This window comes from Pseudoalteromonas sp. (genome assembly GCF_036960685.1).
Taxonomy (GTDB): domain Bacteria; phylum Pseudomonadota; class Gammaproteobacteria; order Enterobacterales; family Alteromonadaceae; genus Pseudoalteromonas.
Genome location: NZ_JBALXK010000015.1, coordinates 1 through 57,671, shown reverse-complemented (window position 1 = coordinate 57,671; position 57,671 = coordinate 1). Strand labels below are relative to the sequence as shown.

Annotated in this window: 46 protein-coding genes and 1 pseudogene (1 of these 47 running past the window's edge); 26 read left to right on the top strand and 21 right to left on the bottom strand. The window is 41.7% G+C overall.

From position 1 onward, the window contains the following. Positions 1-2,118 carry the 5' portion of a TonB-dependent receptor gene (locus V7783_RS13450; RefSeq protein WP_335679145.1) on the bottom strand. Its footprint begins 507 nt before the window's first position, so the window shows 2,118 of its 2,625 coding nt (coding positions 1-2,118); its start codon is at positions 2,116-2,118; the stop codon falls past the left edge of the window. A gap of 156 nt (positions 2,119-2,274) precedes the next feature. Here V7783_RS13450 and V7783_RS13445 point away from each other — a divergent pair, with 156 nt between their 5' ends. Next, on the top strand, positions 2,275-4,428 hold the full coding sequence (locus V7783_RS13445; protein ID WP_335679144.1) for a winged helix-turn-helix domain-containing protein: 2,154 nt from the start codon (positions 2,275-2,277) through the stop codon (positions 4,426-4,428). Here the strand turns inward: V7783_RS13445 and V7783_RS13440 are convergent. The 5 genes from V7783_RS13440 to V7783_RS13420 form a co-directional block, all read right to left on the bottom strand. Continuing rightward, complete coding sequence (locus V7783_RS13440) at positions 4,409-5,818, bottom strand: TonB family protein (RefSeq protein WP_335679143.1); 1,410 nt, start codon at positions 5,816-5,818, stop codon at positions 4,409-4,411. The genes V7783_RS13445 and V7783_RS13440 overlap by 20 nt on opposite strands. A gap of 241 nt (positions 5,819-6,059) precedes the next feature. Then, a complete protein-coding gene (locus V7783_RS13435) occupies positions 6,060-8,618 on the bottom strand; it encodes a TonB-dependent receptor (RefSeq protein ID WP_335679142.1) in 2,559 nt (852 codons plus the stop codon). A gap of 520 nt (positions 8,619-9,138) precedes the next feature. Then, positions 9,139-10,365, bottom strand: a complete 1,227-nt coding sequence (locus tag V7783_RS13430) for a threonine/serine ThrE exporter family protein (RefSeq protein WP_335679141.1) — start codon at positions 10,363-10,365, stop codon at positions 9,139-9,141. A gap of 127 nt (positions 10,366-10,492) precedes the next feature. Then, positions 10,493-11,713 carry a glycosyltransferase gene (locus V7783_RS13425; protein WP_335679140.1) on the bottom strand — a complete coding sequence of 407 codons (1,221 nt, stop codon included), beginning with the start codon at positions 11,711-11,713 and terminating at the stop codon, positions 10,493-10,495. After that, positions 11,710-12,717 carry a LacI family DNA-binding transcriptional regulator gene (locus V7783_RS13420; protein WP_335679139.1) on the bottom strand — a complete coding sequence of 336 codons (1,008 nt, stop codon included), beginning with the start codon at positions 12,715-12,717 and terminating at the stop codon, positions 11,710-11,712. The genes V7783_RS13425 and V7783_RS13420 overlap by 4 nt, the downstream gene beginning before the upstream one ends. A 145-nt stretch (positions 12,718-12,862) precedes the next feature. Here V7783_RS13420 and V7783_RS13415 point away from each other — a divergent pair, with 145 nt between their 5' ends. After that, on the top strand, positions 12,863-15,307 hold the full coding sequence (locus tag V7783_RS13415; RefSeq protein WP_335679138.1) for a S9 family peptidase: 2,445 nt from the start codon (positions 12,863-12,865) through the stop codon (positions 15,305-15,307). Positions 15,308-15,362: 55 nt separating this feature from the next. Here V7783_RS13415 and V7783_RS13410 read toward each other — a convergent pair whose 3' ends face one another. Beyond that, a complete protein-coding gene (locus tag V7783_RS13410) occupies positions 15,363-16,946 on the bottom strand; it encodes an MFS transporter (RefSeq protein ID WP_335679137.1) in 1,584 nt (527 codons plus the stop codon). Between the two features lie 232 nt (positions 16,947-17,178). On the opposite strand from V7783_RS13410, the gene V7783_RS13405 reads away from it, so the two are divergent. The 3 genes from V7783_RS13405 to V7783_RS13395 all read left to right on the top strand — a co-directional run bounded on the left by V7783_RS13405 (position 17,179) and on the right by V7783_RS13395 (position 22,514). Beyond that, positions 17,179-19,908: a choice-of-anchor I family protein gene (locus V7783_RS13405; protein WP_335679136.1), complete on the top strand. Its 2,730-nt coding sequence runs from the start codon at positions 17,179-17,181 to the stop codon at positions 19,906-19,908. A 243-nt stretch (positions 19,909-20,151) separates the two neighbouring features. Continuing rightward, on the top strand, positions 20,152-20,634 hold the full coding sequence (locus tag V7783_RS13400) for a DUF3015 domain-containing protein (protein ID WP_064665233.1): 483 nt from the start codon (positions 20,152-20,154) through the stop codon (positions 20,632-20,634). A 56-nt stretch (positions 20,635-20,690) separates the two neighbouring features. Beyond that, positions 20,691-22,514 carry an Lnb N-terminal periplasmic domain-containing protein gene (locus V7783_RS13395; RefSeq protein ID WP_335679135.1) on the top strand — a complete coding sequence of 608 codons (1,824 nt, stop codon included), beginning with the start codon at positions 20,691-20,693 and terminating at the stop codon, positions 22,512-22,514. On the opposite strand, the gene V7783_RS13390 is transcribed toward V7783_RS13395, so the two are convergent. Next, on the bottom strand, positions 22,486-23,412 hold the full coding sequence (locus V7783_RS13390) for a LysR family transcriptional regulator (RefSeq protein WP_335679134.1): 927 nt from the start codon (positions 23,410-23,412) through the stop codon (positions 22,486-22,488). The genes V7783_RS13395 and V7783_RS13390 overlap by 29 nt on opposite strands. Positions 23,413-23,533: 121 nt before the next feature. Here V7783_RS13390 and V7783_RS13385 point away from each other — a divergent pair, with 121 nt between their 5' ends. Further along, on the top strand, positions 23,534-25,513 hold the full coding sequence (locus V7783_RS13385; RefSeq protein ID WP_335679133.1) for a ligand-gated channel protein: 1,980 nt from the start codon (positions 23,534-23,536) through the stop codon (positions 25,511-25,513). A gap of 240 nt (positions 25,514-25,753) precedes the next feature. On the opposite strand, the gene V7783_RS13380 is transcribed toward V7783_RS13385, so the two are convergent. Both V7783_RS13380 and V7783_RS13375 read right to left on the bottom strand, forming a co-directional pair. Continuing rightward, a complete protein-coding gene (locus V7783_RS13380; protein WP_335679132.1) occupies positions 25,754-26,443 on the bottom strand; it encodes a VC0807 family protein in 690 nt (229 codons plus the stop codon). A 200-nt stretch (positions 26,444-26,643) separates the two neighbouring features. Beyond that, positions 26,644-27,231: an outer membrane beta-barrel protein gene (locus V7783_RS13375; protein ID WP_335679131.1), complete on the bottom strand. Its 588-nt coding sequence runs from the start codon at positions 27,229-27,231 to the stop codon at positions 26,644-26,646. A 316-nt stretch (positions 27,232-27,547) separates the two neighbouring features. Between V7783_RS13375 and V7783_RS13370 the strand changes: the two genes are divergently transcribed. After that, on the top strand, positions 27,548-29,572 hold the full coding sequence (locus tag V7783_RS13370) for a hybrid sensor histidine kinase/response regulator (protein WP_335679130.1): 2,025 nt from the start codon (positions 27,548-27,550) through the stop codon (positions 29,570-29,572). 207 nt (positions 29,573-29,779) lie between these two features. Further along, the gene (locus V7783_RS13365) at positions 29,780-30,664 is read left to right on the top strand and encodes a sensor domain-containing diguanylate cyclase (protein WP_335679129.1); all 885 of its coding nucleotides are present in this window, start codon (positions 29,780-29,782) and stop codon (positions 30,662-30,664) included. A gap of 36 nt (positions 30,665-30,700) precedes the next feature. Here V7783_RS13365 and V7783_RS13360 read toward each other — a convergent pair whose 3' ends face one another. From V7783_RS13360 to V7783_RS13340, 5 genes are all read right to left on the bottom strand, one after another. Next, the gene (locus V7783_RS13360; protein ID WP_335679128.1) at positions 30,701-31,564 is read right to left on the bottom strand and encodes a DMT family transporter; all 864 of its coding nucleotides are present in this window, start codon (positions 31,562-31,564) and stop codon (positions 30,701-30,703) included. Between the two features lie 346 nt (positions 31,565-31,910). Continuing rightward, positions 31,911-32,900, bottom strand: coding sequence for a Gfo/Idh/MocA family protein (locus tag V7783_RS13355; protein ID WP_283709080.1), 990 nt, complete (start codon positions 32,898-32,900; stop codon positions 31,911-31,913). 2 nt (positions 32,901-32,902) lie between these two features. Next, a complete protein-coding gene (locus V7783_RS13350) occupies positions 32,903-33,700 on the bottom strand; it encodes a class I SAM-dependent methyltransferase (RefSeq protein ID WP_192542417.1) in 798 nt (265 codons plus the stop codon). After that, a complete protein-coding gene (locus V7783_RS13345) occupies positions 33,700-34,071 on the bottom strand; it encodes a hypothetical protein (protein ID WP_064665213.1) in 372 nt (123 codons plus the stop codon). The genes V7783_RS13350 and V7783_RS13345 overlap by 1 nt, the downstream gene beginning before the upstream one ends. Positions 34,072-34,128: 57 nt before the next feature. Next, on the bottom strand, positions 34,129-34,548 hold the full coding sequence (locus tag V7783_RS13340) for a DUF3429 domain-containing protein (RefSeq protein WP_192542416.1): 420 nt from the start codon (positions 34,546-34,548) through the stop codon (positions 34,129-34,131). Positions 34,549-34,788: 240 nt separating this feature from the next. Here V7783_RS13340 and ahpC point away from each other — a divergent pair, with 240 nt between their 5' ends. From ahpC to V7783_RS13325, 3 genes are all read left to right on the top strand, one after another. Next, entirely contained in the window at positions 34,789-35,358 is a 570-nt protein-coding gene (gene ahpC, locus V7783_RS13335) for an alkyl hydroperoxide reductase subunit C (RefSeq protein WP_192542415.1), read from the top strand. A 123-nt stretch (positions 35,359-35,481) separates the two neighbouring features. Beyond that, positions 35,482-37,056 carry an alkyl hydroperoxide reductase subunit F gene (gene ahpF, locus V7783_RS13330; protein ID WP_335679127.1) on the top strand — a complete coding sequence of 525 codons (1,575 nt, stop codon included), beginning with the start codon at positions 35,482-35,484 and terminating at the stop codon, positions 37,054-37,056. A gap of 129 nt (positions 37,057-37,185) precedes the next feature. Continuing rightward, complete coding sequence (locus V7783_RS13325; protein WP_335679126.1) at positions 37,186-37,590, top strand: GFA family protein; 405 nt, start codon at positions 37,186-37,188, stop codon at positions 37,588-37,590. Between the two features lie 7 nt (positions 37,591-37,597). On the opposite strand, the gene V7783_RS13320 is transcribed toward V7783_RS13325, so the two are convergent. Continuing rightward, complete coding sequence (locus tag V7783_RS13320; protein ID WP_301562944.1) at positions 37,598-38,068, bottom strand: DM13 domain-containing protein; 471 nt, start codon at positions 38,066-38,068, stop codon at positions 37,598-37,600. Between the two features lie 169 nt (positions 38,069-38,237). Between V7783_RS13320 and V7783_RS13315 the strand changes: the two genes are divergently transcribed. From V7783_RS13315 to V7783_RS13290, 6 genes are all read left to right on the top strand, one after another. Then, positions 38,238-38,804 carry an MCP four helix bundle domain-containing protein gene (locus V7783_RS13315; RefSeq protein WP_335679125.1) on the top strand — a complete coding sequence of 189 codons (567 nt, stop codon included), beginning with the start codon at positions 38,238-38,240 and terminating at the stop codon, positions 38,802-38,804. 92 nt (positions 38,805-38,896) lie between these two features. Then, entirely contained in the window at positions 38,897-40,114 is a 1,218-nt protein-coding gene (locus V7783_RS13310) for an IS4 family transposase (RefSeq protein WP_335679124.1), read from the top strand. A 40-nt stretch (positions 40,115-40,154) separates the two neighbouring features. Continuing rightward, positions 40,155-40,607 (top strand): methyl-accepting chemotaxis protein, encoded by a 453-nt coding sequence (locus tag V7783_RS13305; RefSeq protein ID WP_335679123.1) that lies wholly within the window; start codon positions 40,155-40,157, stop codon positions 40,605-40,607. Positions 40,608-40,682: 75 nt separating this feature from the next. Then, on the top strand, positions 40,683-40,985 hold the full coding sequence (gene tnpA / locus V7783_RS13300) for an IS66 family insertion sequence element accessory protein TnpA (protein ID WP_036956872.1): 303 nt from the start codon (positions 40,683-40,685) through the stop codon (positions 40,983-40,985). Further along, positions 40,982-41,308, top strand: coding sequence for an IS66 family insertion sequence element accessory protein TnpB (tnpB, locus tag V7783_RS13295; protein WP_335679122.1), 327 nt, complete (start codon positions 40,982-40,984; stop codon positions 41,306-41,308). The genes tnpA and tnpB overlap by 4 nt, the downstream gene beginning before the upstream one ends. 240 nt (positions 41,309-41,548) lie before the next feature. Next, positions 41,549-41,986, top strand: coding sequence for a hypothetical protein (locus V7783_RS13290; RefSeq protein WP_335679121.1), 438 nt, complete (start codon positions 41,549-41,551; stop codon positions 41,984-41,986). Positions 41,987-42,029: 43 nt separating this feature from the next. Here the strand turns inward: V7783_RS13290 and V7783_RS13285 are convergent, their stop codons facing one another. After that, on the bottom strand, positions 42,030-42,269 hold the full coding sequence (locus V7783_RS13285) for a DUF4879 domain-containing protein (protein ID WP_335679120.1): 240 nt from the start codon (positions 42,267-42,269) through the stop codon (positions 42,030-42,032). A 501-nt stretch (positions 42,270-42,770) separates the two neighbouring features. Between V7783_RS13285 and tkt the strand changes: the two genes are divergently transcribed. Continuing rightward, the gene (tkt, locus tag V7783_RS13280) at positions 42,771-44,774 is read left to right on the top strand and encodes a transketolase (RefSeq protein WP_283709087.1); all 2,004 of its coding nucleotides are present in this window, start codon (positions 42,771-42,773) and stop codon (positions 44,772-44,774) included. Between the two features lie 119 nt (positions 44,775-44,893). On the opposite strand, the gene tal is transcribed toward tkt, so the two are convergent. After that, a complete protein-coding gene (gene tal / locus V7783_RS13275) occupies positions 44,894-45,847 on the bottom strand; it encodes a transaldolase (protein WP_192541334.1) in 954 nt (317 codons plus the stop codon). Positions 45,848-46,085: 238 nt separating this feature from the next. Here tal and V7783_RS13270 point away from each other — a divergent pair, with 238 nt between their 5' ends. The 7 genes from V7783_RS13270 (at position 46,086) to V7783_RS13240 (ending at position 55,412) form a co-directional block, all read left to right on the top strand. Then, positions 46,086-47,738, top strand: coding sequence for a ribulokinase (locus tag V7783_RS13270; protein WP_192541335.1), 1,653 nt, complete (start codon positions 46,086-46,088; stop codon positions 47,736-47,738). Further along, a complete protein-coding gene (locus V7783_RS13265) occupies positions 47,735-48,436 on the top strand; it encodes an L-ribulose-5-phosphate 4-epimerase (RefSeq protein WP_064665185.1) in 702 nt (233 codons plus the stop codon). The genes V7783_RS13270 and V7783_RS13265 overlap by 4 nt, the downstream gene beginning before the upstream one ends. Before the next feature lie 22 nt (positions 48,437-48,458). After that, on the top strand, positions 48,459-49,958 hold the full coding sequence (gene araA, locus V7783_RS13260; protein WP_149980044.1) for an L-arabinose isomerase: 1,500 nt from the start codon (positions 48,459-48,461) through the stop codon (positions 49,956-49,958). 93 nt (positions 49,959-50,051) lie between these two features. Then, positions 50,052-50,642: an HAD family hydrolase gene (locus V7783_RS13255; RefSeq protein WP_064665183.1), complete on the top strand. Its 591-nt coding sequence runs from the start codon at positions 50,052-50,054 to the stop codon at positions 50,640-50,642. Positions 50,643-50,858: 216 nt separating this feature from the next. After that, entirely contained in the window at positions 50,859-51,926 is a 1,068-nt protein-coding gene (locus V7783_RS13250; protein ID WP_225736544.1) for an aldose epimerase family protein, read from the top strand. 137 nt (positions 51,927-52,063) lie between these two features. Next, a complete protein-coding gene (locus V7783_RS13245; RefSeq protein ID WP_283709088.1) occupies positions 52,064-54,034 on the top strand; it encodes a family 43 glycosylhydrolase in 1,971 nt (656 codons plus the stop codon). 406 nt (positions 54,035-54,440) lie between these two features. Further along, positions 54,441-55,412: a calcium/sodium antiporter gene (locus tag V7783_RS13240; RefSeq protein ID WP_192541338.1), complete on the top strand. Its 972-nt coding sequence runs from the start codon at positions 54,441-54,443 to the stop codon at positions 55,410-55,412. A gap of 58 nt (positions 55,413-55,470) precedes the next feature. On the opposite strand, the gene V7783_RS13235 is transcribed toward V7783_RS13240, so the two are convergent. The 3 genes and pseudogenes from V7783_RS13235 to V7783_RS13225 form a co-directional block, all read right to left on the bottom strand. After that, complete coding sequence (locus tag V7783_RS13235; RefSeq protein ID WP_335679119.1) at positions 55,471-56,640, bottom strand: ATP-binding protein; 1,170 nt, start codon at positions 56,638-56,640, stop codon at positions 55,471-55,473. A gap of 43 nt (positions 56,641-56,683) precedes the next feature. Continuing rightward, positions 56,684-57,034, bottom strand: coding sequence for a winged helix-turn-helix domain-containing protein (locus tag V7783_RS13230; RefSeq protein WP_335679118.1), 351 nt, complete (start codon positions 57,032-57,034; stop codon positions 56,684-56,686). Positions 57,035-57,079: 45 nt separating this feature from the next. Then, a pseudogene (locus V7783_RS13225) lies at positions 57,080-57,310 on the bottom strand (response regulator); the annotation flags it as partial. On the opposite strand from V7783_RS13225, the gene V7783_RS13220 reads away from it, so the two are divergent. Next, positions 57,240-57,428, top strand: coding sequence for a hypothetical protein (locus V7783_RS13220; RefSeq protein WP_335679117.1), 189 nt, complete (start codon positions 57,240-57,242; stop codon positions 57,426-57,428). The pseudogene V7783_RS13225 and the gene V7783_RS13220 sit on opposite strands and share 71 nt — an antisense overlap. Positions 57,429-57,671: the final 243 nt, after the last annotated feature.

Here is a 57,671-nt window from a genome sequence, read left to right as displayed (position 1 = left end):
GGATTCAACGTCTTTGTTAAACAATGCCACAGAGAGCAGCGCGGCATCATCAAAGTACCATTCAACGCTTAGATCAAATTGATTAGCGCGATAAGGGTCTAAGTCTGGGTTGCCACCTTGGCCTTGCGCTTGGGTGACATTGTAATTAGTTGATGGCATTAAATGATTGTACTGCGGACGAGACATAACCCGCGCGGCACTGACTCGGGCAATTAAGTCCTCACTTAAATCAATGCTGATATTGGCACTTGGCAATATATCGACATAGTTTTTGTTATGCTGCTGCCAGACAAAGCTTTGTTGTTGCTCAACCGGTGAGCCAATACGTTTATAAGCACCGGCGTCTTGCTCGGTATTAACAACGCGTACCCCCAAGTTTGCTCGGTAATCATTGCCATCAAGCATTAATTTAACATAACCTGCAGTTGTGCGTTCTTGAATATCAAAACGGCTGGCTTTTTCTTCCTGTTGTACAAAGTCGATCGTTTTAAAATCTGTAGATAATGCGTTGATATCGACATAACTGTAATTTTTGAGAGTGTGTTGATCGCCAATTTCGGATAAAAATCCACTGGGGAAAGTTGCCGGGTAGTCGGCTAAGGTCCAATCAAGTTGTTGGGCTATGCCATCAAATGCGCCGTTAAATGAACGATAACGAATAAAATCACGTTGATGATCGCGGTACTTTGCGCCAACTTTTATAGCGCTGATAATAGAATGATCAATTGCGCGTTCAAAATCACCTTGCAAATAGAACTCTTGATCGTTTGAATCTTGGCTGTCGTTACGTGCTTCTGTAAGTTGCCAAGCCTGTCCATCAAGCGGGGATACATCATAGTTGGCGATTATATTTTTACGCTCAGTGGTATCAACCGTATAGGCGGTATTGGCTGAAAATTGTGAGGTGTGATCTTGCTTGGAACCGCCACCGCCTTTGGTCAAACCAATTTGGTATTGGTTTTGCCAAAGATGTGCTTGCTGACTAACAATTAAATGCACACTGCTGGTATTTATTTCAGATTCTCGCCAAATAGCTTCCATGGCAGTACTAAATGGTAAATTTTGTGCGTTTTGTTCTGGGACTGTTGAGTAGCGGGCAAAGGCGAGGGTGTTATCAATAATCTTCGCATCGCTGATATGACCGCCACGGGCAAACACACTACTGGGCTGCCATAAAAAGTTTTGGTTACTGTTATCAGCGTTAAGTACTGAATACAAAGTATTCAGTTGAATATTCCAATCTAAATTAGGTTGGTATTCAAAATTTGCGGTGGCACTGGTTAACACTCGCTGTTGCTGGAATATTGCTGAGCCACCACCACCTGGTGTCCAAACGTTTTTAATATCGCCAGTGTCGCTGTCTGTCGCTGATAAACTGCCATCGTTGTTTTGTTGAAAGTTTTGTTCATGCCAACCCCATGACTCAAGCCCATCACGACGTAATGAGCGTTGATTACGGGTAAAGGTAACTAATGCGCCAACGTCTTTGTCTAGGTTAGTCCAGTTATAAAATACGGCCAACTGTGGGTCAAATTCACCTGATAAATCATTGTATTGCACTTGTGCATTAGTAACAAACTGATTACTTTGCGTATGCAAAGGTCGTTGCGTTTTAATATTAACAGAGCCGCCTAATGAGCCTTCGTTGTGATCTGCTTGCGGGGTTTTATATACTTCTAAAGAAGATACTAGATCAGCGGGTAGCAATGTGTAATTAAAACCACGATTAGGTTGGGTTGAGATCCACCAATCCGCAGAGGCAATTGCTTGCCCATTTAAAAAAGTGCGATTTTGTTCTGGCGTGGTGCCGCGCACACCCACACGTTCCCCTTCCCCTTGGGCACGCGAGAGTGAAATGCCGGTGATGCGTTGCAGTGCTTCTGCGACATTTTTATCAGGGAATTTACCGATATCTTGCGCGGTGATTGCTTCTATGATTGACTGGCTGTCGCGCTTATCACGTAGTGATTTGATAGCGCTGTCATGAAAGCCCCTAATTTGAATTGTTTCTAATTGGTTTTGGTCTGTATCCGCGGGTGTTTTAGCACTTGAGTAAAGCGAATTGAATGCGCTGGCAATGAGCATTATGTTAACAAGTTTTTTTATTTTTATTGTCATACTCAACCCAACTAGAACAACATGAGAAAAACTAGCAGTGATAACTACCTATAAAATAAGAACACACAAATGGAGTGTGCTACTATGTACCGTATTTGCTTATAGTACGCTTTCTTGACTAATTTAACCATAGATTAACGTGTGTAAAAACAAACGATGCCAACAACCGAATTAAAACAGTTACTCCTCAACGATGTACTCGTTGACTTTGCTGCCTTAAAAGTAAAGGTATCAGGGCGTTGGTTTGCTGTTGAAGCCAAGCAATTGGTGTTATTAAAGTTGTTACTCGAACACCAAGGCAACGCAGTATCACGCGATATAATTATGGATACACTGTGGCCCGATGTAGTCGTGAGCGACAATTCAGTCAGTCAACTAGTGACGCAACTGCGTAAAAGCCTCCATGATGATAAAAACACTGCAACGTTTATTCGTACCGTACCGCGAGTCGGTTATCAGTTAATCGCAAAGGTAAGTGATGCACCGACCTTATTAGACAAAGTGACTCCGGCTACGCCACGTACATCAGCTTTATATATTGCACTGGGTTTAATGCTCGGGGCCATAACGACACTTGTTAGCCAGTATTTACTTGCACCTACAATTCCTAGTTTGAATTATGAATATCAATCACGGATCACCTCAGCACCAGGGGCTGAAGTCTTTTTACGTTATTCTCCCAATGGCCGGTATTTAGCATTTAGCCAATCCAACGATCAACAAAGCCAATTTGATTTAGCGGTGTATGATCAGCAAAGTAAGACCGTGCACAGTATTAAAAACTCAGGTTATTCAGAAGAGGCACCAGTGTGGTCGCCAGACGGTAAATGGCTAGCTTATTTTAGGTATGATCCGCTCAGTTGCGACATTCGTGTTATTCCCGTCTCTAATGCCATTGAGACATGGCGCTTGAGCCCTGAATTTAAACTCACTCGCTGTCAGCAGCGTCATGGTCCAACCAAATTACACTGGGCTGACGACAACACTATTTACACCACACATTGGCAAGATGAACAACCCCGATTAGTAAAATATACGCTGGCGTTTTCACCTACACCGACTTTAATAGAACAGCAAATCGTGGGCGATTTTAAACCACTCACGTTTGATATTAATGAGCAGCAAAAAATGCTCATACTTGAAAAAGATCAAGGCTGGTTTAGCGTCAGTGAAGTCGATTTAACGCAATCACTAAAACGCACAGAGATAAAGCGCAGTCGTCACAGCCATGCGCCGTTATTATTTGACAGTGAACAGGATTATTATTGGCTCGGGGATGATGCACTGCGTCGTTATGACTACCAAGGTAATGAGCAGCTCGTACATCAGCCACTGGGGTTTGTCGCTGATTTAGCAATTAACCCGCAAACGGGGGATATTGCTCATGCTGAGGGTCAAGCACGGGTTAATTTGTACCAAATTGAATTAGATTTAAGTGCCGATGCCCCTAAAATTCGTAATACGATGCAACTATCGTCGTCTGCGCGCATGGACATTTTACCCGCTGTATCGCCAGACGGACAACAAAGCGCGTTTATTTCATTGCAGCGAAGAGGGATCACAGGCTTTACGCATATCGAAGTATGGCTTAAACATAAGCAGCGTAAAACCGCGAACTTAATTGCCACGTTACCGAGCGACATTACGCCAAAGTACCTACTTTTTTCACCTAATGGTGACAATGTATTATTGGCGGATGAGCAACAAAATGTGTATTTGATCAATACCTTTTCACGTCGTTTAGTACCAATCATATCTGGTTTCGAGCAGCTCAATGGCGTACATTGGTCAGCAGATAGTCACAGTATTTTCTATCAAGCTAGCAATCAGCAAAGTGACGATGAGCAGTTACAATGGCAAGATTGGCGCTACGATATTCAACTGACGAGCAATACGTTAGTTAAAGATAATGTAGCATTTGAGACGCTAGATGAAGAGCACCCACTTTGGCAGCTTAATAGCTCGTATTTAGAGCATGATTTACACGTACGAACCTATTTATCGGCAGCGCTGGAGCAACAGTTTCCACTGGCGCAGTTATTACCTTCTCTTGAGCTGTTCAAACCCGCGGTATTTAAACAGGGTATTTATTATGTACTGCGCCAAGGTCATCAGTTATTGTTGTATTGTTATTTAACGGATCAAAAGCGTAATGTGTTCATAAAAGAGCTGGGGGTGTACGGCTATGATATTGATATTAATCTAAATATAAGTAGTTCAGTGGATGGTCGTCAGGTGGTGTTTAGTCAGGTGGATGGCATTGAAACTGATATTTTATTACACAAAGTGATTAAGGCAGGGTCGCCATAAATTGTTTAATATTGCTTTGATCCCAATTGCGAGTGCGGGCTTCTTGCAGAGCGTTGCTGGCTAATTTTTTTGCAGCTTGGGGTTTGTTATTAGCCGCTTGAATTTTCGCTTTAAGTAATAATAATTGTGGGTGTTCACTATCATCTGCTAATGCAGAGTCTAAAGCTTGTGTGATTTGTTGTGGTGGCTTTTTTAGCTCAAAAAGTAATAAGGCCAGTTCCCGTTTAGCACTAAATAACCCTTGCGCAGCGGCCGCTTTTAGCCAAGTTAGGGCTTTATTGGGAGCATAATCGACATATTGACTGTTTAATAGCTCTCGTCCCAATCGATACTGCGCATTGGCAAAACCACTTTGAGCTGCAAGTAAAATCCAATTCAAGCCTTTTTCTCGATCAACCTTACCATATTCACCGCGTAACATATTAGCACCAATACGATATTGCGAATTGGCGTAGCCGTTGACGGCTGAGCGAAGTAATAACTCACTATTGGCGTTGGTTTGTTGCCAATGGTATTTTAATAAGCGGGTTGCATTGTATTCATCTGAACTCAGCCAATTAGCAATATAATACTGCACTAAGGCGTTACCTTGCTCTGCTGCATCAATTAAGTCAGAAATTTTCTCATTGTACTCACGTTGCTGACTTTTAAAGCTTTGCTCATATTGTTTCCCTTTATAGGTGGTGAAGTGATACAGCAAAGAACGATTATAGTAAGGCAAGGTTTGGCTATCCCCTTGATATTGCCAGCGTTTCACTGCATTGATTATAGCTTGATCAAAGGTTTTTTCTGGGTATGAATCTATGAGGGAAATATCGGTTACAGCGCCGCTTTTATCAATATCAAACTCAAGCCAAACCCATCCTTCAATGCCATTTTGATAGGCATGTTCAGGGTATTTAGGCTCAACAGTATAGCTTCGCTGTGGACTTGAATGTGGGGCAGGGCTGGCGGTTAACTCTGGGCGTAATTGTTGATCATACCATTGAAAACTCAGCTGCTTTAATAGTGCATCATAGGCATCATCAAGGGGCTGCTTATTATCACTTTGGCTGGCGATGAGCATTGCCGTATCACGGGCATCGAGCAATCCAAAATCAGCGGCTAAACTGAACCAAGCATAGGCTTGTGCTTTGTTTTTCTCAACGCCTTGGCCATGTAAATACATAACAGCAATGTTATAAATTGCATCTGCATTACCTAAATACGCGAGTTGTTGAAATTCCTGTTGTGCTTTGTTGAAGTTGCCTTGGTGGTAGTCAAGGGTTGCACTGAGTAAATCTGCTTTAGTTAAAGGCGCAAACAGCAGGCATAGCAATACTAATAAGAATTTGTAGCGACAAAATCTTGTTGTATGCTTACTGTGATCAATAACTGTGTGTGCTGACACGTATTATGCTTCGCCAATGTTGTTCGACTATATTATTCGAGTAACGTTTTTACCTATTGATTGTACTTGTTTTGTTTATTATTACTAGCGCCTTAACGCGACTTATTTATAGTACTAATATCACAAATGAAAAAAAGCAGGCAGTCAAATGACTGCCTGCTTTAAACCCCTGGGCATAGGGGCTGCCATCCTTGGCGAGAGTCGAATACCTGTGTTAGCTTGGAGTTCGACAAATGGGTAATTAAAAGTTAAAGCGCACTCCGGCAACAAAGCGACGACCATCGGCGTATACACCCGTTAAGGCTTGTTGCACACCTTCTTCTTGGTAACTAAAAGTGTGTTCGTCTGTAAGGTTTATTGCCTCTAAAACAAGTGCTAAATTATCGTTTACGTTGTAGGTAAAGTTTGCATCTACTTGACCATAATCATCAACATAACCATGACCTTGGCCTGAGTTGTAACCTGTACGGAAGTTGTAGGAGATACGTGTGCTAAAGGCATCTGTTTCATAGTAAGTGCTTAAATTGACAGTGTGTTCCGAGTTACCAGGAATAATCGTATCATTACCATCGGCATCCTTTGCTTCACCATCTACAAAGGTGTAGTTAGCATTAAAACCAAAACCTTCAAGTATCTCTTGCTGATAACCTAGCTCTAAACCTTGGATACGACCAGAACGGCCATTTGTAGGGCGGTTTACTAAGATTTCTACACCTTCGTGAATTTCTAGGTTAGGTGTTACATCTAAGAAAGATTGAATATCTTTATAAAATACAACCGCTGAGAATAAACCTGCATCACTGAAATACCATTCAACCCCAGTATCAAACTGCGTTGCACGGTATGGGTCAATATCCGGGTTACCGCCACTGCCTGTTTGTGTTTCAAGGTTATAAGAGGTTGAAGGTGTCATCGATGCATAATCTGGACGTGACATTACACGGGCTGCACTGAAACGCAGTAGTACATCGTCATCTAAATCAATTGCTAGATTGATACTAGGTAGAATATCAAAATAGTCGCGGTCATCATTGGTCCAAACTTCAGAGCCACTTTCACCTACGTAAGCTGCCGTTGATTGCTGAGTTTGCACTAAACGAACCCCTAAGTTACCGCGCATACCTTCAACATCGATATCTGCTTTGATATAACCTGCAGTAATTTTTTCTTCAACTTCAAAAGTACTGGCCTTGAGTACACGGTAGTTCCAATCAAGGGCATCACCTTCGCGGCGTACTTTCTCAGAGTCGGTGATTGCATAATCACGTAACGTACCGTCTGAGCCTAGCCCTGATAAGTAATCAGATGGCATTGATAGTGAATAGTCAGCTAAACTCCAGCCTAAATCTGTGCGGTTATCTGTGGTGTGTTTAGTATTAAAACGAGAGTGATCGCGGTATTTTAAGCCAAATTTCACTTTACTAAAGACAGCGATGTCAACTGGGCGCGTAAAATCAACTTGTAGGTAAGTTTCGTCATCTTTGGCATCATTACTGTCGTAACGTAAAAAGCCTAAATCCCAATTTTTACCATCTGCTGGATCTGCGCCATAAGTAGTACGTACATCTTCAACAGCAGATGTATCAAAGCTATGTACATAATTGCCTTCCCAGCCAACGCTGCGATCAGCTTGCGAACCACCACCGCCTTCGGTATAACCAACATGCACACTGGTCAGCCATAAATCGCCTTGATAATCGGCTTTTAAATCGTACGATTTGGTTTTAATTTCTGAATTACGTACCTTGGTTTCATCTAGAATGTTATTCGCAGTTGGTGATAACCCTAAAGTCCCGCCCACTAGCATAGTACCAACTTGATCGTTCTCTATTAACGTGACGTCAGTATATTGTGAGCCACCATAACCTGGCAGCCATAGGAAGTTTTGATTTTCATTATTCGCTTCAAGAGTAGAATCAAGGGCGTTGAAGGTTAAATCGAGTTGCTCGGTAGGGCGGTACTGTACGGCTAAATTGATACCGGTACGAATACGTTCTTGTAAGAACATCGCTGAGCCACCACCGCCTGGACTGTATACATCTTTATATTCAGTGCCGTCTTCTAAGGTGATATCACGTTTAGCCCAGCTCCATGACTCTATCCCATCGCGGCGTAGGTTACGCTGTTGGCGAACCAATGAAATAAGCGCACCGAAGGTTTCATCTTCAGTTTTAAAGTTATACATAGCAGAGAGTTGCGGGTCGGTTTCACCCGAAATTTCACTGTGCTGGGCAAGCACTGAGCCCGCAAATTTATTTGCTTCTAAATCAAGCGGTTTACGCGTTCTTACGATAACCGTACCACCAATAGAGCCTTCATCAATATCTGCTTCCGGTGACTTGTATACCTCTAACCCGGATACAATTTCAGACGGCAGCATAGTATAGTTAAAACCACGACTGGCAGCAGAGTTTGTCCACCAATCGGCAGAGCCGACAGCTTGGCCATTTAATAATGTACGGTTTTGGCTCTCGCTGGTACCTCGGATACTTACGCGTTCACCTTCACCAAAGTTACGGCTAATTGATACACCTGTGATACGTTGTAATGATTCTGCCACGTTTTGATCGGGGAATTTACCGATATCCTCAGCAGTTACTGCATCCACAATCGCATTTGAATAGCGCTTCGTGTTCAGTGATTTAACAACGCTGCCACGAATACCGCGAACTTGAATCACTTCAACTTCGTCCGTGCTTTTAAGTTCAGCACTGTGGGCTACCATAGGTAAGCTCAATGCCGATGTAATAAGAGATGCACTCACTGCTAGATGCAGTTTATTCATTTTTACTTTTAACATCCTCGATTCCCCTTGAATCAAAACTTTATTTTGTTGTGTCAAATGAGTCCTACCATTCGTACATATAGTCATTATTAATCGTCGAACTTGGTAAGACCGTTGTCTAAAAACAAACATTGGCGACTAAGTGATTAACTTATTACGGCCACTACGCATACAAAAATAACCGTAGCTGTTTTGTTTGTGGCTCTATTAAACGCCTTTTAAAAAATAGAGTCTTGAATCTGAGTGAATAGTTGTGAAAGTGATTAATTTGAAAGAAAATAATTATTTTTCTATTTAAAATTGTTTAATATCAACTGTTTTATTTTTGTCAGTTCTTGTTTTTGTTTAATAAGTTAAGTTTACTTAATGATTTTTACGTTTTTAATTGTTGTAATTCACAACTAGTGGATTAAAAAGTGAAAGGTAAAAGGTGACTGGGAAATAATCAATGGCGAATACAGACCTCCCGATGGGAAAAGTAACTTCGCTAGGCTCTTTTCAATTAAGAGCCTAGAAAATTAGGTGTTTTATTGTGTTACAAACTCTTTTTCGGTGGTAGGGCGACATTGGCAAAGATTAAGCCTGCCACTAGCGACATAAATATCAGGAATGTTTGTTGACCAATGTGCTCAGCGTAAACAAAATCTTGGCCTTCTATTAAGGAATTTAAACCGATATAGGTTTTACTTCCCGGTACTAATACAATCAGTCCTTGCATAGCAACAATTGATGCTGGAGCATTGGCAATACGATTAAATAAATTGCTAAATACGCCCACTGAAAATGCGCCAACAAAGGTTCCTAAGGTGTAATCTAAATACATGGCCGAGCCGATACTGGTACCGTAAGCAATAAAGCCTGAGGCAATTGACCAAGTCGCATGTTTGAGTTTGGTTCTAAAGATAACAATTAAGCTGCTACAAAGTAAAAATATCGCCAACCATGCCGTCCACTTTGGTAACGGTTCAGGTTGCACGAAGTCAACTTGACCAAACAGTGCAAAACCAATAGCAATACCAATGAAAGCACCAAAATAGAGCTTAAATAGCAACATAAACGAGTCCATTACCCTAGCTGTTCCTGATACTAAGTGGCGAGCTGCAAGTTCAGCTAAACCAAGCGCAAGGGCAAGCCCAGGTATAAATACTATGATGGCTGACAGGACAATTAATCGAATATTAATGTGTGCATCGATATAAACACTAATCGCACAGGCCAGTATTGCTGAAATAATTGCAACGAGTGGCTCAAGCATATGGGCAACCCGTTTTGAGCGTGTTGACCAAAGAACAAATAAATACACAATAAACGTAAGCAAACCAGACCAGAGGACGTCGTTCCAGCTGGTACCCATAAGCATTGCAAATGCGCCGCCAGAGGTGGCAAAAGCAATACCAGTGAGTACTTTGTTGTAGGGGTTTGGTGCGTCAAAAATGATATCAAGTTGTTTATCAACCTCTTGTAAGGTTAATTCGCCGTTGAGCATTTTATTAACTAAATCATCAGTATCAGCTAAGGAGCCTAAATCATGATCACCAGGATCAACGCGAGCAACATGGGTATATTCGTCTTCGTGACCGTCTGTCCAGATCACAAAAGTGACCGAGGTAGGTGACATGACAAACGATGATTTTAGATCAAGATAAGTTGCCACTTCCATTAAGTGGGCTTCAAGTCGATACGCTGGAGTGCCATATTTATGGAGCATTTTGCCAAGCTTAACGATAAATTTGCGTTTTTCTGTAAAGGTTGCGGTTTTCAAATCGGCATTGAACCAAAGGTTAAATTGTTCAGTTAAAAAATATAGACAATATATCTAAATTTGCCTAACTTTGTGGCGGCGATTGTAAACACAAATCACCGCCTGTCTAGTATTTTTTTAACCTAGTTTACTTATTTTTTGCTTCTATCCATTGCGCCATATATTGGGTGCTGCGCATGGTGTGATGTTTAAGCATTTGGCCGGTAAAATTACTTTCTCTGTGTTGAGCTAAGTTAGCCGTAATAGTAACAATTTTATTTATTAAATCACTGGCTAATTGACTTTTATCATATTTCACTTGTAGCAGCGAATGAGCATACTTTTGTGCATTTATAAATTGCAGTGGATCTTGGTAAAGGGCGACAGCAGCTTCTGCAAAACCTTCAGAAGTGTTATTAACCGCACCTGGCCAAGGTAACTCATCATGCATGCCTTCGCTACCAATTGTTGTGGTGACACTGGGTGTTTGCATGATCATGGCTTCAAGTAGTTTCCCCTTTATACCTGCACCAAAGCGAAGTGGTGATAAACAAACACGAGCATCTTCCATAACTGTATAGGCATTATCAGCCCAGCCTTTAATTAAAAAGCCTGTTTTAGGGTTATTGAGTGCGGTTGCTTTGGGTGGCGGGTAAGAGCCGTAAATGTGCAGTTCTGCTTTTGGTAGCTGTTTTCGTATCAGTGGCCAAATTTGCTGTAAATATAATACAGCATCCCAATTTGGGGCATGACGAAAGTTGCCAATGGTCATAAAGTGTTGGCGCTGCTCAAATGATTTGGTTTGCGCTGGTAGTGCAGCCAAGTCGACCATAAAAGGTAGATGGTGTAGTAACTGACTATCGACCTTAAATACATCTGTCAGTAGTTGCATTTCAAAGCTGGAAATAATGAGGCTTAAATCACAACGTAATATGGCGGCAATTTCGCGTTTTGCGATATCAGAATGTAAATCACGGTGGTTAAATTCACGATTGCCTTTATGTGCTTCATGGCGGGCATTGCGTAAGCATTGTAAATCTTCGGTGTCGAGAATTTTTAATGCACTAGGGCAATGTTTATCTACTCGCCAACCAAATTGCTCTTCCATCATAAAGCGGTCAAACATCACCATATCTGGCGCATAGTTACTAACATATTCATCAAAACTTGAACAATTAAGGGCGATTGTTGCGCTACTGATCCCGTAGTCATCAAGGTTAACCATATGCTCGGTTTTTTGCGCCGGGCTGGCAAATTCAACCTGCCAATTTTGTGCTTTAAATGCGTTTAACAGTGACATCATATGCGTGCCCGCAGCAGATGAATTTGGCTCAGGCCATACATAGCCAATTACTAATACTTTTTTCATTGACTTGAATCTCTTATCTGTAAATGAACATCAACTAAGGTACGTACCGCAGGCACGGTTTGATTGAGTAACTCTTGTAATACTTGGCATGTGCGCTTACCGATATCATCGGCATTTATAGTGACACTGCTCAGTGATGGCGACATTAAACATGAGTCGGCTAAATCATCAAAGCCTACTACTTTTATATCTTTACCCGGCACTAAGCCTTGTTCACGTATCGCTTCAATAACCCCATAGGCGATAACATCATTAAAACAGATTATGGCTTTAGTGTTAGGGTGCTGTGCGTATAGAGTATTAAATGCATCCCGCCCGCCTTGGCGATTAGTGGCGGCGGTAATGATTGGTTTATCCAAAGGCAAATTAAATTGTTGTAGGGCGCTGTGAAAACCACTTAAACGTTCATGGTGATCGGAAATATCCTCAGTACCACCGACAAATGCAACCTCTGCAATGCCTTGTTGTAAAATATGGCAGGTCGCTAAGTGAGTGCCTTTTTTATTATCGGGCAATATAGTTGGCGCGCTGCAAAACGGCACTTCTCGCATTATGTGAATAACCGGGAAGCCGCTCTCAATGAGTCCGTCAACCCATTGCTGGGTTGTGCCAGGAGCAGGGCACATTATAAACGCAGCAACATTATATTCTTTGAGTGTTTTTACCACCTGTGTTTGACGTTCGACACTTTCAGCAGTATTAACCAACATGGGTAACATACCTAGTGCATGAATGTGGTTTTCAAGGCCAACAGCAAGTTGCGCTGAATAGGGATTGGTTAAATCGTTGATCACTAATGCGACTAAGTTGGAGCGACGGCTGCGCAGTGCGGCCGCATCACGGTTATAAACATACCCTAATGCATCAATGGCTTGTAACACTTTTGCTTTGCTTTTATCACTGACTTTGTCACTTTGGGTAAGCACTAAAGACACTGTTGACTTTGAAACCTCGGCTTCTCTGGCAACGTCAAAAATAGTGATTTTATCGGTTTTTGTTTTCATTTTAATCTATGCGTCAGCAATTACTTGAACTAAGCCGCCAGTTTAACGCAGTTTGGGTATATAAACCTAATACTCGCAAAAACTTTATGAAGATTGCAAAACATGTTTAGATACAGCCAGTAATAATAAAAACCAAGGATAAACCATGAAAGGTATTAAGCTTTTATTCGCGTTAGTGCTGAGTGTAAGTGTGACTGGCTCGGCACTTGCTGCACAAGGCTATCAAACCCCCTCCAGTGATTTGGCTGCACTCGTTGACGCAAAACTTGCGCCTAGCAGTTATTTATCGGGCGACGGTCAATGGTTGGCGCTATTTGATCGCAAACGTGTAGAGACTTTGGATGATTTAGCCAAGGAAGAACTAAAACTCGCTGGCATAAAGCTAAATCCAGCTAACTTTTCCCGCTCACGTCCTCGCACTAAATTTAGTGGCCTGCAATTAAAGCACATTGATACGGGGGCTGTGATTGAAGTTAATAACTTGCCAAACGGGGTGATCCGTTCACCTAAATGGTCAAGTAACAGTGAATACCTCGCGTTTATTGTTGAGCAGCCAACACAAGCAAATTTATGGGTTTATAACACGCAAACTAAACAAGCACGGCAGTTGTCAGACGTCGTGCTTAATTCTGTGTTAACCGCAGCTCCCTATCAGTGGTTGCCAGATAGCACTGCTATTGTTGCCAACGTAGCTGTTAATTTGGGTAAACCAAGATTGACCAATGACAGCAACACCGTAGTGCCGGTTATTCAACAAAGCAGCGGTCAAAAAGCACCTGCCCGCACTTACCAAAACTTACTAACCAGCCCATTTGATGAACAACAATTTAAGTTTTATGGCCAAGGGCAGTTAAGCTATATTCCAATGAGTGGCGTTGCCTCAGCAATTGGTCAGCCTGCATTGTTTAAATCATTTTCAATCTCACCAGATTCGACCAATATTTTAGTTGCGAGTATTGATGAACCTTTTTCTTATCAAGTGCCATATAGCCGTTTTGCAACCACATGGCAGGTGTGGGGAATGCGCGGTTATGCGTTGGTCGAGCTTGCTAAACAGCCGCTTGCCGATAATATCCCGCAAGGTTATGACAGTGTGCGCACCGGTCGCCGTGACTTTCAGTGGCGTGATGACCAAGGTGCTGAAGTGATTTGGGCGCAGGCGCAAGATGGCGGTGATATGAAAACCGATGTGCCTCATCATGATTATTTATATAGCTTACGCTCGCCATTTAAGCGTGAACCAAAACTATTTGCTAAAGTTGAACGTCGCTTTTCGAGCATTCAATGGGCTAATGAAAACGTTGCTTTATTGAGTGAATGGCGCTTTAGTGATCGCCAAGTGCGCACTTATGTTATTCAACCACGCAATGCTGATCGCAACCGGGTATTATTTTCTGAGCGCAGTTATAACGACGCTTATAAAGATCCCGGTGATGTCATCTATGAACATAATGATCTGGGCGCAAACGTTATTAAAGTCGTTGGCGGTCGTTATATATTCTTGCGAGGCAATGGTGCCTCAGAGCAAGGCAATGTGCCGTTTTTAGATCAGTACGATATAAAAACCAATAGCAGCAAACGTCTATGGCAATCTAAAGCGCCGTACTATGAACGTGTACGCGCTATGCTTGATGATGAAGGTGAGCGACTAATTACTATTCGTGAATCTAAAACGCAGCAGCCTAACTTTTTTATTCGTGATTTAGGCGATGATACGCTTACACAACTCACCACCTTTGAGCATCCGTACCCAGCGTTTAAAGGCGTTACTAAAGAGTTAGTGCGTTATAAACGTGATGATGGGGTAGAGCTTTCAGGCACGCTTTATTTACCACCGGGCTACGATAAAACCCAAGGCCCATTACCGGTATTAATGTGGGCATACCCACTTGAATACAAAGATAAAGCGGTTGCCTCACAAGTGCGTGAGTCGCCTTATGAATTCACCTATGTTGGTTATTGGGGGCCGATGCCATACCTTGCGAAAGGGATTGCAGTGTTTGACGACCCGAAAATGCCCATCGTCGGCGTTGAAGGCAAAGAGCCAAATGACTTGTTTAGAAAACAGTTAGTGGCAAGTGCGCAAGCTGCGGTTGATGTGCTGGTTGAAAAAGGCATCGCAGATAAAGATAAAATCGCTATTGCAGGCCATTCATACGGTGCATTTATGGTAGCAAATTTACTAGCGCACAGTGATTTATTTAAAACCGGTATTGCACGAAGTGGTGCTTATAACCGCACTTTGACACCGTTTGGCTTTCAAGGTGAAGAGCGTGACTTTTGGCAAGCACAAGATGTATATGCAGCGATGTCGCCGTTTTTCCATGCTGAGAAAATTAACGAACCTATGCTGATGATCCACGGTCAAGAAGACCCTAATTCAGGCACTTTCCCAATGCAAAGTGAGCGTATGTACGCCGCATTAAAAGGTTTAGGAAAAGAAGCCCGTTTAGTGATGCTGCCGTACGAAGCCCACGGTTATCGCGCTCGTAAAAGCTTACTGCATGTACTGTGGGAGCAAGAGCAATGGCTGGATAAATATTTATTAAGTGATGATAAATCTTCAGAGCCAGTTACGGTAACTGAGTAATTCAGGCTTGTTTAATCTATTTTAATTAAAACGCGGTTTAATACCGCGTTTTTTATTATGTTCTAAACTGTGCTTGAATATCTTCTAAACGGCGTCCGCGGGTGTCTACACCATATTTAATTAGCAGCATTGCACAAATAATTAAAGTAATGGCTATCATTAGCGCTGATAAACCAAGTTTTGCAAATATACCGGTTACTCCCAGCATGGCGCCTAAAATACCACCAAATTTAGAGCTGGCAGCAATCAGCCCAGCACCACTGCCACGATGCTGCACAGGATAAATTTCTGCGGCATAGGGGATGAGCATTGCAATCACACCGCTGGAGCTTATCAATAACAGCGCAGTTGAAATAAGAATTATGCTATTACTCAGTTGCTGTAATAAATCAAAAACTATAAATAAGCCTAAACTAGCCGCAGTCATTACAACAAAAAGCACCAACGTTTTGATACTGCTCCAACTATGATATAGCCAAACGACTAATAATATTCCGGGTAAAGCCAATAAACCAGATTGAGCAAGTAAAGTATTGGTGGTGTCTGCGCTCATACCCATGTTTCGTAAGTTTGTCGGTAGCCACAGTAAAAACCCAAAATTGGCAATACCCCACGCCGTACCTGCACCCACTAAAGCTAACGTGATCCACGCATAAGGGCCACGCATTAATTGGTAAAAGCTATTTTTATTGGCTGATACATTGTCTTCAATTGGATGATTGTGATGGTTATCGAGTTTGCCATTATATTTAGCAAGCACTGCTCTTGCTTGCTGTGTAAGTCCTACATTAGCTAAGAAGCGAGGTGATTCGGGTATATAGCGATTTAGAGCAATAACGATCAGGCCTGTTGGTAAACCTAACATCCACAGCATTCGCCAGCTAAATAGCGGCTCTAAAATTGCTGCTGCGCCAGAGGCGACTAAATAACCCGCTGAGGTGCCAATACCGCCAAGTGCAACTAATAACCAGCCTCGGTGGCGGGCAGGGATCATTTCAGCCATTAGTGTAAAGGTGATGGGGAGCAAGCCGCCTGCGGATAAGCCCATCAAAAAACACATCGCAAGGTTCCACTCGAAGCTTGGCATCGCACCACAAATTGCAGTACCAATAAACATTAGTGCGGAAAGTAATATGGCCGCACGCCGACCAAGCATGTCAGCCATTTTCCCCCATAAAATTGAGCCAATAGCAGTGCCTGTTAACGCGATTAAGGCCAAGCTGCCTACCGCCTCATTGGTTATTTGGTATTCTAACGTCATCCCCGGCATAACAAAGCCTAATGTAGCGGGTTTCATCACATCGACAATGACAGCGACTAATAAAGCAAATACTAATTTCAGGTGCTCACTAGTAAGTGGGCTGTTGTCGGCAATGTGAAAATTTAGCACTTCGACACTGTTATTAAGGCGCAGAATCGCTAATCGTGGCATTAAACCATAGCAAGCAAGTGCTAAACCAAACGGTATCAAAGCCATACCTATCATCATGGTCATATCCATTGGCATACCAACCATCTTGTAATTCATAGCTGAAGCATGGATAAACATAGGGATGTGTGATAACACCCCAAGGGTGATCAGTAAACAGCCTAACCAAAAAGCCAGTGGATGATGAAACAAATACTCTTTTGCGCGCACTGAGTTTTCCTTGGTTTGCCAAAACGATGGTTTTTCATGGCAATTAGTTATTATTTTTATGCTGTAGATTATATACCTAAGTTTTATCAAGATACGAGTTTGAAACTGCATTATGTGAATTTATATAAATCTAGTTGTCACATCAGTGACATTTAATTTACATTCTACTGTCAACATTGGTCTATAGGGTGTTGCCGACAATTAAAAATATAATGATTACCAAGGAAAAATCATGAAATTAAAACCAATTGTAGGCAGTTTATTGATATTAGGCGCACTGAGTGGCTGTGATGAGCTAGACAATAATGATTTAGAGCCAACACGCTATCAACTTATGTTAGAAATTACCCCACAAAGTGCCGGTAATGTTGTTATTACACCAGCGCGCACAAATTATGAACCAGACTCAATAGTAATGTTAAGCGCTGAAGCCACACAAGGCTATGAATTTGTATCATGGAGTGGCGACATTGGCGCAGCTGATTATAGTGCGACAACACTAACACTGACCATGGATAATCATAAAGAAATAACAGCCACATTTGCGCCTGTTATTGAACCACCCAGCGCAGGCCAAGTTGTTATCAACGAGGTACGCTCTGACGGCGGTGGTTTTGATTATATTGAACTATATAACAACTCAGATGAAGCCTTTACCTTTGCAGATGCAAGCTGGGCTGTGAACGACTTAAAAGGTTTTGACGTTGATTTAGAGCCTGGGATTAAAATTCCCCAAGGTACAACAATTGACGCTCGCGGCTTTTTATTGATCGCAACGGATCAAACTAGTGTGCCATTTGATGCACCTGCCAATACGTTAGTTGCTAAAGATGGCGATACAGATTTTGGTTTAGGTAAAGGCGATACGGCTCTATTAGTTCATAATAATGCCATAATTGATAGCGCTAACTGGAATGATGGCAGTCATGTTTCAACATGGGGCCGTTTACCCGATGGTGGTGCTTGGCATAGTCAAGATGAAGCATTGGAAGCAACTCCTGGTACCGCCAATAAACTTCCTGATGTAGTCGAGGGAGCAACTGCCGCAGATATCGTTATCAATGAAGTGGTATCTAAAGGTCGTGATGACGCTGATTTTGATTATGTTGAACTTTATAACAAATCATCAGAACCATTTGTATTTAGTGAAGGTGATTGGGAGCTCGTTGACTTAGACCGTGAAGCAAATAATGAAGCGGGCATGACCATTCCTGCGGGCACTGAAATACCAGGTCATGGTTTTATTGTTCTTCTTCCTGACTTGTTAATGGGGGCTACATTACCTAACGGTGCGCCTGCTAATGCTATCTTAAATAATAATGAAGATTTTGGTCTTGGCAAAGGCGAGGTAATTAAACTTAAATACCAAGGCCAAGTACATCAAGAGGTGAGTTACGGTGACTTCCATGTAAATAGTTATGGCCGCTTCCCAGATGGTATGGATTTTATTGATTTAGATGAAGGCAATGCGCCGCAACTGTACGCAAGCCCAGGCCGTAAAAACTTTAAAACACCAATGCACATCGCTGCTGCAACTACGCTTAACTTCACCGCTTTTAATGACCAAGAAGCAGCGCTTGAAGCAAAAGGCTTTCGCGTGTTTGGTAAAGGCGCCGATTTAGCTGCAGATGTTGAGCCTGAGTACGTTGCAGTATCGGCAGATTCCACTACTGCATGGGTGTCATTACAAGAGAACAATGGTTTAGCTAAAGTTGATTTAGTTAATAAAACCATCACTGATATTTTCCCGCTTGGTTTTAAAGATTATGGCCTACAAGGTAATGAAATTGATGCCAGCGATAAAGACGACATCATTAAATTACAAACTCGCGCAAATGTAGTGGGCATGTATCAACCTGATGGTATTGCCACCTTTGAAAATGACGGCACGCACTATGTGTTAACTGCCAATGAAGGTGATGTGCGAGATTGGTTTACTAATTTTGAAGAAGGTGAAAAAGTTGCAGATGTTGTTCTTGATGCATCGGTATTTACCGACGGCTCAGTATTGCAAACTGATGCTGAATTGGGCCGTTTGTTAGTCTCGCAGTATGTCGATTCAGATAGTGCAGCATCAAGTCATAATAAGTTGTATAGCTTTGGCGCTCGTTCGTTTTCAATATATAACGGTGATACAGGTGAACAGGTTTTTGATAGTGGTTCATCATTAGCGACAGAAGCGCAAAAAGCAGGTGTTTACCCTGATGACCGCAGTGACGCAAAAGGTACAGAGCCTGAAAGTATTACAACAGGCATGGTAGGCGATAAACGTTATGCCTTTATTGCCCTCGAACGTGCAGATGCGGTCGCCGTTTACGATGTAACAGATGTAAGCGCAGTCTCGTTTGTGCAAATGTTAGTAACACAGGATGATGATGCGCCTGAAGGTGTGCTATTTATCGCGGCTACGCAAAGCCCAAATGGCAAAGCTCAGCTGGTTGTTTCAAACGAAGACAGCGGTAATATCACCGTTTACAGTGAAAATAGCCAAGGACTGTTTGATTTTACATCACGTTTATTACTTGAAGGTGGTGAAGGTGCCGCAGAGATCACAGCCTATGATGAGCTAACTAAGCGTTTATTTGTGGTCAATAACGGCAGTTTACTAAGTGCACCGCGCATTGAAGTCATTGACTTTGCAAATCCAGCGACTATTGCTGCATTGGCAACTATTGATATCAGCTACTATGGCGCGGGTGTAAATTCAGTTGCAGTAGCGAATGGTAAACTTGCTGCAGCAATTGAGTCAGGTGTTAAAACTGACACGGGTGTGGTCGCGATGTTTAATACTACAACGTATGAACTTGAAATGATCTCATCTGTTGGCTCACTGCCAGATATGGTGACATTCAGCCCAGATGGTAAGCTTATTATCACCGCAGATGAAGGTGAGCCAAGTGAAGATTACATGGTTGACCCACTCGGCACAGTGTCGATAATTGAGTTAAATACAGTAAATTAACGTTTACTGATCTAGGTGGATTAACACGCATTTTAATCCACCTTTAATTTTTAGGTATAAATTTCCCTATTCATATCACTGCTTAAGTATTAGTTCTTGCTTAGTTTTTACCCCTATTTTAAATGAAAAAATATTGCGTGGTGATTTTAGGTAATTTCTTCTTTATTTAATTTATTTTTATGCTAGCCTTTAGACGCTTTTATTTATCTCAAATATAAGCAATTAAATATAAGGATTTATTAAATGAAAAAACTAATCGCAGTAGCAGCTATCTCTCTTCTTCCTTTCTCAAATGCAATGGCCGATCAAGATATTGGTTGTGGTTTGGGTTCAATGTTATTTGCCGGCAAAGACGGTAAAGCAGTAAAAGTATTGGGTGCAACTACAAACGGTACGTCTGGTAACCAAACGTTTGGTATTACATTTGGTACGCTTGGTTGTGATGGTACAGGTACTGTTACTTCATCAGCCAAAATCGCGCAATTTATCGATGGCAACATGGAACAATTAGCACGTGATATGTCTCAAGGCGAAGGCGAAACATTATCTACGCTTGCTGAGATCTGGGGTGTTCAAGATCAAGATAAAGCAGCATTTAATGCACTAGCGCAAAGCCAATTTGCTACTGTTTTCACATCTGAAAACGTGACTTCGCAAACTGTTTTAGAAAACCTAAACTCAGTTGTAGCAAGTGATGCATCACTTTCAGCATACACGCTATCTTAATTAGCTAGCTGAATATAAATTTATTTAAAGCCCCAATAGGGGCTTTTGTTGTATATATGACGATGAAAAATTTACTTGCGCTATCTTTATTATTTTTTTGTTTTACCATTTTTGCTAAACCTGTTGCGGCTGAGCCTCTTTGGAAAGAACCCTACTGGTTAAAGTTGGGCCATTATCGACCGCAGCTGAGCGGTGGTTTTGAAAGCGATGTCGATGATATTGCTTTTTTTCTGTCCCCCTTAGGTAAAACGGATCCTAAAGCTGAATTCACAGCCACGCTTGAGGTATTCGAGCAACAAAATAAAACCATTATTTGCCAGTTTCCAGCGCGTTATCAATGGCTCAAAGCACAGGTTGCGAATGACTGGGCGGCACTAGAGTGTCCTGAACTTGAAAATTGGCGTTCGCTTATCAATCCTAAAGCGATGACATTGGTTTTTCCAACCGCTTATATGAATAGTCCTTCGTCAATGTTTGGCCATACCTTGCTGCGTATAGATGCTAAAGATCAAACGCGTCATAAAGAGTTGGTGGCGTTTTCCGTTAACTTTGCCGCAGAACCGGATGAAAATGACAATGCTGCCCTGTATGCATTAAAAGGACTGATCGGTAAATACCCTGGTAACTTTAGCCTGATGCCGTACTATCGCAAGGTACGTGAATACAGTGATATTGAATCACGAGATATTTGGGAGTACCCGCTGAGTTTTTCTGAGTCTGAGGTTGAACGCATTTTATGGCACTTATGGGAAATGCAGTCGGCAACGTTTGATTATTATTTTGCCGATGAAAATTGCTCTTATCAGTTGCTGGCGTTATTACAGTTGGCTCGTGATGATCTGGATTTAACCAGTTCGTTTAACTTTCACGCGATCCCTTCAGATACGGTGGCGGTACTAAATGAGCAAGGTTTGCTCCAAGCACCAGATTATCGCCCTGCATTTGGGACTAAATTACACCATTACGCAAAACAGCTTACTCCACAAGAGCTGGCGGCAGCAAAAGAGTTAATGGCAGGTGCAGAGTTTGATAACAGCCAGTTTTCAGCACAGCGTAGCGTGGCAATTTATGAAGTAGCTTATGAATGGCTTAATTTTAATTTTTATGATCAAGGTTTAAACCGAGATGATATTGCGCCGCGCTTAACTAAACTGCTTAGAAAACGCAGCCAATTTAAAATTGCCTCGCCGTTAACTAAACCACCAAAGCCAACAGTATCACCCGAGCAAGGCCATGGCTCTGCTCGTGTTGCTTTGGCAAGATCTGACTCTAAAAACTATGGGCAAACTACAGAGCTGGCTTATCGATTAGCCTACCATGACTTACTCGACAGCTCTGCTGGGTTTATACCCGGCGCACAAATTAGTTTTTTAGATATCAACGCCAGTTATACAGGTGAGCATTTACAGCTTGAGCACCTTTATTTAATCGATGCAATGTCATTAGCGCCTGACAATCAAGTGTTTAACACTTGGTCATGGAACTTACGGCTAGGTTTTGATCGAACCGCTGGTAATACTAAGCGAGTAGGGCGCAGTTTTGTTGAAGGTGGTTATGGGAAGTCAATTGGCGATCCCAACTCGTTGCATGCTTATCTACTGGGCACAATTGGTTTAAATGGCGGTGATTTTAGTACTGGAATTTCCCCCGCCGCAGGGATTGAAGGAGGGATTATTTGGCAATTGAATCCAGCCCATAAATTTGCTGCCAGTGGCCAATATCAGTGGCTGGCGAATAATCAACAAGCCCAGCGTAGTCAAGCAAAACTGAGCTGGCATTGGGCATTAGAAAAAGATTTAGCACTGCGAACTGAGTTTAATTATAGCCGCTGGCAGCAAGCTGATCACGGCTTTAAATTAGCGCTTTACTATTATTTTTAACTGTTTCTGGTCGTGATAAAGCCGCAAAACTTTCTTTGAGTAAGGAAATTGCGGCTTTTGTTTTCGCAGCTAAAATATCCCGCGCAGGAGTGACTGCAAATACACTGTAATGAGGTAACTGCCAATCGGTACATAAAGGTTTTAATTCACCTGAATGTAATAAACTACGCACTTCAGGCTCAGGTAAAATGGCATAGCCAACACCATCACATACCAGCTGAATGATGCTTTGCATATTGTTTACGGTGATCCGTGGCTCAGGTAATTTTACGCTTTGTTTAGTTGTTGTATGGGTTAGCGCATATTCAGCGCTGATGTGGGCAATTCTGGGCATGGTGATTAATTGCTCAATATCGTGATTTACTTCATTGGCTAGCAGGTGGCTGTGATGCACGCATAACACTAAAGGCCAATCTACTAAATGCCTTGCGATTAAGTTTGAGTCTTGTAACGGGCCAATGGCAAGTGCTAAATCAGCTCCTGCTTTTATCATATCAACAGGCTCGTCCGACAAGGTGAGCTGAATATCAATATCCGCGTACTGACTGATTAATTGTTGTAATGGCGTACTTAAGAGCCCTCCACCAAAACCAACCGGCGCAACTAATTTTAATTGCCCACTTGGGTTGTTTTGTAATTGCTGCAATTGTTCAGAGGTGGCTGAACTTAGCGCCAACATCTTAATACAACTTTGATAATACAGCTGACCTGCTTCCGTTAAGGTTAAAACGCGAGGGCTGCGATTAAACAAACTTAACCCCAGTTCATGCTCAAGTTGTTTGATCTGTTGGCTGACCGCTGATGTCGTCATAAGTAGCTCTTGTGCTGCGTGGCTCATGTTGCCGGTCTCGACTGTACGAGCAAATACATTAAGTGCCTTGAGCAATTTCCCATTCATAACTTTAAGTCCTGCTTAACATAGCTTTAAGAATTCACACATTGTGAAAGTGGGAACTTCTAATTAATATCGCAAACGCTAATTATTATCATTTATGAAACAAAAGTCACGGAGAATCATCATGAATACGGTAAGCCGTAAATTAATACCGTTAACTGCAGCAATTTTAAGCGCTTTAAGTATCTCTGCCCATGCGGATGATGCTAAGCAAGATATGGAAGTGATTGTGGTATCTGCATCCGGCAGTGAGCAAATGCTGAAAGAGGCACCGGCCAGTATAAGTGTGATAGACAGATCACAGCTCGAAAAACGTTTTTATCGTGATTTAACCGATGCATTAACTGATGTACCTGGTGTTGTTGTCACAGGCGGTGGTGACAGAAAAGATATTAGCCTGCGTGGTATGGCCAGCCAATATACGCTGATTTTAATTGATGGGCAGCGGCAAACATCCCGTGAAACACGCCCTAACAGTGATGGGCCGGGTGTTGAAGGTGCGTGGACACCACCCATCTCAGCGATTGAACGCATTGAGGTTATTCGCGGCCCGATGTCGTCGCTTTATGGCTCTGATGCCATTGGTGGTGTGATCAACATTATTACTCGAAAAACGCCAGAGCAATGGTATGGTGAAGTACGCCTTGATAGCACAATTCAAGAGCGCAGTGAGTCGGGCAATATTAATCAAGGCAGTTTTTTTACCGCTGGTGGACTCATTCCTGAACTGCTAGGCGTGCAGCTATCTGGCCAGTTCTCAGAACGAGATGAAGATGATTTTACAGCAGGTTTTCGTGGCAAAGAGCAAAGTAATATTAAAGCGAAGTTTATTTTAACTCCCACTGCTAACCACGAAATTATGTTTGAGGCAGGCACGGGTAAACAAACCTTGGATGCCACACTTGGTAAAACTGTTGCAGCACTTGCTCCTGGTGAAAGCTGCGGGCGCAGAGGATGCCCTGAATCATCAACCACTGATTATGAGCAACAAACCTTTTCATTAAGTCATAATGGCTTTTATGATTTTGGTTCTTCTCGCAGCTACTTAAAGTACGATAAATTCGACAACACCTCTCGTGAAATGTATGTTGAAAACACTGATGCACAAACTAGCTGGACCTTGCCAATTATTACCGATCATAATGCCACGGTAGGTGCTGCGTATTTAAAAGAAACACTGGACGATTATACCAGCAATAAAATTAGTGATTTAACACACGTTGAGAATGAGCAGTGGTCTCTTTTTGCTGAAGACGAATGGAGCGCAACTAAGGCATTTAAGTTAACGACTGGACTTAGATACGATCATGATGGCAATTTCGCCGGTCATTGGAGTCCTCGCTTATACGGTGTGTATAGCGCGAGCCATGATCTCACTATTAAAGGCGGTATCTCAACAGGCTTTAGAGCGCCAAATATTCGCCAGTCTACCCCTGATTGGGGGCAAGTAAGTCGCGGCGGAAATATTTATGGTAATGCAGATTTAAGTCCAGAAAAGTCCGTTAACTATGAAATGGGCATTTATTACGATGTGAGTCGTGATCTGAATGCCTCAAGTACCGTGTTTTATAATCAGTTTGATGACAAAATTACCCGTATTGCTTGCCCGTTAACACAATGTACGGATGGCCCGAATGAGTTTGGTTCATCACCAACAACGTATATAAATGTTGATGAAGCGGTTACTCAAGGCTTTGAATTTACGCTTTCGTATGACATCACCAGTGATATCGACGTCAGAGCAAATTACACTTACACCGATTCTGAGCAAAAATCAGGTGAGTACAAAGGCAGTCCATTAAATCAGTTGCCAAAGCATATTTTACAAACATCTTTTAACTGGCAACCGAGCGATAAATTTGGCAGCTGGTTACGTGTTTATTACCGCGGTGAAGAAAGCCAGCCAACAACCGGTCCATCGCAAAATAGCCTTATTGCACCGGATTATACCTTGGCCGATATTGGTGGTAACTATAACTTAACCAACACAGTAAAACTTGGCTTTGGTGTGTATAACATTTTCGATAAAGACATCACTGAGGATGAGTACGGTTATGTTGAAGACGGCCGCCGTTATTGGGGGTCACTGAGCTGGGAGTTTTAATTTAACATAAACAAGGCCTCAATCGAGGCCTTGTTTGGTTTGAGAAAATACTGTGAATGCTTATTTACAGCGTAATGTTCGTTTTGATAGTAAGTAATAAGCCACGGGTACAAAATAAAACGACAGTATAGTGGTCAGTACTGTGCCGCCTGCAATAGCTGACGAACTTCCTCCGCCAGACTACATTGCTGATTGTGTAACGCGATGTATTAAAATGTATCGTTGATCTCTTCTGTGCGCTTATTGCAGTATGAAATCATCGACTGGTTGTTTAGTTAGTTTACCAATTTGTTTAAAAGTGAAAATAATCGCACCAACGAGTAATACCATAGTAGGTGCTACAATCACTGGGTAACTTAGCCATGTCATACGTCCTAACTCTTCTGCGTAGGCGGTAGTACCAGGCATACTCACTACGATTGCTTTAGCTAAAAAGTAATTAAGAGTTGCCGATAAAAAGAATGCACTAGCAACAATAAAGCCAGCTAAACGCATTTTTGCGTCAAATACTGCCGTATTGTTTTGTTGCTCAAGTGACTGAGTTAGCTTTTCTATATCTAATAGTTCAGGGTTAATTAATAGTTTGCGGATCAATGGATAAGGCGTGTATTGGCTCACTAGTACTATGATGCCGATAATCGCAGGTACCATGGCTTCTTTAATGGCAATGTATTTAGGGTCGAGTTCAAATAAACTGATGCCACCTGTAAGCAAGACGCTAATAATTCCCAAGATAGAAAAAAAGTTTACCTTGCCTGATTGCTTAAGTTCCCACAAACCAAATAACAGTGGAAAGGCAAGTGCCACCACAACAGCCCAAACAGGACCAAGTGTATCCGGGGTACTAAAACGGCTCAGGATCACCGCGGGTAAAATAATATTAAAAATAAGGTTACTGAAGAAGTTACTTTTCTTTTTTGGAGTCGTCATTAGTTAGTCATTACAGGTATTCATGGTGTGAAGTATATACTCAAGTTACTTTAAGATATAGACGCATTTGCGGGCAATATTTTAAGTAATAAACGGATGATGAAAGGTTGAACTGTGGTTTTGCAACACAGCAGGGCGTTTTAGTCATGAGGCTATAAAATACAGCTTCAATTGAAGCCGTATTTTATAAGTGAATGTACTTAGAAGCGGTAGCTAATACCAACACCTAATGAGCTGGTGTATAATTCATCCATATCAATGTATTGCAACGCAACATTCATAGCCAATCCATTATTCCAATCATATTGCCAACCACTTTCTAAAAATAAACCAAAACCACTAATGTCGGCGGTTTTTCTACCTTTTTCGAACATTGAATAATTATAAGATTGGCCACCCACCTTGCCATAGAGCGAGTTATTCTCAGTGATCTTGAATTGCCCTTTTGCTGCAATAACGTAGTTAGAAAATTCCACTTTATCAATGTTTCTGTTAAAAAACATATCGTTACTTTGGCAATTATATTTAGTATCAATTCCTTTGCATGCTTCATCACCGCTTGACGCACCATTTAAACCAAATTCTAATGCCCATGTTTTGTCAAATTGGTAATTATAATAAAGGTATAGTTGCGCTATCTCATCGCCATTATTGCTTGAATTATAGTATGAAGCCGCGCCCGCAGAAAGTTGTGCTCCAATCCTATGGGTTTCATTCTGCTCGTCAGCTGTTGCTTGGAAGCTTGAAAGGCTGATTGTTACTAAAGGTATTAAAATTAATTTTTTCATTTTTTATGTCCTGATGTAATCTGCAGGCACTTTAAGTAATTAATCTATAAAAATCTGTGGCAGCAATGTAATGGATTGTCTAGGAATGTAAGGAAGTGTTGTACCTTTAATGGTTAAGTGTTGGCGTTGGAAATTTACTTAAACCTTTTTACTTATGTGAGGCTGAAGCTAGGTAGTTTATTTATTCATTTTAAAAAAGTTGTAAGTTAAAACTGGCTATATACTAAAGCACAAATTTACTGTATTTATTAGTACTTTAATAGGCTTTTTGTTATGTCGTGGTTTCGGCATTAGTTAACGCGCGAGGAGTGGCAATTTGAATTTTCTCAGAAGCTTTCACAATATCGTATCTGATCAACAGCAAAGTTTTGATGAAAAAATAGATAATTTATTGAAGTTTGGACTCAATGTTTTTGATTTAGAGATTGCTATTATAAGTGAAGTAATCGGCAGCCAATATGTGGTACGCCATGTTATCACTGCTGATAATTCGTTAGCTGTAGGCAGGGTATTTGATTTAGCGGGAACTTATTGTGTTCATACTTTAGCGGCAAGTAAAGCATTGGCTTTTCATCAAACTTCAACAAGTCGTATCGCACATCATCCTTGCTACGTAAATTTTCAATTAGAATCCTACATTGGTGCGCCTATTAAAGTTGGTAAAGATATCTATGGCACCGTAAATTTTTCATCCCCTAATTCCTCGACCCCTTTTTCAGAGCAAGCTCATGACTATGTTGAATTATTTGCTCAGTGGTTAGGTTCTGAGTTTGCACGAAAAAGCGCTAATCAACAACTTTTAAAAAACAATAACACATTAGTAAAGTTAGAAAGTATCGCTAATATTGGTTCATGGGAAGTTGATTTGTTGACCAATAAAGTGACTTGGAGTGAGCAAACACGGCGAATTTACCAAGTTGATGATGCATTTATTCCTGATTTAGATTCCGCTATTGGCTTTTTTAAAGAAGGCGAAAGTCGCAACAGTATTACTCATGCGGTTGAAGTCGGTATGAAAACTGGCGGAAAATGGCATTTAGATTTAGAACTGATTACCGCTAAAAATAACAGCGTATGGGTCAGTGCATTTGGTGAGGCTGAGTTTGTCGATGGCACCTGTGTGCGCTTGTTTGGTACTTTACAAGATGTCAGCGAATCAGTGTTACTACGAGAAGAATTAAAAAATAAAAAAGCCCAAGCTGAACGAATGTTAGAAGATAGGAGTATGTTGCTTGCAAAAATTAGTCATGAACTACGAACGCCATTAAATGGCATTACAGGCATGTTAACGACGCTGTTAGGTGAGCAAAGCGAAGAAAAAAGAGTCGAAAAGTTAAAAGTTGCATTACGTAGCGCAGATATTTTATTGAACATTATTAATGAAGTGCTTGATTTTTCAAAAATAAATCACGGTGAGTTAAAACTCGAACCTAATCACTTTTTATTAAAAACAATCTTTGTAGATTTAGCGTCTTTGTATATTCCGCTATTTAAGGCTAATAATATTGATTTTAAAACTCAGCTTGAAATAACCGATGATTGCTGGGCGTACTGTGATAATACGCGTTTGAGTCAAATAACTTCTAATTTATTAAGTAACGCTTTAAAGTTTACAGATGCAGGAGAGGTACATTTTAAGGTAAACGTTACCCAGGCTAATAACCAATTGAACTTGCGCCTTGAAGTTAGTGACACCGGCAGAGGAATGACAAAGCCATTTCTTGCATCATTATTCTCTCCTTTTACTCAAGAGGTAGACGCCAAAAGCAATAAAGGTGGCACAGGTCTTGGTTTAGCGATTGTAAAAGAGTTAATTGAATATATGGGCGGAGCAATTAAGGTCAACAGTACTTTTCAACAAGGCACAACATTTGTCGTTGATATTCCACTGGCAATTGGCACAATGCAAGTTGAGATGAATCAATATGCAGGTACCACAATCGATACGAGTGGTTTATCGGTGTTGGTTGTCGATGATAATCAAATAAATAGGTTTGTGCTTGATGCGACGTTAGAAAAGCTCCAAATTAAGGCTGACTTTGCAGTAGACGGCGAAGACGCGATTTTAAAATGTAAGCAAACGAAATATGACCTTATTTTTATGGATTGTGTTATGCCGCAACTCGACGGACTAGAGGCGACTAAAATTCTCAGAGCTGAAAATATCTGTCGTCATCAGGACACCTTAATAGTGGCTTTAACCGCTAATACATCAGCCTCGGATAAAATAGCCTGTAAAGAAGCGGGTATGGATCTGTTTATATCAAAACCATTTAAATTACATTCGGTCGAAGAAGCTGTGGTCAATGCACTAACAAGGTTAGTTATTCATAGTAACTAACTTTAGCAATGTAGTGCGCTAGCTGTATGGTGTGGTTGTTTGTTGCAGTAAAAAATATGTTGGCCTACTATTTGTTTATTCAATAGAAAGCCATTATTGGTAATAAACATTGTGCTGTGCAACCTTACAATAGGGCAGTATTTCAACATTTACGAAGCGTACTCTTGCTAGTATAAAAACAACAACTTTACCGTTCAAGGCGAGCGAATGAAAAACACAGGGTTAGTTTGTCTTACAGATGTATTAGAGCTAATGCTTGATGCTGTTTGTGTAGTCGATAAGCAAGGATGTTTTATTGCCGTCAGTGCGGCGTTTGAAACTATTTTTGGTTACACACCGGCTGAAGTGGTCGGTAAACCGATGATTGACTTTGTGTATAAAGATGACCGCGAGATAACTCTGGATACGGTTGCAACCTTGTTATCTGGGGTATCAAAACCGCGTTTTGAAAATCGTTGGGTCAGAAAAGATGGCCAAGTGGTGCATATTTTATGGTCAGTACGTTGGTCTGCGGTGCATCAAGTGAGAATTGCCGTTGCGCATGATATTACTGAACGCAAAGAGGTTGAAAAGCAGTTACAGCATTTGGTTGGTCACGATCAGCTCACCGGCTTGGCGAATCGTATGTTATTACTCGACCGTATTCAAAGTAGCTTAGCAAGTGCGAGTCGCAATAGCGTTGAATTATCACTGTTGTTTATTGATATAGATGGCTTTAAAGAGGTAAACGATACACACGGGCATTTAGTCGGTGACACGTTATTACAAAAAATAGCAGAACGACTACTTGAATGTGTACGAGGTTCAGATACCGTTGGTCGTCTTGGCGGAGATGAATTTGTTGTGATCTTGAATGGCATTAAAAATCGCGATGATGTATTACAAGTCGCCGAAAAAATACGTTCTAAATGTGCACAGCCTTTTTTCATCGAGGGTATAAAATTAGTGCTTTCAAGTAGTGTCGGGGTCGCTAGTTACCCTGAGAATGGTCAAACTGATATGCAACTTATTCAATATGCGGATCAAACTATGTATAGAGCTAAAACCGCCGGTGGTAATCAAATCGTATCTCAATTACCACCTAGTGAATAAAATGTCAGAGTTTAGCTAAGCTCTATAGGCCGTTTGCTAAACTTCATTTTTAGTTGCGGATATTGAACTGCCAACTGACGCTATGATCACTAATAAAATTGCCAACCACTGCCAGATACTTAGTAACTCAGCTAAAATTATAAATCCCGCCATCGCAGCAATCGCAGGCTCCAAACTCATCATAATACTAAAACCTTGCGCAGGCATATTACGCAGTGCCACCATTTCTAGAGTATAGGGCAGTGCGCTTGACATCACTGCGACCAATATACCTAAAGGCAGCACTTCCCAACTAAGTAGAGCCATACCTTGACTGATTGCCCCGTATGGCACGAGCACTATAGCGGCAACACTCATCCCAAGCGCGACAGTCATGCCACCGGAGCCTTGATTGCCGGTTTTTTTGCCAAATAAGATATAGCCTGCCCAGCAAGCACCGGCACCGAGTGCAAGAATGACACCCACTGGATCAAGGCTTTCTTCACCGCTCATATCTGGTAATAGCAGTACGATACCTGCAATTGCACATGCAACCCAGAATAAATCTCGCTTTTTACGTGATGATAATAGCGCCACCGCAAGGGGGCCGGTAAATTCCAGTGCAACACCAATACCTAGCGGAATACGCGCAATGGCGTAATAAAATAATATGTTCATACCGCCTAGGCATAAACCATAGATCACGATGGGCATACGTTGACCAAGTGGTGGAAATGCCTTCCAAGGACGAAATACTAAACATAAAATAGCAGCAGAAAAACCGAGGCGAAGTGCTGTTGTTCCTTCTGGGCCGATTAGCGGAAATAATTGTTTCGCGATTGAAGCACCTGATTGAATGGTAACCATAGCTAATAGTACGCAAATAACAGCAATAAAAAAGGGCGGAATAGTGCGTTGCATCACAGTCCTTATAGTGGCGCAAAGAGGTATTGCTGGCGATTTTACTTGTTTTTTTGCAAGAGGGTAAATATTTGCGGTAAAAGTTTGGTAATTTTATAAATTAAATAAGGCAGCTTGTAGGCGTCTATTAACGCTCAAACTAAAGTCACAGCGAGTTATCGTAACCTTGGCGTACTTATCAATATTTATAGTTATAAAGTTAACTGAGTTTAAACTTACTTAGTATAATTTTAAATAACCTAAAAATTAAAGCGGCAATAAACACGAAAGCAGCAAGAGAGTTGATGCCTTCTTTAGTTTGTTGAGCAGTAAGCCTCAATAATATGAGGCTTACAGGGTATGAATATTATTGTTGGTCAGCTGGATAACTCACGCCAAGCTGCTGCCTTGTTTTATCAAGCACATGCATAACATCTATACTCAGTTGATGAGTATTGACTGACGACTCTAATTGATTGGCTTTTGCCGTGGCAATAAAATGGGCAACTTCGTGACGCATAAAATGCTCATCAAATGGCTGTGATAATTCTTCTACAGTGCCATCGTTGGCGATAAACTGCATACGTTTTAACAACGAAACAGCCTCTATGCGAATACGGCCTTTTTCACCTTGGATCTCAGTAAAATTGTCACCTTGAGATATTTTTGAATAACTGATCACTGCTTGCTTATCACTGTAATTAAGTAACACATCACCGGCGCCATCAACACCTGTTTCAAGCAATACCCCACTGGCTTGTACGCTGTTTGGTGCTCCCCATAGCGCAATTAAAATATACAGTGGATATACCCCTAAATCGACCAAAGCGCCATTGGCAAACTCAGGTAAAAACGTATTAGGGCGTTCGCCATTTTTGTATTTATCGTAACGAGATGAATATTGACTGTATTGGCCAATGTATTTACGAGGAACGCCAATTTTCTCAATTGCTTGGCGTAATACCGTGAAATTTGGTAGATGAGTGGTCATCATCGCTTCCATGTAGAGGCGATTATTGCGCTTTGCTGCGGTTAAAATCGCAGCTAATTCTTGGCTATTAGCGGCAGCCGGTTTTTCACCTAATACGTGTTTACCTGCATTTAAACAGGCTACAGCATAGCTTTTATGCAAACTATTTGGCGCTGCAATATACACCGCATCAACATTCTCATCGGCACACACTTGTTCAATATTGGTAAATATTTTTGCATCACTGATTGCATGTTTAGCTAAAAAAGCTGCGCCACTTTCAGTGGCTCGTGAGCACACGCCATAAAGTGTAAAGTCGCTGACGGTTTTTGCAGCCGCAAGTAAAGTATCACTAATAAAATTGGTGCCGACGATTACAAAATTCATGATTACTCCTGAGGATTAAATTGTGCAAGCCATGCTTGCCAGTCTGCTTCAAAGGCTAACATTTGTTGATGCTTTTTAGCTAATAGGTGTTTTTGTTTATCTTCTTCGCCGTGAAAGGGGCCTACACGGCAAAGTGGGCAACTGTCTGCGGTTAGGTAGCTTGGTATGGTTAATTTGCTCTCCACTTCAGGCACGGTTTTAGGGCTGAAAACATAACTAATACCACTGGTGTCTTTAACGTGTTTATCACGGTCAACGTTACGAATTTTATAACCGGGAAATAAGCTAATATCAAATGGCATTTGACCAAGGTAACGAGCCGCTAGTCCCTTGTTTACACTGCCTTCAATATTCCACTCACGATACGGCTTTACATCTTTAGACGTGATGTAGCAAAGCATAGGGCCATTTTTATCTAGAGCAAAGTCAGTGGCGTATTTAATAAATTGATGCAGTAATGCGCGGTTAAGTGTATTAATACTGGCCGTATTTTCTCGAAAAGCCGCTTGCCCAACAAATGCAGGGATAAGTGGAAATTGAAACACCACCATATCAAATAACTCACCGTTTAGACGTTGCCAGGTTTTTGGGTTTGTTACATCAAAGCTATTTAATACAGTTACATTGCTTGCCTTAAGTGCAGTTAACGCGTTATCAGTATATTTTTTGGTAAGTGTGGTTGCATCGTCATAGGTTGAAGCAACCAATTTAGTTGGTTTGATATCAGTTGCTAAAGCATAGGAAAACGATAAATCACCATCGCCAACCGTAAGGATGCGCCAATTTGGATTTAAATACATTATTCTGCAGGTGTTTTTTTAGCGTCATGCTCAACCAAACGGCAAAAAGCGAGGCGAGTTTTTAGTCCTTCTATGGCAATCTGTTTGATGATTAAATTGAAGCTGATTAATACCGCAACTGCAATATGAATTGGACCATGGGTAAAGCCTGCATTGGTGTCAAATAGCATCAAACCAAACAGTAAAAACAGCACGACTAGTGCAATTTCGAGCCATTGATTGGAATAAAATGAAAGCCGACCTTCACCTTTGTGATCTTTTTTAATTTGAATCGCACAAAAAAAAGGGATCACTTTAATTTTGAAGTGAGCGTTTTTTTCAACGTAGTTTTCACCGAGTTGATCAAGCTGTTGGCGCAATTGGTCTATCATAGTTTATCCTCAAAAAGCAGAGCCCGGATGGTACATTAATCCGTTTTAAAGGGCGAGTTAGTTAGGGTATAAACTAATACCAATTACAAAAACATGGCAAACGAACACCACTGACGTTAATACAAAGCGCATTTTCTGATAATCAGCATGGTAGCTCTGCCATTGCAGGGTGGTTTTTTCAAATAACAGGACTAGCCAAAAGCTAAGCCCCAACCAAGCTAACATCCATTCAGTCGGTAAAAATGATAAGAAAGGGATTGGAATAATCGGTGCGACTGCTTTAATTGCGTCACTATAATTTTGCGAACCTGCCCGCCATAAATTACCTGCCATAAAAGCCAATATCGCGATGCTATAAAAAGTGAAAAATTCTAAGTTTACGCTATTGCTGCCTAATAAAAGCGGCCAAGCAACACAACCTAAAAAGGGCAGCAGACCTAGATAGCCAAGTTGAATGTGGTTAACAAATTTTTCCATAACAGCATGCCCTTGTTTGCATATTTTAAGCGCCGCTATTGTAGCAGCATTATGAACAACAAAGAAAATACGAATACTGTAATTAAATAGTTTAATCCTAAAAATCGATTGAATTAATCTAAACAATCAATTTTATTTAATTTTCCTTTCGCCTTATTGTACTAATCAAGCCAACGCAGAAGGCCTTTAATAGGCTGTGTTGAGTAACTTAAATACTTTTATATATAAATGAGGAATACTATGAGCACTTCATTAATTAACACAAAAATCCAACCTTTTAACGCAACTGCATACCACAATGGTGACTTTGTAGAGCTATCTGAAAAAGATGTACTGGGCAAGTGGTCAATCTTCTTCTTTTACCCAGCAGATTTCACATTTGTGTGCCCTACGGAATTAGGTGATATTGCGGATCATTACGCACAGCTTCAAGAGATGGGCGTTGAAGTGTACTCAGTATCTACTGACACACACTTTACTCATAAAGCATGGCACGACACGTCAGACACAATCGGTAAAATCACTTACCCAATGATTGGCGATCCAACGGGTCGTATTACACGTAACTTCGGCGTGATGATTGAAGAGGAAGGTCTTGCACTTCGTGGTACGTTTGTAATGAACCCGGAAGGCGAAATCAAAGTAATTGAAACGCACGACTTAGGCATCGGTCGTAGCGCCAAAGAGCTAGTTCGTAAAGTACAAGCAGCCCAGTACATTGCAACGCACGATGGTGAAGTATGTCCAGCTTCTTGGCAGCCAGGTGAAGACACACTTGCACCTTCACTTGACCTAGTTGGCAAAATTTAATTGCTAATCTGTAGCTTAGCTACATTAAGCGCGGCTTAAGTCGCGCTAACAACTCCCACCACGCGATTTTTAAGCACATTAGCATGTGGTGGGTTTTCTTTCGCTGAAAACAAGGGCGCAGCCATGTTAGATAACAACATTAAAAATCAATTAAAAAGCCATTTTGAATCGCTTACTCAACCTGTTGAGCTGCTTATCGCCTTGGATGACAGCAACAAATCAACAGAACTTGAAAACTTGGCTCACGATCTCGCATCGTTAAGCGATAAAATTACAGTATTGAACAACCCTGATATTGACGCTCGCCGTCCTTCTATGGTTGTACATTCCTCGTTAAAAGAGACCTATATCACTTTTGCCGGTGTACCAATGGGACATGAATTCACTAGTTTAGTGTTAGCCTTATTACATACCGGCGGCCACGCAAGCAAAGCGAAGGCAGAAGACATTGAACAAATACAATCACTGGATCAAGCGCTTAATTTTGAAATTTACATTAGTTTAAGCTGCCAAACTTGCCCGCAGGTTGTACAGGCACTCAATACTATGGCGGCTACTAATAGCCAAATTAAAGCCACTATGATTGATGGTGCGTTATTCCAAGACGAAGTTGAAGAGCGCAACATTTTAGCTGTTCCAGCGGTATACCTAAACGGTGAACCATTTAGTCAAGGTGCATTGAGCCTGACTGACATTCTTAATAAAGTTGATGCAAAAGGGGCGGCACGCCAAGCCGCGTCACTCAGTGAGAAAGCGCAATTTGACGTGCTGGTTGTCGGTGGTGGTCCCGCAGGCGCATCGGCGGCAATTTATTCAGCGCGCAAGGGGCTTAATACAGGCATTGTTGCCGATAGATTTGGTGGCCAAGTTGCTGATACCTTAGCAATTGAGAACTTTATTTCTGTGCAAGCTACGCAAGGACCAAAACTGGTCGCTCAACTTGAAGAGCATGTTAAAGAATACGATGTAGATGTGATGTATAATCAACGCGCAGCCAATCTTCAGCGTGCTAGCAATGGCTATGAAATTACGCTAGAAAACGGCGCTACGCTTAAAGCTAAGTCGTTAGTGCTTGCTACGGGCGCGCGCTGGCGTGAAATGAACGTACCGGGTGAGCAACAATACCGAGGCCATGGTGTGGCGTATTGCCCACATTGTGATGGGCCATTATTTAAAGGTAAGCCGGTTGCTGTTATTGGTGGTGGTAATTCGGGCATTGAAGCCGCCATTGATTTAGCAAACATTGTTGAACACGTTACGGTACTTGAATTTGCTGATACCTTGCGTGCCGATGAAGTACTTATTCGTAAAGCGAAAAGCTTAAAAAATATTACTATTATTAAGAATGCGCAGACGACAGCAGTGTTAGGTGATGGTAAGCGAGTAACTGGACTGACTTACACTGATCGTGTGACGGGCGATAGCAAAGAGTTAACGCTGGCAGGTATTTTTGTACAAATAGGTTTAATACCCAATACCGAATGGTTAAAAGGTGGTGAGCTTGAACTCAGTCAATTTGGTGAAATTTTAATAGACGCCAAAGGAGCAACCTCACTGCCAGGGGTTTATGGTGCTGGGGATGCAACAAATACCCCATTTAAGCAAATCATTATTGCTATGGGCAGTGGTGCAACGGCTAGTTTAGGGGCGTTTGATTATTTAATTCGCCACAGTGAACAAAGCACTGAAGCTGCTTAACTACTCTTGATTTAGCAGCCATACACCCATGACTGTTATTCTCCAAAGTCGCCCTCTCCAAAGGCGGCTTTTTTTGTATTTAAAACAAGAGGCTTATGTTATATTTTTAAAAAACATCGGGGAAAGTGAATGTATCAAGGAAGTTGTTTGTGTAAAAAAGTAGCGATTCAAGTTGATGGCCCAATCGACAGTATTATTCATTGCCACTGCTCGTTGTGTCGTAAGTCCAGCGGTACTGCATTTGCCACTAACGGGTTTATTAATCGCGCTGATTTTAAAGTCGTTAAGGGCCAAGATAATTTAACGGCATTTGAATTTAAGCCAGGGCGTATTCGTCATTTTTGTAGTGCCTGCGGCAGCCCCGTCTTCAGTGAAAACCTAGATGATATATCACGCTTAAGGTTAAGGCTGGGTATTCTTGATAGCGATATTACTGAGCGGCCAATTAGTCATAACTTTGTTAGTTCAAAGGCTAATTGGGAGTTGTTAAACAGTGATTTAACCCAGTATGATGGATTTGAACCAAGCCGATAATTAACTTTTATTGGTATTGTGCAGCGCTGATGAATTCATTGAAACTTTCGCACCAGACAATCACAGTATTAAAGTCAGCAATATTTATTCCTTGCGGCACTGTGACTATAAAACCATCAAAGGTTTTAACGCTGGCAACACGTGTCATAGTACCTTTATAAGCCAAAAAATCAGCTTCATTATCAATAAAACGATTGGCCAAATACAATTGATAATCCGGGCCTGGGCTTAATGTACCAGCAAAAGAAATCGCGCTATTAGTCAACCGAACTTCGCCAACTCCATAATGAAAGCTATCGGAGCCTGCCAGATCATCTCTAAACTCACCTTTGTATAATGCCTGCTGTGCATGGTTTGCGAGCTCTAACTGGCTGGGGCCGTCAGGTGCTGTTAATATTGGCAAAGCATATATACCTGCAGCAAAACCAAAGGCAAAAACGATTAAATATGTACATGTTCGGATCAGTGTTTTAGCCATGATCAAACCCCATTAAAATTACACTTTCTATATTCTTTTATAATCTAGTTCAACAATAACAGAAAAGCTAAATACAGATTAATTATTGCAAAAAAGATTACAAAATAACGAGAAGCTTGCAAATTAAGTATTATACTTTAATTTTTACAGGTGCAGTCGTTGGAATACTATGTTAAATAACTACTTGGTTCGTTCTCGTTTGATTGTGTTAGCAATTTTACCGGTAATAATTTTTATGATTACTGCGATATTTTCGATTAACACTATGGGAGGATTAGTCAAAGGAATTGATGATTTATACAATAATCGTGTCGTACCGTTGAAGCAGATAAAAACGGTATCCGATAACTATGCCGTTAATATTGTTGATTTATTTCATAAATTCTGGGCGGGCACGGTGACTCAAGCTGCATTGTTGAGCGCTGTTGAAAAAGCGAAAAATACCGCCGATAAAGAGTGGGAAAATTATCTTAGTACGGAGTTAACCAACAAAGAAAAAGGCTTAACGGCGACTGTTGAACAAAAGCTGGCTCCTGTTCAACAGCACCTTGAAAACTTGTTAAGTCAAATACGTAATGGGACCTTTGACTCCCTTTCTCAACAACAGTTTGTTACTGATTTATATAGTGTATTTGACCCGCTCAGTGCAAGCTATCAAGCGTTAATAGATCTGCAACTAGAGGAAGCTAACCAGTTTAAAAATCAAGCAGATGAAAATTTTGCATTAATTAGCTAAAGTATCCCCAAAATTAGCCTTTATATATCAATGAACTAATAGTGTTAAAAAATATGGGTAGTGAGGGAACATTCATGGTGTTTTGTGATCTTATGAATCGCTTAAAAACAACAGAACTAAACACCATGAATGCGTCTACTATTTTGCACAATATGCTCCGCGCTGTCACCCCTAACTCTATTCATAAAGCCAGATTTAATACTCTAGTCGCTGCCGTTAAATCTCTTTTGCACTGTCAGCAATGCACCTTGACATCTATTGGTCGCAATTTGGATTCAAAAACAACTGAAAAACATGATATTAAACGTATTGATCGACTACTCAATAACCACGAGCTTTTGCGTGAGTCGACATCGGTTTATGTTCGCTTAAGCCGTTTTGTGGTCACTGAAAAGCATCCCGTCATTTTGGTTGATTGGAGTCATGCAGATACACAAACCAAATACTGTATTCTGCGTGCCAGCATTGCCAGTGAAGGTCGTTCTTTGACCCTGTATCAGGAAAGTGCATTCAGTTTTCAATATCATTGCCCAAAAGTTCAAAAACGGTTCTTAAAGATGCTCAAACTGATTTTGCCGGGTGACTGCCGGCCCGTAATTGTGACGGATGCGGGCTTTAAAGTTCCTTGGCTCAAAGCCGTGCGAAACAATGGCTGGCATCATATTAGCCGTGTTCGAGGTACGGCACATTTGAAAACGCAGGGCAGCGATGAGTTTGTTCCATGCCAGTCACTATTCAAGAGCAATCAACGTAAGAGCCAGTATCTTGGCGCGACCGAGTTGACCAAAAGTGCAAAATATCAAACTCATGCAGTGCTGGTTGGCAAGGGACATAAGTTATTAAAAAGAGATAAAAAACGTGGTTATAAGGAGCCTTGGCTACTCGTTTCTTCTCTTCCAAAGAGGCACCACTTTCTCGAAAAAGTACTCAAATTATATGGTATGAGAATGCAGATAGAAGCAGGATTTCGAGATCAAAAAAGTGTTAGGTTCGGCTTAGGCTCAGATCTGCACAGGACAAACAAACTCTATCGATTAGACATACTGTTGCTGCTTGCCACACTGGCTCATTGGTTCTCAATGATGCTGGGGGCAGTGATAGACAAAGCAGGAAAGACAGGCGCTTTTCAAGCTAATTCAACCAAAAAAAGACGAGTAGTGTCATGGGCATTTGTTGGGCTGCGATACTTCAAAAAACAGTCCATTAAACTGCGACGGCGAGATTATTTGGCAGGACTAGCCTATTTCGTACAGGTGGTAGTGCAACTCGATTGGAAAAATATGGATGTGAGTGATGTAATTGAAACTTAATGATTATTTCTGGGGATCCCTTAGATTAATTAGCTTAGTCATGAAGTTGTTAGTATCGGTACTAATTATTTTGTTATTGGTCATTGGCTACTTTATTTATCGTTCGATTCAAAACCCATTGATGGCACTGCGCGATACAATTAGCCAAATTGCCAGTAATGCAGATTTAACAATAAGAGCAAATGTACTCGGTAACGATGAAATTGCGGACACTGCTCGTAATTTTAATCATATGTTGTCGCGTATTCATACTTTAGTGACGGATGTAACGGGGGCAACACTAACACTGTCGTCCGCAGCCGAAGAAATGAATTCAATCAGTGAGCAAGTGGCCACTACCGCTACTGAGCAAGAGCAACAATCAGCCATGATTGCCACTGCAATTACGCAAATGAGTAGTGCCATTGAGCAAGTTGCACAAAATGCCTTAGCAACCTCAGATAAAGCCACTAATGCAGATCATAAAGCACAGCAAGGGCAGCAAGCTGTGTAACCGTCGGCTAAACCACACCTAAACATTTATTTTATATTCGCTAAGCTCATTTCTTTTTAATAACAGGAGTGAGTTATGCAAACCAATCGAACACAACAATGGCTAGATTTAATTCGCCGACAACCAGGCTCTGGTTTAAACATACAAGATTTTTGCCAGCAAAATAACTTAGCAACGTCCACTTTTTATAAGTACCGCAAACAATTAACCGCCCAATCTAGTTTCAGCAAAGTGACCATTCAAACTGAACAAACCCGTTTGCAAGAAATCGTTGAGCCTGCCCATATCACATTGACTTTGCAGGTTGGAGAATTAAAATTGCCAGGTTCAACCTCTGCACAGTATTTGTCTGATTTGATTAGAGGTTTAGTTAAATGAAAATGTTTGTTGAGCCAAGTGACATTTACCTGCACCGCCCAGTGGTGGACTTTCGAAAATCGATTAATGGTTTAGCTAATATTGTTGTCGCTGAAATGAATTTAAATGTGATGTCCGGTGCTTTATTTATCTTCTGCAACAAAAGCAAAGATAAACTCAAAATCCTTTACTGGGATAAAACGGGGTTTGCTTTGTGGCATAAGCGATTAGAAAACAATAAGTTTAAATGGCCGAATGCCGAGCATGAATCCCTCATTTTTGTATCAACCTCGATCCCAATATTTCACTTTAATATTGCTTATTTAAAAACCTTCTTTTATTAGGCTTTATCCTGAATAATTTAAGGCCTACGAGCCAAGCCTATTAGTAAATATTCCAGTTACCGGAAAGTCTTTGCCGTCCAACACCTCTGTATTAAGCCTTTCACTTTACGATGAATTACCTTCAACAACTTAATTTAAATAAACTTTTTAAAGGCGTTTTCAATAGACTATAAGTGTATAATTATGGCGCAGGTTTTGCACTTAATATCACTCATACGATCACACTAAGGAAAAGAACCTATGCGAGTTGATGCAAACGTACATTATTTTAATGGGAACCAGCGTACCAAGCCTTCAACAGAGGCCTCAACGTCATTTTCGGCTGCATTAACAGCAGCACAAACAGACAATAATAAGACTGACAGCAGCACAAAACAGGCGGATTTCACTAGTATGACCCGGCAAGAAATGCGGGACTGGGCCAACACTCAAATCCGCAATGGAGAAATGTCTCTCGATGACGGCAGGCCTTTCATGGCTATGACTATGAAAATACCAGTAAATGGAGGCGAACTGGCAGGTGCACACAGTGATGAAACACGATATAACTTCATTCAAAAAACGCGTGATGGCATCCAAGGCGCACTGTCACGCAATGACGAGGCTACTTTGAAGATGTTAGAATCCGCTATGTCTATCATGCAAGACAAAAGTACTGGTGTTAACATTCGTATTTAGAAATATAAAAAGGCCAGAATGTCTGGCCTACATCATTAATAAATCAAAGAATACTGATCTGGACTGACATAGTATTCCATGGCGAATTAGTCGAAGTATTTTGGTATTTGAATAACCCGTTTTGATGACCATCGACATTGTATTCATTGAGGAAACCCACGACAGTTTGCCCAGCGGTACAAGGCCATGTGTAATTACTACTAGTCACACAAACAGGCAGGGTTACATTTTTTGTGCTAAAGCACGACCTACAATTTAAAAGCTTCGCTTTTCTCGTGAGCAAGCTCTACGCCTACATTCATAAACACCAAGCTACCAAGAAACACTTGTTACTATAGTAGGAACTGGCGCTAGGATAAGCCGCAGCTCGTTACCTTTTGTCTTCTCATTTACTCTCATTCACTTCTCTTTGTGCAAAATGATTTTAAGTGATGTATTCACAAAGAGGTTATGAGGCGCTGCGCTTTAGAGCAGTGATATAGAAAGCGGTTAGGTGCTAGGTTAGGTATCGTATCCCGCAGATTGGGCGCGATGCTATCTTTAGCTATTCGGCGCTAAAGCGCTCTCCTACAAGGCACACTACACATTATTTCATGGTTTCTCATTTCCCCTGACTGTCTGCTCTTTGTACAAAAAAGAGTTAAGCTCTATAAAAATAACTAGGAAAACTGCATATTAGGCTGCCTAATATGCAGTTTTTAGCGAGTTCTGGTGATTTCTGATTGCTATTTATATTACATTTTGAGATATTATTTATAATATAATATTAACAGGATAAGAAAAGATGACTCTGCCCAGTTCTCAATCTGCTAATGCAATTCGCATGCTTGCTGTCGATGCCGTTCAAAAAGCTAACTCTGGCCACCCCGGTGCGCCAATGGGAATGGCCGATATTGCCGCGGTACTTTGGCAAAACTTTCATCGCCACAACCCATCTAACCCTAATTGGGTTAACCGCGACCGTTTTGTATTGTCAAATGGCCATGGTTCAATGTTGCAATATGCGTTATTACACCTAAGTGGTTATGACGTTAGCATTGAAGACATCAAGCAGTTTCGCCAATTACATTCAAAAACGCCTGGTCACCCAGAGTACGGTTATACACCTGGGGTTGAAACAACAACAGGGCCACTCGGGGCCGGTATTGCTAATGCGGTAGGTATGGCAATTGCTGAAAAAACCTTAGCAGCGCAATTTAATAAGCCTCATTTTGATATCGTTGATCACTTTACTTATTGCTTTTTAGGCGATGGTTGTTTGATGGAAGGTATTTCTCACGAAGCATGTTCATTAGCCGGTACTTTAAAGTTAGGCAAACTGATTGCTTTTTGGGATGACAATGGCATCTCAATTGATGGTGAAGTAGAGGGCTGGTTTACTGACGATACGCCAAAGCGTTTTGAATCATACGGTTGGCAAGTTATTCGTGGTGTTGATGGCCATGACATGGCCGCGATTGCCAGTGCAATTGAAGCAGCGCAAGCGAACCCTGAGCAACCGACGCTTATTTGTTGTAAAACAGTGATTGGTTTCGGCTCACCTAATAAATCAGGTAGTCACGATTGTCATGGTTCACCACTGGGTAATGATGAAATTGCTGCGGTTCGTGAGCAACTAAATTGGCCACATCCAGCATTTGAAATTCCACAAGATGTATATAATGAGTGGAACACGCAAGCTAAAGGTCAAGACTTAGAAAGTGCTTGGCAACAAACGTTTGCAGCATACAGCAAAGCGCACCCAGAGCTAAGTAAAGAGTTTAATCGTCGTGTAACAGCTAAATCATTACCGAGCAACTTTGCAGAAATTGCTGATCAATACATTGCAAAATGCCAAGACGATATGCAAAACATTGCAACACGTAAGTCATCACAAAATGCCATTACCTTCTTCGCTGAGCACTTGCCGGAGCTAATGGGTGGTTCAGCCGATTTAGCAGGGTCAAATTTAACCTTATGGCCTGACGCCAAAGGCTTGCAAGATGACGCTGCCGGTAACTATGTATTTTATGGCGTACGCGAGTTTGGCATGAGCGCGATTATGAATGGTATTGCGCTACATGGTGGATTTATTCCGTTTGGTGCAACCTTCCTAATGTTTATGGAATACGCTCGTAACGCAGTGCGTATGGCGGCATTGATGAAAGCACACAGCATTTTTGTGTACACCCATGATTCAATTGGTCAAGGTGAAGATGGCCCAACTCATCAGCCGATTGAACAAATTGCCAACCTGCGTATGACGCCTAACATGACTACTTGGCGCCCATGTGATGAGGTTGAAACTGCCGTTGCATGGCGTCAAGCTCTGATCAATGAAGCAGGGCCTAGTGCGTTGATCTTTAGTCGCCAAGGCACTAAAGCAATGCCACGTGCAAAAGAGCAATTAGCCAATGTTGCAAAAGGTGGCTATACCTTAGTTGAATCGGAGCAAACGCCAGAACTTATTCTAATGGCGACTGGCTCTGAAGTTGAATTAGCGGTGAATGCAGCAGCTGAACTAACAGCTCAAGGCAAGCAAGTTCGCGTTGTTTCTATGCCATCAACCAATCAGTTTGACTTGCAAGATAAAGCTTACCGCCAAAGTGTATTGCCAGCAGGTGTTGCTAAAATTGCCGTAGAAGCCGCACACAGTGATTTTTGGTATAAATATGTTGGCCAAGATGGCGATGTATTAGGTATGACTACGTTTGGTGAGTCAGCACCGGGTGCTGTATTACTAGAGCATTTTGGTTTTACCGTAAAGAACTTAGTTGCTAAGGCAAATGCGTTATTAAACGACATCTAGGTTAAAGTTTTACCTGATAAAAAGCCCGCTGATTTAATTAAATCAGCGGGCTTTTTTATGTCTTTAATTTGAGCTCTTGATAAATGATTTATTATCAAGAGCCCAATTTAGTTAATGATTTAGACAAGCTCAGCTAAAATGGCTTCAAGCTTTTCTTGGTCAATTGCAAACTGACGAATGCCTTGGCTTAGTTTATCTGTTGCCATTGCATCTTGGTTCATTTCCCAGCGGAAAGCTTGCTCACTCATAGGCGCAGGCGCCGCAACTGTTTCAGTTGTATGAGTAAGTTGACGTTCTAAAGGCGCATCGGTTGCTGCCAGCTCAGACAATAGACCTGGGCTGATAGTTAGTCTATCGCAGCCTGCTAGTAGTTGAATTTCGTTGATGTTTCTGAAACTTGCGCCCATAACGATGGTTTTATAATCATGCTTTTTGAAAAAGTCATAAATGTGCGTAACTGATTGCACGCCCGGATCGTTAGCACCACTAAAATCAGTATCAGCATTATTGGCTTTATACCAATCAAGAATTCGACCAACAAATGGTGAAATTAGGTAAGCACCGGCTTCAGCACAAGCACGTGCTTGAGCAAACGCGAATACCAGCGTTAAGTTACAACGAATACCTTGTTGCTCAAGTACTTTTGCCGCTTGAATACCTTCCCATGTTGACGCTACTTTGATCAACACCCGTGAAGTGTCAATGTCTTGCTCTTTATATAGCGCAACCAACTCAAGCGCTTTATTAATAGTTGCTTGCGTATCAAATGATAAGCGCGCATCGACCTCAGTTGAGACTAAACCAGGCACTTGTGCCATTAAGTTTGCACCAATTAATACTGATAACTTATCTGCGGCTTTACTGATCACTTGTGCATTGTCATTGGTTTGTTGCTTAGCCCAAGCAACGGCTTCAACAGCCAGTGGACGGTATTTTTCAATTTTAATCGCATTGAGCAATAACGATGGATTTGTAGTGGCATCTTGCGGCTTATATTGATCGATTGCTTCAAAATCACCGGTATCAGCAACCACAGTGGTCATGGTTTTTAATTGTTCTAATTGGCTAGACATAGACATCCTATTTTCATCATACAAAATAAATTAACGGCTTTTAGCATTGCTTGTGACATGGTTTAAGCCCTTTATAAGTGCAAAACATTAGTTTAAAGGGCACAGGTGTCACGAATATTTCAGAATTAATCTGTTAATAATATTTTTATAATACCTTTACAACCTATCATTATTGATATTATCATACAAATAACAGTAATGACTAACATTGTTAGTATCCAATTAGTGAAAGGTATTTATGTCTCGTTATACATTGGGCTTAGATTATGGCTCTGATTCAGTAAGAGCACTGCTTGTTGATGTTACCACAGGTAAAGAGCTGGCTAGCCATTTAGTAAATTATCCGCGTTGGGCACAAGGCTTATATTGTGATCCGAGTAAAGACCAGTTTCGCCAGCACCCACAAGATTATATCGACAGCTTAATTGAGGTTGTAAATGGTCTATGGCAACAAGTGCCAGCAGGTACTGCAGATAACGTTGTTGGTATGAGCTTTGACACCACAGGTTCAACGCCAGTGGCGATTAATAGCCAAGGCACACCTTTAGCGCTGACGGAAGAATTTGCTGAAAATCCAAATGCTATGTTCATTCTTTGGAAAGACCATACGTCGATTAAAGAAGCGAATGAGATCACCAAAGCCGCGACCAATAACGAGGTTAATTATCTTTCACATATGGGTGGTATCTATTCATCAGAATGGTACTGGGCTAAAGCACTGCATATCTTCAGAGATGACGCCGCTGTAAAAGCCGCTACTTACTCGTGGGTAGAGCATTGTGACTGGATGACGGCATTAATGTGCGGCACCACACACCCTGAAGTATTAACGCTGGGTCGTTGTGCTACAGGCCACAAACAAATGTGGAATGAGCAATGGGGTGGTTTCCCACCAAATAGTTTCTTCAGCAAAATTGACCCATTATTAGATGGTGTGGTGGATACGCTTAATGCAACAACTCAACCAAGCGACCAAGTCGCGGGTAAACTAACCGCGCAATGGGCTGAGAAACTGGGTTTACCGCAGAGCGTCGTTGTTGGTTACGGTGCTTTTGACTGCCACATGGGCGCAGTTGCCGCTAATGTGCGCCCAGGCGTACTGACTAAAGTAATGGGTACTTCTACCTGTGATATTACCGTTACTTCAAAACAACAACTTGGCGATACCTGTGTAAAAGGTATCTGTGGTCAGGTTGATGGCTCGGTTATTCCAGGCATGATTGGCCTTGAAGCGGGTCAATCTGCGTTTGGTGATTTATATGCATGGTTTAAAAACCTGATGTTATGGCCGACTCGCCAATTAACAAATTTAAACGACGTTGAACAAAGCTTGATCAACAAAATTGAAGACTCAATTTTAGTTGATTTATCAAAAGCTGCCAGTGCGTTACCGGTTAAAAATACCGATGTAACGGCACTTGACTGGGTCAACGGTCGTCGCACTCCTGATGCTGATCAAAGCGTAGCAATGGCCATGACGGGCATGAAAATGGGCACTGATGCGCCGCAGTTCTTTAAAGCATTAGTTGAGGCGACGGCCTTTGGCGCACGCGCCATTACTGAGCGTTTTCAAAGTGAAGGCGTACCGATTGAGTCAGTGGTTGTGATTGGCGGTATTTCGAAAAAATCTGATTACGTAATGCAAACTTGTGCTGATGTATGGAACTGCCCAATTGACGTACTTGAAAGCGAGCAAAGCTGTGCGCTTGGTGCTGCAATTATGGCTGCTGTGGCAGCGGGCGAATATGCAACAGTGGCGGATGCTCAGCAAGTTATGGCTTCTGCTGTATGTCATCAGTATTTACCTAACCCAGAGCGGGTTGCGGTTTATAACGAACTCTATGCTAACTATCAAGCGTTAGCACAGTATGTTGATGGAGCAAAAGCATGAGCTACACAGAATTAAAGCGCGAAGTATTCGAAGCAAATATGGAATTACAACGTCGTGGTTTGGTGATTTATACCTTTGGTAATGTATCGCAAATCGACCGCGACAAAGGCGTGATTGCGATTAAACCAAGTGGTGTATCGTATGACCAAATGAAAGCAGAAGACATGGTGATTGTTGATTTAGAAAACAACATCGTTGAGGGCAGCATGCGGCCGTCTTCGGATACCAAAACCCATATTCATTTGTATCGTCATTTTAATGACATTGGTGGCGTAACGCATACTCATTCAACGTATGCCACTGCATGGGCACAAGCAAAGCAGAGCATTCCTTGTTTCGGTACTACACACGCTGATTATGTGCACGGTGACATTACCTGCACCCGCGAGCTTACTGATGCGCAAGTAAATGGTGATTATGAGCTTGAGACCGGTATTCAAATTACCGATGCTTATAAAGACCGTGATCCGAAAGCGGCACCTATGGTGATTGTGGCAGGACATGCACCGTTTACTTGGGGTAAAGATGCTGCGCAGTCTGTGTATCACGCTGCACTACTAGAAGAAATTGCTCGCATGGCTTACTTAACTCGCACCTTAGATCAAAATGCCGGTGCACTTAAGAAGTCTGTGATGGATAAACATTATTTAAGAAAACACGGTAAAGATGCCTACTACGGCCAAAGTAACCGTGGCTAACAAGTACAAGAGGAATTTATATATGCCGTCATCAATGAAAGAAGTTTGGTTTGTAACTGGGTCACAACATTTATATGGCCCAAAAGTGTTAAATACCGTTGCAGATAATAGCGCTGCAATTGTTGCTGGTTTAAATAGCGAAGCTAATTTACCGGTTAATCTAGTGTGTAAACCAACGGTGAAAACGCCTGAAGAAATTCATGCCGTGTGCCAAGCCGCAAACACCGATCCTAACTGTGTGGGCCTCGTATTGTGGATGCATACGTTCTCACCAGCGAAAATGTGGATTGCTGGTTTAAACGAGTTACGTAAACCATGGTTACACCTTCATACGCAATTCAATGCCGCGCTACCGTGGGCTGATATTGATATGAACTACATGAATACCCACCAAAGTGCCCACGGTGACCGTGAATTTGGTTTTATCGGCACAGTGATGCGTAAAGAGCGTAAAGTGGTTGCGGGTCACTGGCAACGTGCTGACGTACAAAAGCAAATTGATGATTGGTGTCGCGCAGCTAAAGGTTGGGCTGAAAGCCAAACACTTAAAGTGGCTCGTTTTGGCGATAACATGCGTCAAGTTGCGGTTACTGAAGGTAACAAAGTATCAGCACAAATCACCTTTGGTTATGAAGTACATGCCTTTGGCGTAGCGGAGCTAGTTAAAGTTGTTGATACCGTCACTGATGCCGAAGTAGATGCACAGCTTGAAGTATACAAAACTGACTATGTGATTAGCGATGAAACGCTGCAAGATGATTACAAAGTATCGATGCTACGCAACGAAGCACGTTTAGAGCTTGGTATGGAGCGCTTTTTAGAAAAAGGTGGCTTTAAAGCATTCACTAACTGTTTTGAAGATTTATCAGGTTTATCAGGTTTACCGGGCCTTGCAACGCAGCGCTTAATGGCGAAAGGTTACGGCTATGGTGGCGAGGGCGACTGGAAAACAGCTGCTATGGTTCGCATCATGAAAGTAATGGGTGAAGGCCGTGAAGGCGGTTGTTCATTCATGGAAGACTACACCTATAACATGGGTGATACTGACCAAGTATTGGGTGCTCACATGTTAGAAGTGTGTCCATCAATTGCAGCGCAAAAACCGCGTCTAGAAGTTCACACTCATACAATTGGTGTGAAATGTGATGTAGGTCGTTTATTGTTTACTGCTAAAGCTGGTGCGGCAATTAACGTTTCACCAATTGATATGGGTAACCGTTTCCGCATCTTAATTAACGAAGTAGACACGGTAACACCACCGGCTGAATTACCACACTTACCAGTGGCGTCAGCATTGTGGGAACCAAAGCCAAACCTTTCAGTAGCGTCTGCTGCGTGGATCCATGCTGGTGGTGCACACCACACTGCATACAGCCAAGCGGTCACTACAGATATGATTGTTGATTTTGCTGAAATGGCTGGCGTTGAAACCATGATCATCGATGCTGATACCAGCATCCGTGGTTTCAAAACAGAACTACGCCATAATGCAGCGTATTACATGCTAAAGCGCGGCTTATAATTTTATAGCGCAAGTAGACAATAATATGTTGTTTTCATAAGCCAGCCTAGCGCTGGCTTATGCTATTGTGGGCTTTTAATTTTAGGAGTAACAATGCTAAGTCTAACAAAATACCAAGGCATTATTTTTGATATGGATGGTACGCTAATCGATTCGATGGGCGCACATTTGCAAGCGTGGGAGCTGACCTGCCAAGCTTTTGGCTATCCGTTTGACTACGACTACATGTATGGTTTAGGTGGCGTGCCAACGCTTGCAACCGTTGATATTCTCAATGAAAAATTTGGCCTTAGCCATAATGCGGATGAAATTGCGCAGCAAAAACACCAATTTTGGTTAGGTTTAAACCAGCAACCAGAAATCATTACTGAGACAGTCGATATATTAAATTATTACCATGGCAAAATGCCAATTGGTGTAGGTACTGGTGCAGACCGCGAGCATGCCATTGATCATTTAACTCATACCGGGTTAATCGATAAAATTGATGCGTTAGTCACGGCCAGTGATGTTCGTCACGGTAAACCACACCCAGAAACCTTTTTAACGGTTGCCAAACAAATTGGTATACAGCCAAATCATTGTGTGGTGTTTGAAGACACGCAAATAGGTTATCAGGCAGCGGCGGCGGCAGGTATGGACTGTATTTTAGTTAAAAACGGCAAAATACAATTAAAAACTTAGGCGAATAAATTTGCAATTGACTACTGTATTGTATTATAAAAGTATAAATACAATTATAAAAAGGTTATTGGTATGTCATTGCAATGTGTAACTCAGCGCCTAACAGCGGTTCATCAGTCGTCAGCATCTATTAAAAAATTCTCTCGCGGTATCTTTGCAGTGGCAGTGTCCTTTTCAATTGCCTTAACCCCCGCGTGTGCTCACCAAGGAGACAATATGAGCAATTCACCTTCTGCATTACTGCACGCTTATGGCAAGCTTGCAGATCAAACTCCGATCAACCAAGTAACGCTAACCAATAGTAATGGTGTGAGCGTTGATGTGATCAATTATGGTGGCATCATAACGCGCATCGAAACGCCAGACAGCAATGGCAATATGGGTAACATTGTTTTAGGCTTGGATAACTTAGAAGATTATACCAATGCAACCACTTACTTTGGCGCGATCATTGGCCGCTTTGGTAACCGTATTGCCAATGGTAAATTTAGCTTAAATGGCACCGACTATCAGTTAGCCACAAATGACGGTGATAACCACTTGCACGGTGGTGTACAGGGCTTTGATAAGAAAGTCTGGACCATGGTGCCATTTAGTACAGAAAACAGTGCGGGTGTCACACTCAGTTTAGTGAGCCCTGATGGCGACCAAGGTTACCCTGGCGAGCTTACAACACAAGTTACCTACACACTGACCAACAAAAATACCCTAGATATGCAATTTGTGGCAAAAACTAATAAGCCAACCATCATTAATATGACCCAGCATAGTTATTTTAACTTAGCCGGTAAGGGCGATATTCTTGATCACCAAATGCAAATTAACTCAAATGCAATTACCCCAGTTGATGGCGGTTTGATCCCAACGGGTGAGTTGATGCAAGTGGCGGGTACGCCGTTTGATTTTAGAAATCCAAAAGCGATTGGCAAAGATATTAATATCGATGATGAGCAGCTCAAGCTTGGCAAAGGTTATGACCATAACTTTGTGCTTAAAAACAAGCCTAATCATGATTTGATTGAAGCTGCTAATGTGTATGAACCAAGCTCAGGGCGTACCTTGACTGTGTATACAGAAGAGCCCGCGGTACAGTTTTACTCAGGCAACTTTTTAGATGGCAGCAGTAAACAAGCCTCGGGTTTAGTGCATAAATTAAGAAGTGGTTTTTGTTTAGAGCCACAGCACTTCCCAGACGCGCCTAATCAGCCAACATTCCCAAGCACGACACTGCTCCCTGGTGAGGTTTACTCAACTCGTATCGTGTATGAGTTTGGTACTAAGTAATGCACGTTGTTAATCAAATAGGGCTGCTGTTTGCAGCCTTAGTGATAACAACTGCGGCGCAAGCGACTCAAAACAGCTTTCTATAAAATTAAACCCCAATAGTGGGTTTGTTATAATAACTAAGGGTGATACCAACAATGAATGTACAACATCACTTGCGCACTAAGTTAAAGCGTACCGCTAAAGCAACAGGCCTTGTAGGCTTATTTGCTTTGTCTTTAAGCTCGCTTAGTGGTTGTGAATCTACAACTAGCGCAGACACACAAAAAACAGCAGATAAGGCGCCAATTACGAGCGCCAAAGCACCCACGCAAGACGATGGCGTGTTCACTAATCCACTGTTTCCAAATGGTGCCGATCCATGGCTTGAGTACTGGGATGGTAACTATTACCTGACTACAACAACATGGACATCTGAATTGGTGATGCGTAAGTCACCGACGTTAGCCGGACTTGCCGATGCAACTCCAGTAAATGTATGGTCAGCAACCGATCCTGCTCGCTGTTGTAACTTTTGGGCGTTCGAATTTCATCGTGTTAAAGGCCCTGATGGCTACCGTTGGTACATGATGTACACAGCCGGCACTGATGGCACATTAGATAACCAACACCTTAATGTATTAGAAAGTGCTGGTGACGACCCAATGGGCCCGTATGAGTACAAAGGCGCGCTCATGCCTGACGTATGGAATATTGATGGTAACTATTTAAGCTACAAAGATAAACTCTATGTTATTTATTCACAGTGGCAGGGCGATCAACAGCTTAATATTATTGCTGAAATGGAAAACCCATGGACACTGAAAAAAGGCACGCCACATACTGTGATCACACGTCCTGAACTTGATTGGGAGATCAGCGGACGTAAGGTAACTGAAGGTGCTGAAATTCTGCAGCATAACGGTCGCACGTTTATGACTTACTCAGCAAGCTTTTGTAACACGCCAGATTATAAGTTAGGGATGTTAGAACTTGTTGGTGATGATCCGCTTGATGCAAACAGCTGGAAAAAGTTTGATCAACCAGTATTTGAACGTACCACTGAAGTATTTGGCCCTGGTCACAATGGTTTCTTCACTTCTCCAGATGGCAGTGAAGATTGGCTGGTATATCACGGTAATGACTCAGTAGAACATGGTTGTAGTGCCACACGTTCTTTACGTGCGCAAAAATTTACTTGGCATGATGATGGCACGCCAAACTTTGCAAAACCTGTAACACCGGGTGTTGAAGTAGCTCCGCCATCAGGCGAATACGGACCACTGGTTACTCGTGTTCAAGGTCAGCGTTATAACCTCGTAAATGCAACTAGCGGTTTGTGTTTAGACATTGCAGCCGATCCTCAAGATGCGCGTGCTGTGCAACGTCAATGTGCTGCAACCAATGGTCAGTGGGTGATTGATGCCACTACAGATGGCTTTGTCCGTTTAGCAAATCGCGAAGACAGCAAGTTTTTAGAGTTGGCTAATTGTAGCGATGCTGATAATGCGAAAACGCAATCTGCTGCTTGGCGTAACAACTTCTGCCAACAATGGAAAGTTGCCCCAAGTACTGATGGAAATGTCACCATTACGAACCGCTACACTGAAAAACCATTAGCCGTAGCAGGGTGTTCAGCTGCACAAAATCAAGCAGTGTTACAGCAAGGCAAAGACACGGCATGTGGTGACTGGCAATTACAGCCAGTTGGCAGCGTGGCAGTAATGAGTCAACAAAGCGGTAAAGCGTTGAGCGTTGCAGGTACTGTTAAAGCAGGCACTAATGTTGAGCAACAAGCGTTTACTCATAGCGATGCCCAGCAGTGGTTTTTTGCACCAACAGATACTGGTTACGTTGCTCTAAAACAAGACCTTGAAAGTGATTATTGCGCCGCGGTGGCAAACAATGCTTTAGTACCCGGTGCCAATGTTGAAATGGCGTCGTGCGAAACTAAAACAGCACAATGGCGCATTGCTCCTGTTGCAGGTGGCGGCGTGATGTTGATCAATCGCTATACAAAGCAAGCACTAGGCTTAAGTGATTGTGGCCTTGCAGATAAAACTAATTTTGCGCAACAACCTGATTTAGGTAACAAGTGCCAAATTTTCCACCTCCGTGAGCCTAACTAACCTGAGCTTAGGTTAACTGGCCAAGAAACATGTTCGACTCTCACCAAGCCACTACTTAACTTAGGTAGTGGCTTTTTTGTTTATGCTATAAACTTTGACAACCAGACAGACAAGGAATAAGCAGGCAAAAAAGCCCCTTAAATTGTATCTGCATTGTATTTACTGACAGCGTTTGCTGTTTGTTCGCGTGGTCCAGAGGCTAGATTTTTCAGGTTTACTTATTTCACACCAATTATTGCATTAGCATCAGCACAAATCTCTTTGCGATATTATAATCACTGGTTAATATTAACTCGTATAAAGGTTTAGTGTTAAAACGGTTATGCTTGTTTACTATGTCGCTTAATGCGATTTATTGCTGGTGCTAACTAACCAGTATTATTTATTTTTTACTTAAGGAATCATCATGATCCTCGCCAGCTTGGCTATTTTAGGTGGTTTTATATTGTTAGTCTGGAGCGCCGATAGATTTGTTGATGGCGCGGCGGCTACGGCTAAGTATGCTGGTATGCCTTCGCTGCTTATTGGTATGGTAATTGTCGGGTTTGGTACATCAGCACCTGAAATGGTGGTGTCGGCAATGGCGGCAGTTGATGGTAATCCTGATTTAGCACTAGGCAATGCGCTGGGTTCAAATATCGTTAATACAGGGCTGATCCTTGGTGTTACTGCACTAATTGCGCCTATTGTTGTGCACTCTAAAATTGTCCGTAAAGAGCTCCCTCTGTTGTTGATTATCGGGCTTTTTTTTGGGGCTTTACTGTGGAATGGCGCTTTGGAACGCTTTGATGCAGTGCTCTTACTGATAGGCTTTTTTGTTTTAATCGCATGGAGTATTTATTCGGCAATGAGCAATAAAGGTGACTCATTAGAAACTGATACTGAGCAAGCATTACATAGTCACGAAATGACATTAGGAAAAGCCATTTTCTGGCTTATATTTGGGCTTATTATATTGGTTATTAGTTCGCGAATACTGGTGTGGGGCTCTGTAAGTATAGCCCAAAGTTTGGGCGTGAGTGACTTAGTTATTGGGTTGACTATTGTTGCATTGGGCACTTCATTACCGGAATTGGCGGCATCAATAATAGCGGTGCGAAAAGGAGAGCATGACATTGCAATTGGTAATGTGGTTGGCTCAAATATGTTTAATATTCTAGCTGTTGTGGGCATTGCAGGCCTGATCACACCGATAACCTCAGTCGCCCCCGAAGTGTTGTCACGTGATTGGCTGGTAATGATGGCAATGATGGTTGCGTTATTGATGATGGCATATGGTTTTCGTCGCCAGGGACGGATCAACCGAGTTGAAGGCGCAGCGCTATTACTCGCTTATATTGGTTACACTATTTGGTTAGTGATGTCAGTAATAAGCTAATACGAGTGGTTAGTATATGGCCGGTCTGTATTGGGCCATATATTAATGATTTAGAGGGCTAAGCTGCAGGGATGGTAAATTCGGCTGTAAATATTTCATCTTGCTGCTGAAGTTTTATCGAGCCATGATAACTTTGCGCGATTGTATCTACGATGGATAAACCTAGACCTGCGCCTTGCGCATTTCCTTTTCGCCAAAAACGAGTTGTCATTAATGGCACATCCGCAGCTGGGAGTGTGGCTTCATTCCTGACTCTAAGACTTATATGCTCGTCTGTGACTTCACTGATAATAATAATCGGTGTATTTTTTTTGCTGTATTTGAGCGCGTTATCAAGCAGATTCTTACCAACAATAGCCAGTAGCATAGGTGGCAGCGCCGATGTATATTCGTCACCTTGTATCATATAAGCTACGCGCTCTTCGTTAGGTGCGAGCTCTTGAATGATGCTTTTAAGTAATGCCTCAATAGCGTAACTTTCTTTACTGCGCATTAATGGCGCAGCATCAATATTGGCTAATAAAAGTAAGTTATCCAATATGGCCGTTAATTTTTTGCAGCTTAATTCTACTTGTTCTAACGCGTGTAGCTGTTTATCGCCCGTGCTCAAGTGCGCAATTTGGGTTTGCGATAAAATGCCTGCCAATGGTGTACGCAGCTCATGTGCAGCATTACTGGTAAACTGCTTTTCACGTTTAATGGTTTGCTCTAAACGCGCCATGAGGGCATTTTGACTATCAAGCAGAGGCTGCAATTCTTTGGAAGGCTGTGTGAGCTCTATGGGGGCTAGATCATTACTTCCGCGCTTTTTTAGGGCTGTGGTAAGTTGCATTATGGGTTGGATACCTTTACCAATGGCAAACCAAAGTAGCGCCAACGTAATGAAAATTGCCAGAGTAGGTGGAATAAGTATGCTTTTTAATAAATCATAATAAAGTGACTGCCGCTCTGATACCTTGTCTGCTATGGTGATCTTGCGTTGCTTGGTAATTAAAGTAAATGTCCGCCAACGAGCCTTGTTGCTAGTGAGATAATCGAAACCAGCACTAAAAGCGTTGTTATTTGGGAAAGGCCCACTGTTACTGGTTGTAAGAATAGCACCATGCAAAGAGCTAATTTGGCATGTTAGCCCTTTTTCAGTGCCAATTTCATTTTCTGTAATTATGTTTGGTACACCAGCTTTAAGTGAATCATGGGGGACATGCCTTAAAATGTTACTCAGCATCATTGCGGTGGATTCAAGACGTTTATCAAAGCTGTTTTCTAGCTTATTATTTAAACTGCTCTGCGGGACCTAAACGAAAACCAAAATTGCGGATTGTTTCAATTGCTTTTGAACCGAATTTTTTACGCAAGTTGAATATATGCACATTCAATGCATTACTAGATACGTCGTCGTAGGTGCCATACAGTACATTTTTTAATTGGTTTTCCGATAAAATTCGTTGCGGATTATTGAGCAGGGTTTTTAACAGTAAATCCTCACTGCGCGAGAGACTTATATGTTCACCGTTAAGCTGAGCCTTATGTTGCTCAAGGTCATAATTTAACTGTCCATGGGAGAGTATATTTGTTAATCGATCATTGGCTCGTCTTTGTAAACTGTATAAACGGGCAAGCAATTCTCTTAGATCAAACGGCTTAACTAAATAGTCATCTGCGCCACTTTTTAGGCCCGCGACTTTGTCGTCAATGGTGTTACTGGCCGTAAGTACTAATACAGGTAAAGCGTTTTGTTGTTTACGTAACCAGGTTAACCAACTGAGTCCATTGCCATCTGGTAAATTTAAATCAAGTATTGCTATATCAAACTGACTTGCAGCAATAATGTTTTTAGCGCCGCTGATAGACCTTACATGTTCTAATGCAATGCCTTCATTTGCTAAAAACGTGCTAATTGCATCGGCAATAATGTCATCATCTTCAACCAGTAATACAACATTTTTACCTACTTTTATGCGTGAAATTATTTTGCTCGCATTGTCACTAATGATGAATGAAAAGCGGCATGGTTAATCGCGTAAGTGAGTAGAGTAACTCGCTATGAATAGCTAAAACAAGTAAAGGATTGATAATTTATATTCTTAATATTGACTTAATCTAAGTGAGTTATAGTGGCTGGCAATACGCAATTGGATTATAAAATAAATGCTAAGTATTTCTTTAGGGCCATTAGTGATCCCCCACGGCAAGATCATTATAAATTGAACTTATAGAATATGTAGTGATCAGATCAAGGCATAATAATCACCTTGGTCA

What these genes read in the sequence shown, in the direction of transcription:
- V7783_RS13445 (WP_335679144.1), top strand. Translation starts at nt 2,275, where the DNA reads ATGCCAACAACCGAATTAAAACAGTTACTCCTCAACGATGTACTCGTT.
- V7783_RS13435 (WP_335679142.1), bottom strand. Translation starts at nt 8,618, where the DNA reads ATGTTAAAAGTAAAAATGAATAAACTGCATCTAGCAGTGAGTGCATCT.
- V7783_RS13425 (WP_335679140.1), bottom strand. Translation starts at nt 11,713, where the DNA reads ATGAAAAAAGTATTAGTAATTGGCTATGTATGGCCTGAGCCAAATTCA.
- V7783_RS13420 (WP_335679139.1), bottom strand. Translation starts at nt 12,717, where the DNA reads ATGAAAACAAAAACCGATAAAATCACTATTTTTGACGTTGCCAGAGAA.
- V7783_RS13415 (WP_335679138.1), top strand. Translation starts at nt 12,863, where the DNA reads ATGAAAGGTATTAAGCTTTTATTCGCGTTAGTGCTGAGTGTAAGTGTG.
- V7783_RS13405 (WP_335679136.1), top strand. Translation starts at nt 17,179, where the DNA reads ATGAAATTAAAACCAATTGTAGGCAGTTTATTGATATTAGGCGCACTG.
- V7783_RS13400 (WP_064665233.1), top strand. Translation starts at nt 20,152, where the DNA reads ATGAAAAAACTAATCGCAGTAGCAGCTATCTCTCTTCTTCCTTTCTCA.
- V7783_RS13395 (WP_335679135.1), top strand. Translation starts at nt 20,691, where the DNA reads ATGACGATGAAAAATTTACTTGCGCTATCTTTATTATTTTTTTGTTTT.
- V7783_RS13390 (WP_335679134.1), bottom strand. Translation starts at nt 23,412, where the DNA reads ATGAATGGGAAATTGCTCAAGGCACTTAATGTATTTGCTCGTACAGTC.
- V7783_RS13385 (WP_335679133.1), top strand. Translation starts at nt 23,534, where the DNA reads ATGAATACGGTAAGCCGTAAATTAATACCGTTAACTGCAGCAATTTTA.
- V7783_RS13380 (WP_335679132.1), bottom strand. Translation starts at nt 26,443, where the DNA reads ATGACGACTCCAAAAAAGAAAAGTAACTTCTTCAGTAACCTTATTTTT.
- V7783_RS13375 (WP_335679131.1), bottom strand. Translation starts at nt 27,231, where the DNA reads ATGAAAAAATTAATTTTAATACCTTTAGTAACAATCAGCCTTTCAAGC.
- V7783_RS13365 (WP_335679129.1), top strand. Translation starts at nt 29,780, where the DNA reads ATGAAAAACACAGGGTTAGTTTGTCTTACAGATGTATTAGAGCTAATG.
- V7783_RS13360 (WP_335679128.1), bottom strand. Translation starts at nt 31,564, where the DNA reads ATGCAACGCACTATTCCGCCCTTTTTTATTGCTGTTATTTGCGTACTA.
- V7783_RS13355 (WP_283709080.1), bottom strand. Translation starts at nt 32,900, where the DNA reads ATGAATTTTGTAATCGTCGGCACCAATTTTATTAGTGATACTTTACTT.
- V7783_RS13350 (WP_192542417.1), bottom strand. Translation starts at nt 33,700, where the DNA reads ATGTATTTAAATCCAAATTGGCGCATCCTTACGGTTGGCGATGGTGAT.
- V7783_RS13345 (WP_064665213.1), bottom strand. Translation starts at nt 34,071, where the DNA reads ATGATAGACCAATTGCGCCAACAGCTTGATCAACTCGGTGAAAACTAC.
- V7783_RS13340 (WP_192542416.1), bottom strand. Translation starts at nt 34,548, where the DNA reads ATGGAAAAATTTGTTAACCACATTCAACTTGGCTATCTAGGTCTGCTG.
- ahpC (WP_192542415.1), top strand. Translation starts at nt 34,789, where the DNA reads ATGAGCACTTCATTAATTAACACAAAAATCCAACCTTTTAACGCAACT.
- ahpF (WP_335679127.1), top strand. Translation starts at nt 35,482, where the DNA reads ATGTTAGATAACAACATTAAAAATCAATTAAAAAGCCATTTTGAATCG.
- V7783_RS13325 (WP_335679126.1), top strand. Translation starts at nt 37,186, where the DNA reads ATGTATCAAGGAAGTTGTTTGTGTAAAAAAGTAGCGATTCAAGTTGAT.
- V7783_RS13320 (WP_301562944.1), bottom strand. Translation starts at nt 38,068, where the DNA reads ATGGCTAAAACACTGATCCGAACATGTACATATTTAATCGTTTTTGCC.
- V7783_RS13315 (WP_335679125.1), top strand. Translation starts at nt 38,238, where the DNA reads ATGTTAAATAACTACTTGGTTCGTTCTCGTTTGATTGTGTTAGCAATT.
- V7783_RS13310 (WP_335679124.1), top strand. Translation starts at nt 38,897, where the DNA reads ATGAATCGCTTAAAAACAACAGAACTAAACACCATGAATGCGTCTACT.
- V7783_RS13305 (WP_335679123.1), top strand. Translation starts at nt 40,155, where the DNA reads ATGAAGTTGTTAGTATCGGTACTAATTATTTTGTTATTGGTCATTGGC.
- tnpA (WP_036956872.1), top strand. Translation starts at nt 40,683, where the DNA reads ATGCAAACCAATCGAACACAACAATGGCTAGATTTAATTCGCCGACAA.
- tnpB (WP_335679122.1), top strand. Translation starts at nt 40,982, where the DNA reads ATGAAAATGTTTGTTGAGCCAAGTGACATTTACCTGCACCGCCCAGTG.
- V7783_RS13290 (WP_335679121.1), top strand. Translation starts at nt 41,549, where the DNA reads ATGCGAGTTGATGCAAACGTACATTATTTTAATGGGAACCAGCGTACC.
- tkt (WP_283709087.1), top strand. Translation starts at nt 42,771, where the DNA reads ATGACTCTGCCCAGTTCTCAATCTGCTAATGCAATTCGCATGCTTGCT.
- tal (WP_192541334.1), bottom strand. Translation starts at nt 45,847, where the DNA reads ATGTCTAGCCAATTAGAACAATTAAAAACCATGACCACTGTGGTTGCT.
- V7783_RS13270 (WP_192541335.1), top strand. Translation starts at nt 46,086, where the DNA reads ATGTCTCGTTATACATTGGGCTTAGATTATGGCTCTGATTCAGTAAGA.
- V7783_RS13265 (WP_064665185.1), top strand. Translation starts at nt 47,735, where the DNA reads ATGAGCTACACAGAATTAAAGCGCGAAGTATTCGAAGCAAATATGGAA.
- araA (WP_149980044.1), top strand. Translation starts at nt 48,459, where the DNA reads ATGCCGTCATCAATGAAAGAAGTTTGGTTTGTAACTGGGTCACAACAT.
- V7783_RS13255 (WP_064665183.1), top strand. Translation starts at nt 50,052, where the DNA reads ATGCTAAGTCTAACAAAATACCAAGGCATTATTTTTGATATGGATGGT.
- V7783_RS13250 (WP_225736544.1), top strand. Translation starts at nt 50,859, where the DNA reads ATGAGCAATTCACCTTCTGCATTACTGCACGCTTATGGCAAGCTTGCA.
- V7783_RS13245 (WP_283709088.1), top strand. Translation starts at nt 52,064, where the DNA reads ATGAATGTACAACATCACTTGCGCACTAAGTTAAAGCGTACCGCTAAA.
- V7783_RS13240 (WP_192541338.1), top strand. Translation starts at nt 54,441, where the DNA reads ATGATCCTCGCCAGCTTGGCTATTTTAGGTGGTTTTATATTGTTAGTC.
- V7783_RS13235 (WP_335679119.1), bottom strand. Translation starts at nt 56,640, where the DNA reads ATGATGCTGAGTAACATTTTAAGGCATGTCCCCCATGATTCACTTAAA.
- V7783_RS13220 (WP_335679117.1), top strand. Translation starts at nt 57,240, where the DNA reads ATGTTTTTAGCGCCGCTGATAGACCTTACATGTTCTAATGCAATGCCT.